At 71.3% G+C, this 55,099-nt stretch carries 55 protein-coding genes and 1 pseudogene (2 of these 56 only partly in view); 43 read left to right on the top strand and 13 right to left on the bottom strand.

Annotated features, from left to right (window positions below; all coding sequences use genetic code 11):
• Positions 1-431 carry the start of a DEAD/DEAH box helicase gene (locus HEQ75_RS02050; RefSeq protein WP_168027254.1) on the bottom strand. 1,312 nt of this gene lie to the left of the window's left edge, so the window shows 431 of its 1,743 coding nt (coding positions 1-431); the start codon lies at positions 429-431; its stop codon lies beyond the left edge, outside the window.
• A gap of 264 nt (positions 432-695) precedes the next feature.
• Complete coding sequence (locus tag HEQ75_RS02045; protein WP_168027253.1) at positions 696-1,949, bottom strand: CaiB/BaiF CoA transferase family protein; 1,254 nt, start codon at positions 1,947-1,949, stop codon at positions 696-698.
• 168 nt (positions 1,950-2,117) lie between these two features.
• Here HEQ75_RS02045 and HEQ75_RS02040 point away from each other — a divergent pair, with 168 nt between their 5' ends.
• The gene (locus HEQ75_RS02040) at positions 2,118-3,056 is read left to right on the top strand and encodes a LysR substrate-binding domain-containing protein (protein WP_168027252.1); all 939 of its coding nucleotides are present in this window, start codon (positions 2,118-2,120) and stop codon (positions 3,054-3,056) included.
• 20 nt (positions 3,057-3,076) lie between these two features.
• Here the strand turns inward: HEQ75_RS02040 and HEQ75_RS02035 are convergent, their stop codons facing one another.
• Positions 3,077-4,057 carry a Bug family tripartite tricarboxylate transporter substrate binding protein gene (locus HEQ75_RS02035; protein ID WP_168027251.1) on the bottom strand — a complete coding sequence of 327 codons (981 nt, stop codon included), beginning with the start codon at positions 4,055-4,057 and terminating at the stop codon, positions 3,077-3,079.
• 267 nt (positions 4,058-4,324) lie between these two features.
• Here HEQ75_RS02035 and HEQ75_RS02030 point away from each other — a divergent pair, with 267 nt between their 5' ends.
• The 4 genes from HEQ75_RS02030 (at position 4,325) to HEQ75_RS02015 (ending at position 9,623) form a co-directional block, all read left to right on the top strand.
• Positions 4,325-5,440 carry a Bug family tripartite tricarboxylate transporter substrate binding protein gene (locus HEQ75_RS02030; protein WP_168027250.1) on the top strand — a complete coding sequence of 372 codons (1,116 nt, stop codon included), beginning with the start codon at positions 4,325-4,327 and terminating at the stop codon, positions 5,438-5,440.
• A 66-nt stretch (positions 5,441-5,506) separates the two neighbouring features.
• On the top strand, positions 5,507-7,477 hold the full coding sequence (locus tag HEQ75_RS02025) for a tripartite tricarboxylate transporter permease (protein WP_168027249.1): 1,971 nt from the start codon (positions 5,507-5,509) through the stop codon (positions 7,475-7,477).
• A 20-nt stretch (positions 7,478-7,497) separates the two neighbouring features.
• Positions 7,498-8,598 (top strand): 4-oxalomesaconate tautomerase, encoded by a 1,101-nt coding sequence (locus HEQ75_RS02020; protein ID WP_168027248.1) that lies wholly within the window; start codon positions 7,498-7,500, stop codon positions 8,596-8,598.
• Entirely contained in the window at positions 8,595-9,623 is a 1,029-nt protein-coding gene (locus HEQ75_RS02015; RefSeq protein WP_168027247.1) for an Ldh family oxidoreductase, read from the top strand. The genes HEQ75_RS02020 and HEQ75_RS02015 overlap by 4 nt, the downstream gene beginning before the upstream one ends.
• A gap of 29 nt (positions 9,624-9,652) precedes the next feature.
• Here HEQ75_RS02015 and atzD read toward each other — a convergent pair whose 3' ends face one another.
• Entirely contained in the window at positions 9,653-10,717 is a 1,065-nt protein-coding gene (gene atzD, locus HEQ75_RS02010; RefSeq protein WP_168027246.1) for a cyanuric acid amidohydrolase, read from the bottom strand.
• A 65-nt stretch (positions 10,718-10,782) separates the two neighbouring features.
• On the opposite strand from atzD, the gene HEQ75_RS02005 reads away from it, so the two are divergent.
• The 16 genes from HEQ75_RS02005 to HEQ75_RS01930 all read left to right on the top strand — a co-directional run bounded on the left by HEQ75_RS02005 (position 10,783) and on the right by HEQ75_RS01930 (position 26,898).
• Complete coding sequence (locus HEQ75_RS02005) at positions 10,783-11,925, top strand: flavin-dependent monooxygenase (protein ID WP_168027245.1); 1,143 nt, start codon at positions 10,783-10,785, stop codon at positions 11,923-11,925.
• Between the two features lie 102 nt (positions 11,926-12,027).
• Entirely contained in the window at positions 12,028-12,633 is a 606-nt protein-coding gene (locus HEQ75_RS02000; protein ID WP_209318300.1) for a VOC family protein, read from the top strand.
• A gap of 10 nt (positions 12,634-12,643) precedes the next feature.
• Positions 12,644-13,612: an ABC transporter substrate-binding protein gene (locus tag HEQ75_RS01995; protein WP_168027244.1), complete on the top strand. Its 969-nt coding sequence runs from the start codon at positions 12,644-12,646 to the stop codon at positions 13,610-13,612.
• Positions 13,613-13,724: 112 nt separating this feature from the next.
• A complete protein-coding gene (locus HEQ75_RS01990) occupies positions 13,725-14,513 on the top strand; it encodes an ABC transporter ATP-binding protein (protein ID WP_168027243.1) in 789 nt (262 codons plus the stop codon).
• Positions 14,510-15,259, top strand: a complete 750-nt coding sequence (locus HEQ75_RS01985; protein WP_168027242.1) for an ABC transporter permease — start codon at positions 14,510-14,512, stop codon at positions 15,257-15,259. Before HEQ75_RS01990 ends, HEQ75_RS01985 begins: the two co-directional genes overlap by 4 nt.
• 184 nt (positions 15,260-15,443) lie before the next feature.
• Positions 15,444-16,256 (top strand): putative hydro-lyase, encoded by an 813-nt coding sequence (locus tag HEQ75_RS01980; RefSeq protein ID WP_168027241.1) that lies wholly within the window; start codon positions 15,444-15,446, stop codon positions 16,254-16,256.
• A 43-nt stretch (positions 16,257-16,299) separates the two neighbouring features.
• Entirely contained in the window at positions 16,300-17,376 is a 1,077-nt protein-coding gene (dctP, locus tag HEQ75_RS01975; protein WP_168027240.1) for a TRAP transporter substrate-binding protein DctP, read from the top strand.
• Between the two features lie 4 nt (positions 17,377-17,380).
• Positions 17,381-17,980, top strand: a complete 600-nt coding sequence (locus HEQ75_RS01970; protein WP_168027239.1) for a TRAP transporter small permease subunit — start codon at positions 17,381-17,383, stop codon at positions 17,978-17,980.
• Positions 17,977-19,350 carry a TRAP transporter large permease gene (locus tag HEQ75_RS01965; protein ID WP_235961188.1) on the top strand — a complete coding sequence of 458 codons (1,374 nt, stop codon included), beginning with the start codon at positions 17,977-17,979 and terminating at the stop codon, positions 19,348-19,350. The genes HEQ75_RS01970 and HEQ75_RS01965 overlap by 4 nt, the downstream gene beginning before the upstream one ends.
• Positions 19,351-19,364: 14 nt before the next feature.
• Positions 19,365-20,045 carry a DUF2848 domain-containing protein gene (locus tag HEQ75_RS01960; RefSeq protein WP_168027238.1) on the top strand — a complete coding sequence of 227 codons (681 nt, stop codon included), beginning with the start codon at positions 19,365-19,367 and terminating at the stop codon, positions 20,043-20,045.
• Positions 20,046-20,164: 119 nt separating this feature from the next.
• Positions 20,165-20,884, top strand: a complete 720-nt coding sequence (locus HEQ75_RS01955) for a GntR family transcriptional regulator (protein ID WP_168027237.1) — start codon at positions 20,165-20,167, stop codon at positions 20,882-20,884.
• Between the two features lie 62 nt (positions 20,885-20,946).
• Positions 20,947-21,831, top strand: a complete 885-nt coding sequence (locus tag HEQ75_RS01950; protein ID WP_168027236.1) for a polysaccharide deacetylase family protein — start codon at positions 20,947-20,949, stop codon at positions 21,829-21,831.
• Positions 21,828-23,225: an MmgE/PrpD family protein gene (locus tag HEQ75_RS01945; RefSeq protein ID WP_168027235.1), complete on the top strand. Its 1,398-nt coding sequence runs from the start codon at positions 21,828-21,830 to the stop codon at positions 23,223-23,225. The genes HEQ75_RS01950 and HEQ75_RS01945 overlap by 4 nt, the downstream gene beginning before the upstream one ends.
• 57 nt (positions 23,226-23,282) lie before the next feature.
• On the top strand, positions 23,283-24,452 hold the full coding sequence (locus tag HEQ75_RS01940; RefSeq protein ID WP_168027234.1) for an acyl-CoA dehydrogenase family protein: 1,170 nt from the start codon (positions 23,283-23,285) through the stop codon (positions 24,450-24,452).
• Positions 24,377-25,768 carry a CaiB/BaiF CoA transferase family protein gene (locus HEQ75_RS01935; protein ID WP_328733276.1) on the top strand — a complete coding sequence of 464 codons (1,392 nt, stop codon included), beginning with the start codon at positions 24,377-24,379 and terminating at the stop codon, positions 25,766-25,768. The genes HEQ75_RS01940 and HEQ75_RS01935 overlap by 76 nt, the downstream gene beginning before the upstream one ends.
• A 2-nt stretch (positions 25,769-25,770) precedes the next feature.
• On the top strand, positions 25,771-26,898 hold the full coding sequence (locus HEQ75_RS01930; protein ID WP_168027233.1) for a CaiB/BaiF CoA transferase family protein: 1,128 nt from the start codon (positions 25,771-25,773) through the stop codon (positions 26,896-26,898).
• A 3-nt stretch (positions 26,899-26,901) separates the two neighbouring features.
• Here the strand turns inward: HEQ75_RS01930 and HEQ75_RS28980 are convergent, their stop codons facing one another.
• Positions 26,902-28,110, bottom strand: coding sequence for an acetyl-CoA hydrolase/transferase family protein (locus HEQ75_RS28980; RefSeq protein ID WP_168027232.1), 1,209 nt, complete (start codon positions 28,108-28,110; stop codon positions 26,902-26,904).
• Positions 28,111-28,170: 60 nt separating this feature from the next.
• On the opposite strand from HEQ75_RS28980, the gene HEQ75_RS01920 reads away from it, so the two are divergent.
• The 3 genes from HEQ75_RS01920 to HEQ75_RS01910 are packed head-to-tail and all read left to right on the top strand — an operon-like array spanning position 28,171 to position 32,173.
• Positions 28,171-29,508 (top strand): MmgE/PrpD family protein, encoded by a 1,338-nt coding sequence (locus HEQ75_RS01920; RefSeq protein WP_209318298.1) that lies wholly within the window; start codon positions 28,171-28,173, stop codon positions 29,506-29,508.
• 17 nt (positions 29,509-29,525) lie between these two features.
• Complete coding sequence (locus HEQ75_RS01915) at positions 29,526-30,917, top strand: phenylacetate--CoA ligase family protein (RefSeq protein WP_168027230.1); 1,392 nt, start codon at positions 29,526-29,528, stop codon at positions 30,915-30,917.
• Positions 30,914-32,173, top strand: a complete 1,260-nt coding sequence (locus HEQ75_RS01910; protein WP_168027229.1) for an amidase — start codon at positions 30,914-30,916, stop codon at positions 32,171-32,173. Before HEQ75_RS01915 ends, HEQ75_RS01910 begins: the two co-directional genes overlap by 4 nt.
• On the opposite strand, the gene HEQ75_RS01905 is transcribed toward HEQ75_RS01910, so the two are convergent.
• Positions 32,160-32,933 (bottom strand): enoyl-CoA hydratase/isomerase family protein, encoded by a 774-nt coding sequence (locus HEQ75_RS01905; protein ID WP_168027228.1) that lies wholly within the window; start codon positions 32,931-32,933, stop codon positions 32,160-32,162. The two genes, HEQ75_RS01910 and HEQ75_RS01905, sit on opposite strands and share 14 nt — an antisense overlap.
• A 110-nt stretch (positions 32,934-33,043) precedes the next feature.
• Between HEQ75_RS01905 and HEQ75_RS01900 the strand changes: the two genes are divergently transcribed.
• Positions 33,044-34,042, top strand: coding sequence for a TRAP transporter substrate-binding protein (locus HEQ75_RS01900; RefSeq protein ID WP_168027227.1), 999 nt, complete (start codon positions 33,044-33,046; stop codon positions 34,040-34,042).
• Here HEQ75_RS01900 and HEQ75_RS01895 read toward each other — a convergent pair.
• Positions 34,021-34,422, bottom strand: coding sequence for a carboxymuconolactone decarboxylase family protein (locus tag HEQ75_RS01895; protein ID WP_168027226.1), 402 nt, complete (start codon positions 34,420-34,422; stop codon positions 34,021-34,023). The two genes, HEQ75_RS01900 and HEQ75_RS01895, sit on opposite strands and share 22 nt — an antisense overlap.
• Positions 34,423-34,499: 77 nt before the next feature.
• On the opposite strand from HEQ75_RS01895, the gene HEQ75_RS01890 reads away from it, so the two are divergent.
• The 4 genes from HEQ75_RS01890 to HEQ75_RS01875 are packed head-to-tail and all read left to right on the top strand — an operon-like array spanning position 34,500 to position 37,799.
• On the top strand, positions 34,500-35,015 hold the full coding sequence (locus HEQ75_RS01890) for a TRAP transporter small permease (RefSeq protein WP_235961186.1): 516 nt from the start codon (positions 34,500-34,502) through the stop codon (positions 35,013-35,015).
• The gene (locus HEQ75_RS01885) at positions 35,012-36,307 is read left to right on the top strand and encodes a TRAP transporter large permease (protein ID WP_168027224.1); all 1,296 of its coding nucleotides are present in this window, start codon (positions 35,012-35,014) and stop codon (positions 36,305-36,307) included. The genes HEQ75_RS01890 and HEQ75_RS01885 overlap by 4 nt, the downstream gene beginning before the upstream one ends.
• Positions 36,304-37,245, top strand: coding sequence for a hypothetical protein (locus tag HEQ75_RS01880; RefSeq protein WP_168027223.1), 942 nt, complete (start codon positions 36,304-36,306; stop codon positions 37,243-37,245). Before HEQ75_RS01885 ends, HEQ75_RS01880 begins: the two co-directional genes overlap by 4 nt.
• A gap of 35 nt (positions 37,246-37,280) precedes the next feature.
• Complete coding sequence (locus tag HEQ75_RS01875; RefSeq protein ID WP_168027222.1) at positions 37,281-37,799, top strand: MaoC family dehydratase; 519 nt, start codon at positions 37,281-37,283, stop codon at positions 37,797-37,799.
• A gap of 18 nt (positions 37,800-37,817) precedes the next feature.
• Here HEQ75_RS01875 and HEQ75_RS01870 read toward each other — a convergent pair whose 3' ends face one another.
• On the bottom strand, positions 37,818-38,606 hold the full coding sequence (locus HEQ75_RS01870) for an IclR family transcriptional regulator (protein WP_168027221.1): 789 nt from the start codon (positions 38,604-38,606) through the stop codon (positions 37,818-37,820).
• Between the two features lie 69 nt (positions 38,607-38,675).
• Between HEQ75_RS01870 and HEQ75_RS01865 the strand changes: the two genes are divergently transcribed.
• Together HEQ75_RS01865 and HEQ75_RS01860 are read left to right on the top strand one after the other, a co-directional pair.
• Positions 38,676-39,647 carry a Bug family tripartite tricarboxylate transporter substrate binding protein gene (locus HEQ75_RS01865; protein ID WP_168027220.1) on the top strand — a complete coding sequence of 324 codons (972 nt, stop codon included), beginning with the start codon at positions 38,676-38,678 and terminating at the stop codon, positions 39,645-39,647.
• Positions 39,648-39,672: 25 nt separating this feature from the next.
• The gene (locus HEQ75_RS01860; RefSeq protein ID WP_168027219.1) at positions 39,673-40,368 is read left to right on the top strand and encodes an RraA family protein; all 696 of its coding nucleotides are present in this window, start codon (positions 39,673-39,675) and stop codon (positions 40,366-40,368) included.
• Here the strand turns inward: HEQ75_RS01860 and HEQ75_RS01855 are convergent.
• Positions 40,361-40,687 carry an NIPSNAP family protein gene (locus HEQ75_RS01855; protein ID WP_168027218.1) on the bottom strand — a complete coding sequence of 109 codons (327 nt, stop codon included), beginning with the start codon at positions 40,685-40,687 and terminating at the stop codon, positions 40,361-40,363. The genes HEQ75_RS01860 and HEQ75_RS01855 overlap by 8 nt on opposite strands.
• A gap of 119 nt (positions 40,688-40,806) precedes the next feature.
• On the opposite strand from HEQ75_RS01855, the gene HEQ75_RS01850 reads away from it, so the two are divergent.
• Complete coding sequence (locus HEQ75_RS01850) at positions 40,807-42,093, top strand: NCS2 family permease (RefSeq protein WP_168027217.1); 1,287 nt, start codon at positions 40,807-40,809, stop codon at positions 42,091-42,093.
• A 220-nt stretch (positions 42,094-42,313) separates the two neighbouring features.
• Complete coding sequence (locus HEQ75_RS01845) at positions 42,314-43,684, top strand: calcium-binding protein (protein ID WP_168027216.1); 1,371 nt, start codon at positions 42,314-42,316, stop codon at positions 43,682-43,684.
• Between the two features lie 158 nt (positions 43,685-43,842).
• Here the strand turns inward: HEQ75_RS01845 and HEQ75_RS01840 are convergent, their stop codons facing one another.
• Positions 43,843-44,427 (bottom strand): calcium-binding protein, encoded by a 585-nt coding sequence (locus HEQ75_RS01840; protein ID WP_209318297.1) that lies wholly within the window; start codon positions 44,425-44,427, stop codon positions 43,843-43,845.
• 169 nt (positions 44,428-44,596) lie between these two features.
• Positions 44,597-44,932 (bottom strand): DUF962 domain-containing protein, encoded by a 336-nt coding sequence (locus HEQ75_RS01835; protein WP_168027215.1) that lies wholly within the window; start codon positions 44,930-44,932, stop codon positions 44,597-44,599.
• An 81-nt stretch (positions 44,933-45,013) separates the two neighbouring features.
• On the opposite strand from HEQ75_RS01835, the gene HEQ75_RS01830 reads away from it, so the two are divergent.
• From HEQ75_RS01830 to parE, 3 genes are all read left to right on the top strand, one after another.
• Positions 45,014-46,627: an MFS transporter gene (locus tag HEQ75_RS01830; RefSeq protein WP_168027214.1), complete on the top strand. Its 1,614-nt coding sequence runs from the start codon at positions 45,014-45,016 to the stop codon at positions 46,625-46,627.
• A 62-nt stretch (positions 46,628-46,689) separates the two neighbouring features.
• Complete coding sequence (gene dps / locus HEQ75_RS01825; RefSeq protein WP_168027213.1) at positions 46,690-47,178, top strand: DNA starvation/stationary phase protection protein Dps; 489 nt, start codon at positions 46,690-46,692, stop codon at positions 47,176-47,178.
• 82 nt (positions 47,179-47,260) lie between these two features.
• Positions 47,261-49,309: a DNA topoisomerase IV subunit B gene (gene parE / locus HEQ75_RS01820; RefSeq protein ID WP_168027212.1), complete on the top strand. Its 2,049-nt coding sequence runs from the start codon at positions 47,261-47,263 to the stop codon at positions 49,307-49,309.
• An 18-nt stretch (positions 49,310-49,327) separates the two neighbouring features.
• Here parE and HEQ75_RS01815 read toward each other — a convergent pair whose 3' ends face one another.
• Positions 49,328-49,933: a hypothetical protein gene (locus tag HEQ75_RS01815; protein WP_168027211.1), complete on the bottom strand. Its 606-nt coding sequence runs from the start codon at positions 49,931-49,933 to the stop codon at positions 49,328-49,330.
• A 167-nt stretch (positions 49,934-50,100) separates the two neighbouring features.
• A pseudogene (locus HEQ75_RS28040) lies at positions 50,101-50,760 on the bottom strand (TerC family protein); the annotation flags it as partial.
• 176 nt (positions 50,761-50,936) lie between these two features.
• Between HEQ75_RS28040 and purB the strand changes: the two are divergent.
• From purB to purQ, 7 genes are all read left to right on the top strand, one after another.
• A complete protein-coding gene (purB, locus tag HEQ75_RS01805; RefSeq protein WP_168027209.1) occupies positions 50,937-52,271 on the top strand; it encodes an adenylosuccinate lyase in 1,335 nt (444 codons plus the stop codon).
• 111 nt (positions 52,272-52,382) lie between these two features.
• Positions 52,383-52,700, top strand: coding sequence for a hypothetical protein (locus HEQ75_RS01800; RefSeq protein ID WP_168027208.1), 318 nt, complete (start codon positions 52,383-52,385; stop codon positions 52,698-52,700).
• A gap of 16 nt (positions 52,701-52,716) precedes the next feature.
• Positions 52,717-53,457, top strand: coding sequence for an NRDE family protein (locus HEQ75_RS01795; protein ID WP_168027207.1), 741 nt, complete (start codon positions 52,717-52,719; stop codon positions 53,455-53,457).
• 149 nt (positions 53,458-53,606) lie between these two features.
• Positions 53,607-54,371 carry a phosphoribosylaminoimidazolesuccinocarboxamide synthase gene (gene purC / locus HEQ75_RS01790; protein ID WP_168027206.1) on the top strand — a complete coding sequence of 255 codons (765 nt, stop codon included), beginning with the start codon at positions 53,607-53,609 and terminating at the stop codon, positions 54,369-54,371.
• Positions 54,368-54,607: a phosphoribosylformylglycinamidine synthase subunit PurS gene (gene purS / locus HEQ75_RS01785; RefSeq protein ID WP_168027205.1), complete on the top strand. Its 240-nt coding sequence runs from the start codon at positions 54,368-54,370 to the stop codon at positions 54,605-54,607. The genes purC and purS overlap by 4 nt, the downstream gene beginning before the upstream one ends.
• Before the next feature lie 6 nt (positions 54,608-54,613).
• Positions 54,614-54,841 (top strand): hypothetical protein, encoded by a 228-nt coding sequence (locus HEQ75_RS01780; RefSeq protein ID WP_168027204.1) that lies wholly within the window; start codon positions 54,614-54,616, stop codon positions 54,839-54,841.
• 19 nt (positions 54,842-54,860) lie between these two features.
• A protein-coding gene (gene purQ / locus HEQ75_RS01775) for a phosphoribosylformylglycinamidine synthase subunit PurQ (protein ID WP_168027203.1) crosses the window boundary here: on the top strand, positions 54,861-55,099 show its 5' portion. 460 nt of this gene lie beyond the right edge of the window; the window shows 239 of its 699 coding nt (coding positions 1-239); the start codon lies at positions 54,861-54,863; its stop codon lies beyond the right edge, outside the window.

The raw sequence follows: 55,099 nt of genomic DNA, 5'->3' as shown, positions 1-55,099 counted from the left end.
TGGGAGAGGTCGAGATTGGCCCGCTCCAGATGGTCCCGCAGCCGCCCCGGCGTGCCGACGACGATCTCCGCCCCCTGCGACAGGGCGCGCCGGTCCGCCCGCACATCGGTGCCGCCGACACAAGCGATCACCCGCGCGCCGGTGCCGCCATAGAGCCAGGCCAGTTCGTCCCGCACCTGCATCGCCAGTTCGCGCGTCGGCGCGATCACCAGCGCCAGCGGCCGGCCACTCCGCCCTGCCTCCAGCACCTGGGCCGCAATGGCCAGGCCGAAGGCCACGGTCTTGCCGGAGCCGGTCTGGGCGGACACCAGCAGGTCCCGCCCCTCCGTCGCCGGATCCAGCACCGCGGCCTGGACAGGGGTGGGCTCGTCATAGCCACGCTCGGCCAGGGCCAGGGCAATGGGCTTGGGAAGGTCTACGGGAAAGGGCATGGTGCCGGTGCTTTACCCCATGCGAGGGGCCTTCCGCCAACAAAGCGATGCCACCCCGCGCATGGCAGCCCCGCGCGCGCGGGGCGTGGCGACGGGAAGGGCGCGCGGGTGGTCCCGCAGGGGGCCGGCGGAACCGTGGGGCCAGCGGCCGTCCTGGCCCCCTCCTCTCCTGCTCAAGCCTCATGGGTTTCCAAAGGGCCGCCGCCCTTTGGCGGGAGGGGTGCGGGGAGGGCAGCGCCCTCCCCGCCGGCCGCCCAGCGCCTCTCACCCCTCGCCCAGCACCACGCCCGCCGCGCGCAGGCGGGCGAGTTCGGTGGCACCCAGCAGGGGGGTCAGCACGGTGTCGTTGTGTTCGCCGAGGCGGGGCGCCGGGTTGCGCAGGATGCCGGGGGTGAGGGACAGGCGCGGGACTTCGCCGTGCATGGGCAGGGTGCCGTCCGGCATGTCCGCGTCCGGCACTTCCACCAGGGCTTCGCGATCGGCGATGTAGGCGTCCTGGTCCAGCTCCGCCACGTCCATGATCGGGCCGATGGTGACCCCGTCGCGGTCGAACTTCGCCAGGGCCTCGGCGCGGTCCATCTGGCCGAGCGCGTCGCGGATGATGCCGTCGATGATGTCGATGTTCGCCAGGCGGTCGGGGTTGCTGCGGAAGCGCGGGTCGTCCACCAGTTCCGGCCGGCCGATGCTGTGCATCAGGCGCACGAAGACCGCCTGGGTGGAGGTGGACAGGCTCAGCCAGCCGCCGTCGCGGGTGCGGTAGGCGTTGCGTGGCGCGGTGTTGGTGCTGCGGCTGCCGGTGCGCGGCTTCACCTTGCCGCTGACCCGCCAATTCGCCATCTGCGGTTCCAGCACCGTGAACATCGGCTCGAACAGCGAGAGGTCGATGACCTGCCCCTGCCCGGTGGCTTCGGCGTGGCGCAGCGCGATCATGACGGCGGAGGCGCCGTAGAGCCCGGCATAGGCATCCGCCATGAACATCGGCGGCAGCACCGGTTCGCGGTCGGCGAAGCCGTTCAGCGCCGCGAATCCGGCATAGCCTTCCACCAGCGTGCCGAAGCCGGGCTTGTGGCGGTAGGGGCCGGTCTGCCCCCAGCCGGAGATGCGGACGATGACCAGCCGCGGGTTCAGCGCCAGCAGGGTTTCGGGCGCCAGGCCCATCTCCTCCAGCACGCCGGGGCGGAAGCTTTCGACGAGGATGGCCGCCCCTTCCGCCAGGCGCTTCACCACCGCCACCGCCGGCGCCTGGCGCAGGTCCAGGCACAGGCTGCGCTTGTTGCGGCACCAGGTCTTCCAGGCGGTCTCGATGCCGCCCACCTTCCAGGCGCGCAGGCTGTCGCCGGCCGGCGGCTCCACCTTCAGCACCTCCGCCCCATGGTCGGCCAGCACCTTGGTGAGCATGTTGCCGGCGACGAGGCGGGAGAGGTCCACCACCCGCACCCCGTCGAGCGCGCCCTGCGCCGCGGCGTTGAATTCCCGGCGCCGCTTCGGCTGGCGCGGCTGCGTCTGGTCCCTGTCCACGCGGCTTCCTCCTGCCCGCTCAGGGGTAGGCGGGGCGGCCGGGGTGGTCAATCCGGCGCCGCCGTCACCCCCTGGACCCGCCCCCCTGGCGGCGCGTATCTGATGCCCTGCCGCATCGTTCAGCCGCGCGGTGCGAAGGCTTCAGCCCCCATCCGGAAGGATTGCGCCATGACCCTCGCCGGCCTGTCGCTGCGCGACCTGGAATACCTGCTGGCGGTGGCCGAGCATCTCAGCTTCGGCCGCGCCGCCCAGGCCTGTGCCGTCAGCCAGCCGACGCTGTCCGCGCAGATCCGCAAGATCGAGGAATTGCTGCAGGTGGAGTGCTTCGAGCGCGCGCCGCGTGGCGTGCTGGTGACGGCGCGCGGGGCGGAGCTGGTGGCGCAGGCGCGGCTGGTGGTGTCCGAGGCGCGGCGGATGTTCGAGATCGCGGCCGCCGGCGCCGCGCCGCTGGAGGGCACCTTCCGGCTCGGCGTCATTTCCACGCTCGGCCCCTACCTGGTGCCCTTCCTGCTGAAGCCGCTGCGCGCGCGCTTCCCGCAGCTGCGCCTGCTGCTGTCCGAGGGGCTGACGCGGCAGATCGCCCGGCAGGTGGAGGAAGGGGAGCTGGATGCGATCCTGGCCGCTTCGCCCCTGCCGGGGCCGGAGCTGACGGAGCTGCGGCTGTTCCGCGAGGAATTCGTGCTGGTGGTGCCGCGCGACCACCCGCTGGCCCGGGTGGAGCAGGTGACGCGGGAGGATATCCCGGTGGCCGAGCTGATCCTGATGAGCGAGGGCCACTGCCTGCGCGACCACGCCCTGGCCTATTGCCCGACCCGGCTGCAGGAGGACCGGCCCGAATTGCAGGCCGCCAGCCTGGAGACGCTGCGCCAGATGGTCGCCGCCGGCGTCGGCTGTTCCTTCATGCCGCAGCTCGCCGTGCAGGTGGGTGCGCTGCTGGACGACATGGTGGCCTATCGCCGCATCGGCGATGGCAGCATGGCGCGCGACGTGGCGCTGTTCCACCGCCCCGGCTTCAGCCGCATCCGCGACGTGCGCCTGCTGCGCCAGGCGATCCGGGAGATCCTGGGCGAGCAGAGCGCGGTGAAGGTGGCGGCGACGCTGGCCTGAGCGACGCCGCCACCAACCCATCAGCCCTGCGGGTTGATGCCGGCGCTGCGGATCACGCCTTCCCAGCGCGGGATCTCCGCCGCCAGCTGCGCCGCCAGCGCCTCCGGCCCATCCATGCGGACGATGGCGGCGGCGGGGCCAAGGCGGCTGACCAGCACCTCGTCATTGTGCATTGCCTTCAGCTCCGCAACCAGGCGCTGCATCAGCGGGGCCGGCATGCCCTTCGGCGCGAACATCGCGAACCAGTTCGGCGCGGTGAAGCCCGGCACCTGCTCGGCGATGGCGGGAATTTCCGGCACCGCGGGCACGCGCTGCGGCATGGTCATGCCCAGCAGGCGGGCGCGCCCCTGGCGGTAATGCGCCAGCACCTCCACCGAACTGCCGAAGATGTAGTCGATCTCCCCGGTGTAGATCGCGTTCACCGCCTGGCTGATGCCGCGATAGGGCACGTGCACCGTCTCGATGCCCGCCAGCGCCGCGAATTGCGCCCCGGCCAGGTGGTTGGCGGAGCCGACGCCGCCCGAGCCGTAGGTGAGCTTGCCCGGATTGGCCTTCGCTTCCGCCAGCAGCGACGCCAGGCTGTCGAAGCGGCTGTCGATGCGCACCATCAGCCCGGCCGGCACGTCGCAGACCACGGTCAGCGGCGCCAGGTCGCGGCGCGGGTCGAAGTTCAACTGCTTCTGCAGCGTCGGCAGGATGGCGACGGAGGAGGAGATGAACAGCAGCGTCCCGCCATCGGGCGCCGAGTTCGCCACCATCTGCGCGCCCAGGCCGCCGCCGACGCCGGGCCGATTCTCCACGATGAAGGTGGCGCCCAGCGTGCGGCTCAGCCGTTCGGCGATGATGCGCGCGGGAATGTCCTGCGGCCCGCCGGCGGCGAAGGGAATCACCACGCGCACCTGGCGGATCGGCCAGGCGTCCTGCGCGCGGGCGGCGCCGGTGGCGAGGAGGGGGGCGGCGAGCGCGGCGCCGGCGAGTCCCAGGGCCTGTCTGCGATGCATCTTGTATCCTCCGGCTGGCGCGTCTCGGCACGCCTGATGCGCCATTGTGCCGGGTGCGTCCGGGGCCGTCACCCCCGCATCCTCGCGCCGGACCAACAAGAAAGATGGACGAGCCATCGCTTTTGCGACAAAGACCGAAACTGGAATGCCGTCGCGGCGCGGCGGCATGCGGCGTGGGAAACGAGGGCTTTGCTTCGGCCGGGTTTCCGACGCTATTGATCTGGCGGTGCGGGAGCCAACCCGCCAAGAAGTTTCGGGAGACACAACATGACACGTCCAGGCACCCCCTACCTGTCCGGCCGCCGCGACCTGCTTCGCCTGGGTGCCGGCCTCGGCGCCGCCGCGGCCACGGCGCCCTTCGCCGGTTCGGCGCAGGCGCAGGACTTCGCCGGCCGGACCATCGAATTCGTCATCCCGTTCGCTGAAGCCGGCGGCAGCGACGTCTGGGCGCGCTTCATGGCGCCCTATCTCGCCAAGCACCTGCCGGGCAGGCCGAACGTCATCGTTCGCAACGTGCCTGGCGGCGGCTCCATCACCGGCACCAACACCTTCTACCAGCGCGCGCGGCCGGACGGGCTGAGCTTCATCGGCACCTCCGGCTCCACCCAGTTCCCCTACCTGCTGGGCGATCCGCGGGTGCGCTACGACTACACCAAGATGATCCCGACCTATGTCTCGCCCACCGGCGGCGTGGTCTACCTGCCGAAGAGCCTGGGCATCGAGAATGCGTCCCAGCTCGGCCGGCTGCGCGACCGGGAACTGGTCTATGGCAGCCAGGGCGCGACCTCGCTCGACCTCGTGCCAATGCTGGCCTTCCGCCTGCTCGGGCTGAATGTGCGCTTCGTCTTCGGCATGCGCGGGCGTGGCGAGGCGCGGCTCGGCCTGATGCGTGGCGAGATCACCATCGACTACCAGACCTCCTCCGCCTTCCTCACCCAGGTGATGCCGCTGGTGCAGGCGGGGACAGCAGTGCCGATGTTCTCCTACGGCGTGCTGGACGGCCAGGGCAATGTGCAGCGCGATCCGTCCTTCCCGGACCTGCCGCATTTCGTCGAGGTGTACGAGATGCTGAACGGCCGCAAGCCGTCGGGCGTGGAGTTCGACGCCTACCTCGCCTTCTTCGCCTCCGGCTTCGCCGGGCAGAAGCCGGCGCTGCTGCCGCAGGGCACGCCGGCCAACATCGTCGCCGCCTACAAGAAGGCCTTCGCCGATGCGGTGGCGGACCCGGAGCTGCAGGCGCGCAAGGGCGATGTGCTGGGCGAGTACAAGCAGGCGGTGGGCGATGACGTGGATGCGGTCTACCGCGTTGCCACCAGCATCAAGCCCGAGGCCCGCGCCTGGGTGCGGAACTTCCTCACCACCAACCACAACGTCCGCTTCTGAGCGGCCGGGCGGGCGCGGCGCCGAGGCGCCGCCCCGCCGTCCCGCGCCGCGAAGGCCACCTGCCCGATGATCGACCTGTTCTTCGCGACGCTCGGCAATCTGCTGACGCTGCAGCACATGAGCTACATGCTGGCCGGCGTCAGCCTTGGCCTGGTGATCGGCGTGCTGCCAGGGGTGGGCGGCATCGCCGGCCTGTCGCTGCTGCTGCCCTTCCTGTACGGCATGGATGCGACCTCGGCGCTCGCCATGCTGATCGGCCTGCTGGCCATCATCCCGACCGCCGATACCTTCACCTCCATCCTGATGGGCATCCCCGGCTCCTCGGCCTCCCAGGCCACGGTGCTGGACGGCTTTCCGCTGGCCAAGCAGGGCCAGGCGGCGCGCGCGCTGTCGGCGGCCTTCGCGGCCTCGATGATCGGCGGGCTGTTCGGCGCGCTGCTGCTGACCTTCGCCGTGCTGATCGCCAGCCCGATCATCCTGTCCTTCGGCACCGCCGAGCTGTTCATGCTGACGCTGTTCGGGCTTTCGATGGTGGGCGTGCTGTCGGGCGCCAACATGGTGAAGGGCATCGCCTCCGCCTGCCTCGGCCTCGGCTTCGGGCTGGTCGGCGCGGCGCCGGCCACCAGCGAATACCGCATGGACTTCAACCTGCTGTACCTGATCGATGGCATTCCGCTGGTCACCGTGGCGCTCGGCATCTTCGCGCTGCCGGAGATCCTGGACCTGCTGCGCGGCGGCGGTTCCATCGCGCAGGGTGCGCAGCTCGGCCGCGGCTGGTTCCGCGGCGTGCGGGACACGCTGGGCAACATCTGGCTGACGCTGCGCTGTTCCGGCATCGGCGCGCTGATCGGCGCGATCCCCGGCATCGGTGGCAGCGTGGTGGACTGGATCGCCTATGGCCATGTGGTGCAGACCACGCGGGACAAGTCGCAATTCGGCAAGGGTGACATCCGCGGCGTGATCGCGCCCGAATCCGCCAACAACGCCACCGCGGCCGGGGCGCTGCTGCCGACGCTGCTGTTCGGCATCCCGGGTTCCGGCTCGATGGCGATCTTCCTCGCCGCGATGATCCTGCTCGGCATCCAGCCCGGCCCGGGCATGGCCAGCACCGACCTCGGCATCACCTACACCATCATCTGGTCGCTCGCGATCGCCAACGTCATCGGCACGGCGATGTGCATCCTGCTGGCGCCGGGGATCGCGAAGCTGACGGCGGTGCGCTACGCGCTGATCGCGCCCTTCATGATCATGGTGATCTGCTTCGCCGCCTTCCAGGCGACGCGCAGCTTCGCCGACCTGATGGCGCTGCTGTTCATGGGCATCCTCGGCATCTTCCTGCGCCGCTTCGGCTGGTCACGGCCCGCCTTCCTCATCGGCTTCGTCCTGGCGCTGGGTGGGGAGCGCTACCTGTACCAGGCGGTGCAGTTCTATGGCTGGGGCTTCGTGACGCGGCCGCTGGTGCTGGTGATCGCGGCCATCACGATCATTTCCATCTGGGCCGGTCTGCGCGGGACGAAGAGCGGCAGCACGATCCACACCGAAGGCTCGGCGGAGACCTCCGTCGCGCGCAACATGACGCCGCAGATCGCCTTCTCCTGCGTCGTGCTGGCCGGCTTCGGCTTCGCCATCCAGCAGGGGCTGGGCGTCTCCTTCCTCGCGCAGATCTTCCCGATCGCGGTCGGCATCGTCGGCGGGCTGGCGACGCTGCTGCTGCTGGTGCAGCAGGCGCGCGGCCCGGTCGCCGCGGGGTCCGCCAATTTCGACAGCGAGGCCGAGGCCCGCGATGGCGGGCCGTGGCGCTTCCTGCTGTGGTTCCTGGGCTTCATGGGCGCGATCGGCCTGGTTGGCTTCTTCGCCGCGCTGGTCGGCTTTTTCATGGTCTTCCTGCGGGTCGTGGCGCGGTCTTCCTGGGTGCAGGCGGTGGCGCTGACCGCCGGTGCGGGCGGCCTGATGCTCGTACTGGCCAATGCGCTGAACCTGGTCTTCCCCGGCGGCCTGCTGCAGGAGTATTTCGACTTGCCCTGGCCGTTCCGCTGAGCGCCTGCAAGGACCCTCCGATGACCCTCCAGACCGCCATCCCCTGCACCTTCATGCGCGGCGGCACCAGCCGCGGTCCCTATTTCCACCGCGGCGACCTGCCGGAAAGCCGCGAGGATGCCGGCCGCGTGCTGCTGGCCGTGATGGGCTCCCCGGATGCGCGGCAGATCAACGGGCTGGGCGGCGCCACCACGCTGACCAGCAAGACCGTCATGGTCAGCAAGGCGGCGCCGGGCGAGAAGCAGCAGGTGGACTACCTGTTCGCCCAGGTCTCGGTGGACAAGGACTTCGTCGACTGGGGCCCCACCTGCGGCAACATGCTGGCCGGCATCGGCCCCTTCGCCATCGAGGAAGGCCTGGTGCCGGCCGAGGATGGGGAAACCAAGGTGCTGATCCGCGCGGTGAACACCGGCGCGCTGATCGAGGCGGTGGTGCAGACCCCGGGCGGCCGCGTGACCTATGACGGCGATGCCGCGATCGCCGGCGTGCCCGGCACCGCCGCGCCCATCGTGCTGAACTTCGCCGACGCCGTGGGCGGCGCCACCGGCAGGCTGATGCCCACGGGCAACCCGATGGACCATATCGAGGGCGTCGACGTCACCTGTCTCGACGTCGCCATGCCGGTGGTGATCGCCCGCGCCCGGGACCTCGGCAAGACGGCGCGCGAATCGGCCAAGGAACTGGACGCGGACCGCGATTTCATGGCGCGGATCGAGCGCATCCGCCGCGCCGCCGGGCTGGCCATGGGCATGGGCGATGTCGCCGGCAAGGTGATGCCGAAATTCGCCATGGTGGCGGAGCCCGCCGGCGGGGCGGGCGTTGCCGCGCGCTACTTCACGCCGCTGGCGACGCATGAAGCCATGGCCGTGACCGGCGGCATCTGCATCGCCAGCGCCTGCAAGCTGCCCGGCACGGTCGCCGCCGGCATCGCCGTGGTGAATGCCGAGGCGCGGGAGATGGTGACGCTGGAACACCCGACCGGCGTCATGGAAGCCGTCATCACCACCGGCACGGCGGAAGACGGCAGCGCCACCATCCTCGGCGGCGGCACGCTGCGCACCGCGCGCCGCATCATGAAGGGCGAGGTGTACATCCCCGCGGCGGTCTGGCCCGGGAAGTGAGCCGGGAGACCATCGCCGAGCCGGCGCTGCGCAGCCTGGTGCTGCGGGCGCTGGAAGCCGGCGGGATGCGGCCCGCGGATGCGGCGCTGGCCGCCGGCGTGCTGGTGGTGGCGGAGGCCGCGGGCCTCACCACCCATGGCATCAGCCGCGTCGCGCAGTATCTCGGCCGCGTCGCCGTCGGCGGCATCGATGCGCGGGCCGAGCTGGCGGTGGAGCGCGTGATGCCGGCGCTGGCCATGGTCGATGGCCGCAACGGCGTCGGGCCGCTGGTCGGCATGCGGGCGCTGCAGGCGGCGCTGGACGGTGCGCGGGATTGCGGCATCGGCGCCGCCTTCGCCCGCGGCAGCAACCATTTCGGGCCGATCCTGCCCTATGCGCTGGCCGCGGCGGAGCAGGGTTTCGCGAGTATCATCGCCTCCAACGCCACCACCACCATCGCGCCCTGGGGCGGGCGGGACACGCGGCTGGGCAACAACCCGCTCGGTCTCGGCATGCCCTTCCCGGGCGGCGAACCGGTGGTGCTGGACATGGCGCTGTCCGTTGCCGCGCGGGCGAAGATCCGCGACCTGGCGGCGCGCGGCGAGCCCCTGCCCGAAGGCTGGGCGACCGATTCGGCGGGGCAGCCGACGCTGGACGCCAGGGCGGCGCTGGCCGGCTTCCTGCTCCCGGTGGGCGGCCACAAGGGCTACGGGCTGGCGGTGATGGTGGACCTGCTCGCCGGCCTGCTTTCCGGCGCCAGCTACCTGACGCGGGTGCGAGCCTGGGACAAGACGCCGGAGGTGGCGCAGGATCTCGGCCATGTCTTCATCGCCATCGATGCGACGAAGCTGGCGGACCGCGCCACGCTGGCCGCGCGCATGGCGGACTTCACCGGCATCCTGCACGCCACCCCCCCGGCCGACCCGGCCCGGCCGGTGCTGCTGCCCGGGCAGCGGGAGATCGCCACCCTGAAGCGCCAGAGGACGGAGGGGGTCAGCGTGGATGCCGCCGACCTGGCCCGGCTGCGGGCGCTGGCCGGGGCCTGAGAACGAAGGCCCGGCGCCTGACGGCAAAATCAGTCCCGGGCGAAGACGCAGACCAGGCCGCCGCCCGGGGGGCCCTGGTGTTCCGCCCCGCCGCTGACGAAGACCTGGCCATCGCCGGCCACGCTGGCGACGATGGCGCCAAGCGCGCCGCGCAGGTGCCGCTGCGCGTCCAGGTCCGTGTCGCCCAGCATGGTGTGGCGGGCGCCGCGGATGGCGCCGGCGGCATCGGGCTCGCCCTTGGCGATCACGCCCAGCACGCGGCCGCGCTGCGCCGCCGGCACCGCGGGCGCGGCCTCCAGCCCCGCCGCGCGGAAGGCGGCGCAGACGCCCGGCAGGTCCAGCAGATCCGCCATCGGCGCCACGCCGGCCGTGAGCCCCGGCGCCCAGCCATCGGCCTGGCCGAACACCACCACCTCATTCGCCACCACCTCGATGCCGGAGGAGATGCTGACGCGGTTGGAGAACAGGTGCCGGTCGCGCAGCAGGGCATCCTCCCCGCCTTCGGGGATGTCGCCCAACGCGCGGCCCACGCCGAAGGCCGCGGCGGCGCGGGACAGCGCCATCAGCAGGCGCGGATCGCCGGCGCGCGCGCCCGGCCCCGGCGCCTGGGCGCAGGGCGCCTTCACCTGCACCAGCGCCACATCCGCGGCCCGCGCGATGCCGGCATCCGCCATGGCATCCCGCACCGCCTGCGCCACTGCCTCGATCTGCGAGTCGCGGCCGATCTGCTCCGCCGGGGTGGGCGGGCTGAAGGCGGTGCCGAGCGCCAGGCCGCGGGCGCCGCCGGCCGCGCGGTCCACGGCGAACAGGAGAAAATGCGGCGACAGCGCGCCCTCCGTGCCGCCGGACAGCACGCAGGGGATGCGCGCGGCCAGCGCCGCCAGGTCCTGCCCGGTCTCCCGCGCCAGCAGCAGCATCAGCGTCTGGGTGAAGAAGCCGCGGGTGAAGTCGTTCAGCCCGCCATTGCCCTCGGTCTTGCCGATCACCGCGCGGATGTCGCCGGCCGCCACCGCGCCGCGGTCGATCAGCGCGGTCAGGGCCGAGACGTCGCCCGGATGGGCCATGGGCAGGCGGTGGATGGCGAGGCTGGGCATGGCCGGAGCATAATCCCGCTGGCGCGGCGATTGCACGGCGGCGCGTGGACCATCGGATCGGATTCATGCGCATCGGCATCATCGGCACCGGCGTCGCCGGCAGCCTGCTGGCGGAGGGGCTGGAGGGGTTCGACGTCACCGCCTTCGAGCGCGTGGCGCCGGGCGACCAGGCGGAAGCCGGCACCGGGCTGAACATCGGCCCCAATGCGCTGAAGGCGCTGCGGCTGCACAGGCCGGCGCGGCACGCGGCGCTGCGCGCGGCCTCCCTGCCCTGGCAGCGCTGGTTCGTGGACCTGACCGACGGCACCCGGCTGTTCGACCTGGACCTGGCCGAGGTGGCGGAGGAGCCGGGCGTGCGCATCCGCTGGTCCGAACTCTACCGACTGCTGCGCGCCCCCGTGGCAGGCTGCACGCGCAACGGGCACGCGCTGGAGGCGCTGGAGCAGGATGCGGCCGGCCGCCTGGTGCCGGTGTTCCGCACCGCAGACGGGCTGGCGCGGCATGGCGGCTTCGACCTGCTGGTCGGTGCCGATGGCCGCTACAGCCGCCTGCGGGCGCTCGCGGCCGGGGAGCCGCCGGCGACGCTGCTCGGCGCCTGCATCTGGCGCCTGCTGGTCAGTGATGCGGCGGATTGCCCCTATGACGATTACGGCCAGTGGTTCCAGGGCAATGCCCGGCTGCTTTCCTTCCGCCTGCCGGGCGGCGCCGTCTACATCGCCGGCACCTTCCCGCTGCCGCCCGAGGGCCAGATCCCGGAGGCGATGAAGACGGAGGCGGCGCAGCGCGCGCTGTTCACCCCGCCGGATGCGCCCCCCTGCCCGGCCGTCGCCTGGATGCTGGACCGAATCGCGGCGCATCTGCCGGAGATCCACTGGGCGCGGTCCGCCACCGTGCCGGTGCTGCGCCACGCGCTGGCCGGCCGCGCGCTGTTCCTGGGCGATGCGGCGCAGGCCATGGTGCCGACGCTGGGCCAGGGCGCGACGCAGGCGGTGGAATGCGCCGTGGTGGCGGCACGGGTGCTGCGCACGGGCGGCGACGCCGCGGCGGTGGCGGCGGCGCGGGATGCGCGCGTCGATTTCGTCCGCGCCTTCTCGCTTGCCGCCTCCGACACCCTGCTGCCGCCCACGGATGTGGTGGCCGGGACGCGGGCGAAGAGGCAGCCGGACTTCATGGCGAAGCTGCGCCGGCTGTACACCGACGCCGGCTAGAGCCGTTTCACCGCCGCCGAGGACGGTGAAACGGCTCCAGCTTGTTGTTTCGACGCATTTTCCGAGTCGCCTTGCGAAGCCGCAAGGCTTGAAAACGCTCTGGTGTCCCCGGGGACGGTCGGCAGCCGGAATCTGGCCGGGCCGATCCTGGCACGCGGGTTGCTGATCAATCCGTGGATGACGGATGCCTCGGCGATGACAGACCCTGCGGATGGCGCGGCGATCACCGCCGGCCTGTTCCATGTGGCGGTGAAGACCAACGACCTGCCGGCCACCCTGGCCTTCTACACGCGCATCATCGGCCTGCGGCCGGTGGCACGGCCTGATTTCGGCTATCCCGGCGCCTGGCTGGCCGTGCCGATGCCGGGCGGGGCGGCAATCCTGCACCTCTACGCCGGCGGCCCGGCGATGGGCGCGGACGGGCGCGCGCCGGTCGGCACCGGCGCCATCGACCATGTCTCGCTCTCCTGCCACGGCTACCACGCCTATGTCGCGCGCTTCCGCGCCGCGCGGCTGGACTGGCGCGAATTCCTCGTGCCCGGCACGCATCTCTGGCAGCTCTTCGTGCACGACCCGTCCGGCGTGCAGCTGGAGCTCACCTTCGACGGCATGGCGGAAGCCGGGCCGCGGCCGGACATGTCGGACCACCGCCGCTACCGCGCCGGCGAAAGCTTCCACGACCCCGCCCGCTATCCGCAACTCGCTTGAGGACCCCCGCATGATCCGCCGCCGCCCGCTGCTGCTCGCCGCCCCTGCCCTGGCCATGCCGATGATCGCCCGCGCCCAGGGCGCGGATGCGGTACGGGTCGCGGTCTTCAACGTCTCCTCCGCCCTGCCCTATTACGTGGCGGTGGAGCACGGCTTCTTCGCGGCGGCAGGCATCGCCCCCAGCGCCATTCCGCTGCAGGCGGCGCCGCTGATCGTGCAGGCGATGGTGGCCGGCGATGTCGAGGCCGCCTCCAACCTGGTGACGCTGGAAGGCGCCAACATCAATGCGCGCCGCGCCAACACCGCGCTCTACATTGCGCTGAACGGGCAGAATGCGCGCTACCAGATGGAGCAGTTCGTGGTGCGCCCGCAGCACCCGGCGCAGACCATCAAGGATCTGCGCGGCGCGCGCATCCTCTCCGCCCCCGGCCCGGCGAACCTCTCCGCCGCCCGCGCCGTGCTGGCCGCGAACGGGCTGCGGGAGGGTGACTACACGCTCCAGGAACAGCAGATGGGCGTGCATGTCGGCGCGCTGGCCGCCGGCACCTTCGATGCCGCCTATACGCTGGAGCCGGTGGCCACCATCGCGGTGCGCGCGGGCGCCGCGCGGCGGCTGGAGGCGGGCGTGATCGCGACGCATCTGCTCGGCCGGCCAGAAGCCCAGGCCTTTGCCGCCGGCGCGGCGCTGACGGGGAAGTTCCTGGCCGAGAAGCCGGACGTCGCCCGCCGATTCGCCGCCGCCTGGACCCGCGCCTGCGCGCTGATCCAGGCGGAGCCCGCCACCGTGCGCCCGCTGCTGGTCCGCCACATGCAGACCTCGGCGGAGCTGGCGCCCACGGTGCCGCTGGTGAACTTCGTCATGGTGAGGGACCTGACGGCGCAGGACCTGGCGGATTTCCAGAAATTCGTCGACCTCGCCGTGGCGCAGGGCGTGGTGCGCAACCCGATCCAGGTCGGCAGCTTCCTGCGCGCCCTGTGACACCAACGGCCGCCTTCAGCGACTCGTCGGTCCCGGTTCGAACCTCAGGCCGGTGGGTTCGCAGCGCATGCCGCGGCGGCCATTCGGCCGCTCGCCCGCCTTCAGCGGGCGCATGCCACGCCACGCGGCCGCCAGCATGACACCACGGGAAACCGCCATCGCCATCCGCGGCCTGCGCAAGGCCTTCGGCGGGCAGCCGGTGTATTCGGGCTTCGACCTGGACGTGAAGCGCGGCGACATCCTCGGCATCTTCGGCCCCAATGGCTGCGGCAAGTCCACGCTGATCAACATGGCCGCCGGCCTGCTGCCGAAGGATGGCGGCGAGATCCTGTATGACGGGCGCGAGGTGTCGGAGATCCGCGTCGGCTACGTCTTCCAGAATTACCGGGAGGCGCTGTTCCCCTGGCGCCGCGCCGCGGACAACATCCGCTACCCGCTGCGCCGCATGGGCCTGCCGAAGGCGCAGGTGGAAGCCCGGCTGACGGCGCTCGCGGAGCGCTTCCGCGTGCGCTTCGACCTGAACCGCTACCCCTACGAGCTGTCCGGCGGCCAGCAGCAGCTGGTCTCCATCATGCGCGCCCTGGCGGTGGAGCCGGAGGTGCTGTTCCTGGACGAGCCCTTCTCCGCCCTGGATTTCGAGACGACGCTGGCGCTGCGCGACCTGCTGCAGCGGGTGCTGAAGGACCTCGGCATCACCACGCTGCTGGTCTCGCACGACCTGGAGGAATCCATCGTGCTGTCCGACCGCCTGCTGATGCTGACGCGCCGCCCCACCACGGTGGCGGACGACGTGCCGATCGTCCTGCCCTGGCCACGGGCGGCGGCGGCACTGGCCTCGCCCGACTTCATGGCGCTGAAGGCGCGCTGCCTGGACGTGTTCCAGCGCGCGGTGGCGGCATGAGGGCGCTGGTGGCGCCCGTGGCCGGCGCGGTGGGCTTCGTGCTGCTGTGGCAGCTGGCGGTCTGGGCCCGCATCGCCGATCCCATCCTGCTGCCGCCCCCGGCGGAAGCCTTCGCCGAGACCTGGCACGCCTTCGCCGCCGGCACGCTGGCGCACGACACTTGGCGGACGGTGGAGCGCACCGGCCTGGCCTTCCTGATCGCGAGCGCCATCGGCGTGCCGCTGGGCGTGGCGCTGGGGGCGGCGGAGCGGCTGTATCGCGGGGTGGAGTTCGTGGTGGATTTCTTCCGCTCCACCCCGGCCTCCGCCCTGTTCCCGCTGTTCCTGATCCTGTTCGGCCCGGGCGAGGGCACCAAGATCGCCGTCGCAGCCTTCGGCGCCGCGCTGGTCATCCTGTTCAACGCCGCCTATGGCGTGATCAATGCGCGGCGCACCCGCGTGCTGGCGGCGCGCATCATGGGCGCCACCGCGCCGCGCATCCTGGTGGACGTGCTGATCTGGGAGGCGCTGCCGCAGATCCTGGTGGGCATGCGCAGCGGCATCTCGCTCGCCCTCGTCATCGTCGTGGTGGCGGAGATGTTCATCGGCTCCACCGACGGCCTGGGGCACCGGGTGATCAACGCGCAGATGCTGTTCGAGAGCGGGCTGATGTACGGCGTGATCTTCGTCGCCGGCGCCCTGGGCTACCTGCTGAACCTGGGCTTCCTGCTGCTGGAGAAGCGCTTCGTCCACTGGTCGGGGCGGTAGGAGGCCGTTCCTGGCCCCAGGCGGTCGCAAAGCGCGAAGTGGCCGATGCCGCCCCGCGATGGCCCGGCGCGGGGCCGGTTCCGATGGGCGGAGCGGGCCGGCTTGTCGCGCCGGCGCACGATTCACGATTGGCGCGGATCGTGCAGGGCTGCATCATCGCAGCCCGTGACAGGGACCTGACCCGATGCCGGACGATGCGCTGCCGCCCGCCCTGCCCGCGCTGCCGGATGGCCTGGCCGTGCGCCATGCCGCGCGGCGCGGGGAATTGACAGGACATACCTCCGGCCTCGCCCCCGGCTTCGTGCAGGGCAACCTGGCGATCCTGCCGGCGGCGCTGGCGGATGAGTTCCTGCGCTTCTGCCAGCGCAACCCGAAGCCCTGCCCGGTGCTCGGCATCAGCGAGACGGGCAGCCCGCGCATCCCGGCGCTCGGCCTCGACCTGGACCTGCGGCACGACCTGCCGCGCTACCGGGTGTGGCGCGACGGCGCGCTGATGGCGGAGCCCGCCGACATCGCCGGCTTCTGGCGCGACGACCTGGTGGCCTTCGTGCTCGGCTGCTCCTTCACCTTCGAGCATGCGCTGATGGAGGACGGCATCCCGCTGCGGCATGTGCAGCAGGGCTGCAATGTCGGCATGTGGCGCACCAGCATCGCCTGCGCGCCGGCCGGCCGCTTTGCCGGGCCGATGGTGGTCTCCATGCGGCCGATGCGCGCGGCGGATGCAATCCGCGCCATCCAGATCACCAGTCGCTTCCCCTGTGTGCACGGCGCGCCCGTGCACATCGGCCACCCGCATCTGATCGGCATCGAGGACCTTTCGCGCCCCGACTACGGTGATACGGTGGCGGTGCGGGAGGATGAGATTCCGGTGTTCTGGGCCTGCGGCGTCACGCCCCAGGCGGTGATCGCCGCCGCATGCCCTGACTTCGCCATCACCCATGCGCCGGGTGCCATGCTGGTGACGGACCTGCGCAACAGCAGCCTTTCCCTGCTGTAGCGCACGGAGTTTGCATCCAACACACAGGGGGACTGACACAACCATGACCGCGATCGCCCATTTGACCCGCGCGGCGGGCGCCGCGCTGCTGGCGGCCGGCCTTCTGGCCGGCACGGCCCAGGCGCAGGGACCGCAGGTGAACATCCAGGCGGTGACGCAGCCCAACCCGCTGCAGCCGCAATACACCCGCGTCGACGTGCCGCTGCTGCGCGATGCGCTGGCCAGCCGCAGCAACGGCCGCATCCGCGTCACGCTCGCCACCTGGCCGGAGCGCAACCTGAACGGGCCGGAGATCATCCGCCTGACGCGGTCCGGCCAGGTGGAGATCGGCGCGGTGCCGCTGAACACGGTGGCCGGCGACGTGCCGCTGCTGGACATGCCGGACCTCGCCGGGCTGAACCCCACCATCGCCCAGGCCCGCCGGGTGGGCGAGGCGCTGCTGCCGGAGATGAACCAGGCGCTGCAGCGCTTCGGCGTGCGCATCATCGGCCTCGCGCCCTATCCGGCGCAGGTGCTGTTCTGCCGCGAGAAGGCCGAGACGCTGGCGGCGCTGCGCGGCCGGCGCATCCGCACCGGCGGCGGCAGCATCAACGACTTCGTCAGCGCCATCGGCGGCCAGGCCGTCGGCATCGGCTTCCCCGAGGTCTATCCCTCGCTGGAGCGTGGCGTGGTGGATTGCGCCATCACCGGCACCGGGTCGGGCAATGCCGCCCGCTGGTACGAGGTGACGACGCACATGTATGCGCTGCCCGTGGCGTGGTCCACCTACGGCTACTTCGTCAACCTGGCCTGGTGGAACCGCCTGGACGCGCCGGCCCGCGACCTGATCACGCAGGTGATGGGCGAGGTGGTTGAGGCCCAGTGGAAGCTGGGTGACGAGGCGTCGGAGGACGGCATCGCCTGCAACACCGGCCAGCGCGCCGGTTGCAGCATCGGCCGGCTGGTGGAGAACCGCCCGATGACGGTGACGCGCCCGACGCCGGAAGACCTGGTGACGCTGCGCAACGCCCTGACCAACACCGTGCTGCCCGCCTTCGTGCGGCGCTGCGGGGCGGCCTGCGGCGAGACCTACAACCGCATCGTCGCGCCGATCTCCAGCGTCCGCTACACGGCGCAGTAAAGGCATGCTGCACGCCGCCACCACGCTCCGACGCGCCATCGCCGCGCTGTCCTCGCTGATGGGTCTCGTCGCCGGCTGGGGCTTCGTGCTCTGTGCCTTCTTCATCGCCTTCGAGGTGCTGGCCCGGTCGCTGCTGCGCTTCAGCACCCAGTCCACGACGGAGGTCAGCGGCTACATGCTGGCCTTCGGCATGGCCTGGGGCCTGGGCCACGCGCTGAACACGCGCAGCCATGTGCGCATCGACATGCTGGTGAACCGGCTGCCGCAGAAGCTGCGCATCTGGCTGCATCTTCTCTCGCTTCTGCTGCTCGGCGTGCTGATGGCCTTCGTGGCCAAGGGCGCCTGGGACCTGGTGGATGAATCGCTGCTGTTCGGCGCCACCGACATCAGCCTGCTGCGCACGCCACTCGCCATCCCGCAGGGCCTCTGGGCCTTCGGGCTGGTGGTCTTCCTGCTGCTGATCGCGGCCATGCTGCTGGAGAACCTGCTGCTGGCCATCGCCGGCCAGGCCGACCAGCTGGAGCGCAACCTTTCCTCCCGCGGCTATGTCGAGGAGGCGGAGGAGGCGCTGGAAGCGCTGGGTGCGGCGGAACCGCGCCGATGATCGCCGTCTTCTTCATCCTCGTCATGCTGGTGATCTTCATCGGCCTGTCCATGGCCGGCGTCAGCGACGGCACGCAGATCCCGATCGGCAGCGTGCTGGTGCTGCTCGGCGTCTTCATCACCTTCTTCGCCGCCGGCATCTATGTCGGCGCCGCGCTCGGCGTGCTGGGCCTGCTGGCGGGCTTCGCCTTCTCGGACCGGCCGTTCTGGACCTTCCTCGGCCAGACCGTCTGGGGGCCCTCCTCCTCCTTCGTGCTGGTGGCGGTGCCGCTGTTCCTGCTGATGGGCGAGATCCTGCTGCGCGCCGGACTGTCGGAGCGCCTGTACCGGTCGCTGAACCTGTGGCTGAACCGGATGCCGGGCGGGCTGCTGCACACCAACATCGTCGCCTCCGGCGTGTTCTCCGCCATCTCCGGCTCCTCCGTCGCCACGGCCGCCACCATGGGTTCCGTCGCCATGCCCTTCTTCAAGGGGCGCGGCTACGACCCGAAGATGGTGCTGGGCTCGCTGGCCGCCGGCGGCGCGCTGGGCAATTTGATCCCGCCCGGCATCACCTTCATCATCTACGCGCTGATCACCGAAACCTCGGTCGGCGCGCTGTACCTGGCGGCCGTCGGCCCCTCCCTGCTGGTGATGGCGGCCTTCATCCTGGTGATCCTGGCCAAGCGCGGCAGCGCCCCGCCGCCGGGCGAGCCCATCCCCATGGCGGTGAAGCTCCGCGGGCTGTGGGACCTGGTGCCGACCATCCTGCTGATCCTGGTGGTGCTCGGCACCATCTATGCCGGGCTGGCGACGCCCACCGAATCGGCGGCGCTCGGCGTGGTGGCGGCGATCTTCATCGCGGTGGTGGAACGCCGCTTCTCCTTCCGCATGCTGCATGCCTGTGCGGAAGCCACGGCGCGCAACACGGCGATGATCGGGCTGATCCTGCTCGGCGCCTATGTGCTGAACTACATCATCACCCTGCTCGGCGTGCCGCAGATGATGGCCCGCATCGTCGGCGACCTGCCGCTGCCGCCCTGGGTCATCATGGGGCTGATCATCGGCTTCTACCTGGCGCTCGGCACCTTCATGGAGGGTTTCTCCATGATCATCACCACCATCCCGGTGATCTTCCCGGTGGTGGTTGCGCTGGGCTACGACCCGATCTGGTTCGGCGTGGTGGTGACCATGCTGGTGGAGATCGCCCTGATCAGTCCGCCGGACGGCACGGTGCTCTACGTGCTGCAGGGGTTGCGCAAGGATGGCGGCGGCATCGGCGATGTCTTCGTCGGCGTGCTGCCCTTCGTCACCGTCTACATCCTGGCCATCGTGCTGCTCATGATCATGCCCGATATCGCGCTGTGGCTGCCCCGCGTGACCGGCCCCTGAGGACATCCAGACCCTTGCTGACCTTCGACCGCGTCTCCGCCCAGGGCACCGACCGCATCGCCCTGGCCCCCGCCGCCCTGACCATCGCCGGCTGGGCCGGGCGGGACGAGGCGGCGCTGCGCCACCACATCGAGGAGTTGGCGGCGCTGGGCGTGCCGCCGCCCTCCTCCGTCCCGGTCTACTACCGCGGCGCCGCCGCCCTGCTGACCCAGGCCCCGGTGCTGGAGGTGCTGGGTCCGGACAGCTCCGGGGAGGTGGAGCCGGTGCTGGTGTCGCTGGCCGATGGGCTGTGGCTCGGCGTCGGCTCCGACCACACGGACCGCAAGGCGGAAGCGGCCGGCATCGCCCTGTCCAAGCAGCTCTGCGGCAAGCCGCTGGGCCAGGGGCTCTGGCGGTTCGAGGAAGTGGAGGCGCATTGGGACCAGCTGCTGCTGCGCGCCTGGGCGACGCAGGACGGGGTGGAGGTGCTGTACCAGGAAGGCGCGCTGGCCGCGCTGCGCCACCCGCGGGACCTGCTGGCGCGCCGCCCCGGCGGGCCTGGGCTGCCGCCGGGCCATGTGATGTTCTGCGGCACGCTGGGGGCCATCGGCGGCATCCGCCCGGCGGAACGGTTCCGCATGGAGCTGCACGACCTGGTGCTGGACCGCCGCCTGCACCACGCCTACGCCATCGCCCCCCTGCCGGTGGTGGCCTGAAGGCCGCAGTTGTCCGGACAAGGCTGAGCCGCTAGCCTCGCCGAAAGGCGGGGGAAAGCGGCAATGCTCACGGGCCAGGGGAGGCGGCGCTGACCGGCGCGACGCAGGGCACCGACGCCGTGCGGGCGCCGCTCTATGCGCAGATCGAGGCGCAGCTGCGGGCTGCCATCGCGGAAGGCCGCTACCCGATCGGCAGCCTGCTGCCAACGGAGGCGGAGCTGTGCGAGACGCTGCGCGTTTCCCGCCACACGATCCGCGAGGCGCTGCGCCGCCTGGTGGAATCCGGCCTGGTGGAACGCCGCCAGGGCGCCGGCACCATGGTGGTGGCGCGGGAAGCCCAGGGCGGCACGGTGCAGTCCCTGCGCAGCATCGAATCGCTGTTCCAATACGCGGCCGACACAAGGCTCGACATCCGCAGCCGCCGCCAGGCGCCGCTGGCGCTGGAGGATGCGGCGGCAATCCCGGCCGCGCCGGGGGAGATCTGGCTGCAGCTGGAGGGCCTGCGCATCGGCCAGGATGGCGCGCCGATCGCCACGGCGGAGGTGTTCATCCACCCACGCTTCGCCGGCATCGCCAATGCGCTGCCGGAACGCGGCGCGATCTACGCCATGATCGAAAGCCGCTTCGGCGTGCAGGTGGCGGAGGTGGTGCAGGAAATCACCGCCGCGCCCATGCCGGCCCGGGTTGCCGCCGCGCTGGGCCGCAAAAGGCGGGAAGTGGGCATGCGCTTCGTCCGCCGCTACCTGGGCACGGATGGCGCCACGCTGCTGCTGTCGCGCAGCTGGCACCCGGCGGAACGCTTCACCTACGCCATGCGGCTGCGCCACGGCAGCAGCTGAACAGGGCTTGCGGGGCTGGCCGGGTTGCGCGAATTTGTCCGGACAACAACAGGTGCCCGCCGATGTCCCAGCCGCTCTGGCCAAAGGATGCCCGCCTCGCGCTCTCCGTCGTGGTGAATGTCGAGGAGGGCGGCGAGATGTCGATCCGCGACGGCGACAAGGGGCCGGAGCCGGTCGATGAACTGGGTGTCGCGCTCAAGATCCCGATCCGCAATTTCGCCAACGAGTCCAACTACCTTTACGGCATCCGCGCGGGCTGGCCGCGGGTTGCCGCGCAATTGGCGCAGCACGGGGTCACGGCCACCTTCACCGCCGCGGCGGTGGCGCTGGAACGCGCGCCGGAGATCGGCCGCGCCATCGCCGCCGGCGGGCACGAGGCGTGCAGCCATGGCTGGCGCTGGGTGCACCAATTCTCCTACGACGAGGCGCGGGAACGCGACTTCGTGCGCAAGGCGGTGGACAGCCTGCGCGCCACCACGGGCGAACGCCCGGTCGGCTGGCTGTCCCGCTACCTGCACTCCCCGCGCCTGCGCACGACGCTGGCGGAGGAAGGCTTCCTCTACCACATGGATGATTTCTCGGACGATGTGCCGCGCTGGGATGTGGTGGAAACGAAGGACGGGCCGCGCGCCATCGTCATCGTCCCCTACGCGCTGGACAGCAACGACATGAAATTCTGGCTGGCGCCCGGCTACACGCCGCAGCAATGGCTGGACTATGCGATCGAGACCTTCGAGGTACTGCTGGAGGAAGGGGCCACGGCCCCGCGGATGATGTCGCTCGGCGTGCATCTGCGCATCATCGGCCGCCCCGGCCGCATCGGCGCCTTCGGCAGGTTCCTGCAGCATGCGCGCAGCCGGCCCGGCGTTTGGTTCGCCACCCGCGCGAAGATCGCCCGTGCCTTCGCCGCCAGCACCCCTGCCCCCGCGGAGCCCGCCGCCCGATGACCCAGGACACCACTGGCCACGATCTGGCCGAGCTGTTCGCCGCCCATGCCGTGCGCACCCGCCTGGCGGATCTCTCGCCCGGCGCCGTGGCGGCGGCGCAAACCTTCCTGCTGGACACGCTGGGGGTCGCCATCGCGGGCAGCAGCGGGGCCAATGTGCACACGGTGTTGGACCTGGCCCGGCAATGGGGGCCGGGAGAGGAAGCGACCGCCTGGCTCGGCGGGCAGCGCATGTCCGCCGGCTCCGCCGCCATCGTCAACGCCTACCTGATCCACTGCCTGGAATTCGACTGCGTGCATGAACGCGCGGTGGTCCACCCCATGGCCACCCTGCTGTCCGCCCTGTTCGCCTGGTGCGAACGGGAAGCGGCGCGCGGCCGGCCGGTGCGCGGCGACCGCTTCCTGGCAGCCATGGCGGTGGGCGTGGACACCGCCGGGCTGCTGGGCGTCGCCACCGATTCCGCCCTGCGCTTCTTCCGCCCGGCGACGGCGGGCGGCTTCGGCGCCACGGCGGCCATCGCCAACCTGGCCGGGTTCGACATCGTCACCACCCGCAGCGCCTTCGGCCACATGTATGGCCAGACCAGCGGCAACCTCCAGGCGCATCTGGAAGGCTCGCCCCTGCTCGGCCTGCAGATCGGCTTCAACGCCCGCGGTGCCATCGCCGCGACCGACCTGGCGGCGGCCGGCATGCAGGGGCCGCTGGATGTCTTCACCGGCCGCTACGGCTATTTCAAGCTGATCGAGCAGGATGTGCATCCCGAACGGGTCGCGGCGGTGCTGGGGCAGGAGTGGCAGATCGAGAAACTGTCGCACAAGCCCTTCCCCTCCGGCCGGCTGACGCATGGCGTGGTGCATGGGCTGCGCGACCTGATGGCCACGCATGGCTTTGCGGCGGAGGCGGTGGCGGAGGTGGTGGTCCGCGCGCCGCCGCTGGTGCTGCGCCTGGTCGGCCGGCCCGACATGCCGGACCCTGCCTCCAACTACGCCAAGCTCTGCCTGCCCTTCGTCGCCGGCGTCTTCCTGGCGCGCGGGCGTTGCGACGTGCCGGATTTCCGCGGGGAGGCGCTGCGCGATGCGGATGTGCACCGTTACGCCGCCCTGGTGCGGCTGGAGCCGGACGGCAACACGGATGAGAACACGCTGGACCCGCAGGCGGTGACGGTGCGGCTGAAGGACGGCCAGGCGCTGTCCATCACCCTGCCCCGCATCTACGGCCACCCGGCGGTGCCGCTGACCCAGGCGGAGAACGAGGAGAAGTTCCTCCGCTGCTGCCGCAATGCCGTCCCCCCGGTGCCGCCAGCGCGGGCCGCCCGGGTGCAGGCGCTGGTGGCGGGCATCGCCGGGCTGCCGGATGTGGCCGAGCTGGTCGCCGCCGTCGCCGGTCCCGATTGACGGCGACCGCCTCGACCCCTTATTTGTCCGGACAAGTCTACACGGGGAACCGCCGCCATGGACACGCATGTCGCCCGCTCGGCCGCCGCCGAGGAGGAGGCCGCCCTCCTCGACAGCATCGCGAAATGGCTGGACCGCGATGTGCGGCCGCATGTGCTGCGACTGGAACACGCCGATGAATGGCCGGCCGAGATGGTCGCGCAGATGACCGAGCTCGGCCTGTTCGGCGCCACCATCCCGGTGGCGTATGGCGGGCTGGGCCTGTCCGCCACCGTCTATGCCAAGATCGTGGAGAAGATCGCGGAGGTGTGGATGTCGCTGTCCGGCATCTTCAACAGCCACCTCATCATGGCTGCCTGCGTCTCCCGCCTCGGCACGCCCGAGCAGAAGGCGGCATGGCTGCCGAAATTCGCCAGCGGCGAGATCCGCGGCGGCCTGGCGCTGACCGAGCCGGATTGCGGCACGGACCTGCAGGCCATCCGCACCCGCGCGGTGCGCGACGGGGACGACTACATCGTCAACGGCACCAAGACCTGGATCAGCAACGGCATCCATGGATCCTGCTTCGCGCTGCTGGTGAAGACGGACACGGAGGCGAAGCCGCGCCACAAGGGCATGTCCATGCTGCTGGTGCCGAAGGGCCCGGGCTTCACCGTCTCGAAGAAGCTGGAGAAGCTGGGCTACAAGGGCATCGACAGCGCCGAGCTGGTGTTCGAGGACTACCGCGTGCCGGCCGCCAACCTGATCGGCGGGGTGGAGGGTCAGGGGTTGCAGACGGCGCTGGGCGGGCTGGAACTCGGCCGCATCAACGTCGCCGCCCGCGGCTGCGGCCTCGCTTCCGCTGCCTTGCTCGACAGCGTTCGCTACAGCCAGATCCGGAAGACGATGGGCAAGCCGATCTGCGAGCACCAGGCCATCCAGCTCAAGCTCGGGGAGATGGCGACACGGGTGCAGGCGGCGCGGCTGCTGACCTACGACGCCGCGCGCATCTACGATTCCGGCGAGCGCTGCGACATGGAAGCCGGCATGGCGAAGTACTACGCCAGCGAGGCAGCGGTGGAGAACAGCCTGGAGGCGCTGCGCATCCATGGCGGCTATGGCTATTCCAAGGAATACCATGTGGAGCGCTACTATCGCGACGCGCCGCTGATGTGCATCGGCGAGGGCACGAACGAGATCCAGCGCATCATCATCGCCAAGCAGATGATCGAGCGGAATCCGGCGTGAGCGGGTCCGATGACCGTAGCGGCGAAGGCCGCGAAGGTCTGAATCGGCCCCGCCCGACAGGCCCCGATGACCGCAGCGGCGAAGGCCGCGAAGGTCTGAATCGGGCTGGCCTGCCACGGCTCCCACTCGCGGGCCTGCGGATCCTCAGCTTCGAGCAGTTCGGCGCCGGCCCCTTCGCCACCATGCACCTGGCCGATCTGGGGGCGGAGGTGGTGAAGGTGGAACAGCCGGCGACGGAAGGCGAGCCGCCGGGCGACATTGCCCGCCATACCGGCGGCCATGCGCTGGGGCATGACGACAGCCAATACTTCCAGTCCTTCAACCGCAACAAGCGCAGCCTGACACTCGATCTGCGCAAGCCCGGCGCGCGGGAAGCGCTGCACCGGCTGGTGCGGGATGCGGATGCGGTGCTGAACAATCTGCGCGGCGACCTGCCGGTAAAGCTCGGCCTGGACCATGCCGCGCTGGCCGCGGTGAAGCCCGGCATCGTCTGCGTGCACCTGTCCGGCTACGGCCGCAGCGGGCCGCGCGCCGCCTGGCCGGCCTATGACTACCTGGCCCAGGCCGAGGCCGGCTTCTGCGCCCTGACCGGGGAGCCCGAGCAGCTTCCCGCCCGCGCGGGCCTGTCCGTGGTGGATTTCCTCTCCGGCCTCACCGCCGCCACGGCGCTGCTGGCCGGCGTGATGGGCGCGCGCGCCAGCGGCCGCGGCTGCGACCTGGATGTGTCGCTGTACGACGTGGCGATGCACAGCCTGACCTATGTCGCCACCTGGTATCTGAACGACGGCACGGACCTGCCGCGGCGGCCGCGCGGCGGGCACCCCTTCGTGGTGCCGTGCGAAATGTTCCCGACCGCCGATGGCCATGTCTTCGTCATGTGCATCAAGCCCGGCTTCTGGCGCAGCTTTTGCGACATCGCCGGCGTGCCGGGGCTGCCCGGCGATCCGCGCTTCAAGGGCTTCGACGATCGCCTCGCCAACCGCACGGCGCTGATGGACCTGCTGGACCCGGTGATGCGCGGCCGGACCTCCGCCGAATGGATGGCGCTGCTGGCCGGCCGCGTGCCCGTGGCGCCGGTGCTCGGCCTGGGCGCGGCGCTGGACAGCCCGTATTTTCGCGACCAGGGCGGCGTGCTGGCGCTGCCGCATCCGGCGCGGCCGGACCTCAAGGTTGTGGCCAGCCCGATCCGGCTGGATGGCGCGCGCCTGGCCGGCCGCGCCGGCCCGGCGCATGGCGCCGACAGCGCGGCAGTGCTGGCGGAAGCCGGCTACACGCCGGCCGAAATCGACCATTTGCGCGCGCTGGGGGCGGTCTGACCATGAAGCTGCAGGGCATCCGCGTGCTGGATCTCTCGCTGTTCCTGCCGGGGCCGTACCTCACCACCCTCATGGCCGACCATGGGGCGGAGGTGATCAAGCTGGAGCCGCCCACGGGCGAGCCCGCGCGGCGCATCGGCCAGCGTGCCGGCGATCACAGCGTCTGGTTCCGCAACATCGGCCGCGGCAAGAAATCCATCGTGCTGGACCTGAAGCAGCCGGCGGAGTTGGCCGCGCTGAACGACCTGGCGAAGACCTGCGACGTGATGCTGGAAGCCTTCCGCCCCGGGGTTGCGGACCGGCTGGGCATCGGTGCCGCGGCGATGACGGCGCTGAACCCGCGCCTGGTCTATTGCTCCATCTCCGCCTTCGGCCAGGACGGGCCGGATGCACGACGCCCGGCGCATGATCTGGCGGTGGAGGCGCTGGCCGGCACGATCTCGGTCAATCTGGGGCAGGACGGCAGGCCGACGCATCCCAACGTTCCGGTGGCGGATGTCACCGCCTCCCTCCTCGCACTGTCCGGCATCCTGATGGCGCTGCTGCGGCGGGAGAGCACGGGGCGCGGCGATGTCATCGACATGGCAATGTTCGACGCCACGCTGTCCTGGCTGCCCAATGCCACCGGCGCCGTCTTCGGCGAAGGCCGCGCGCCGGTGGTGAAGCATGAACGGCAATGGGGCGGCGGCGCCTTCTACAACATCTATCCGACCAGCGACGACCGCTGGGTGGTGCTGGGCGGCGCCGAGCACAAATTCGTCGAGACGCTGCTCCACGCGCTCGGCCGGCCGGACCTGATCGCGGGCGCCTCCGGCCCGCCCGGCCCGGGCCATGATGCGGCGCGCGACTTCCTGCGCGCCACCTTCGCCACGCGGACGCGCGACGAATGGGAAGCCTGGTTCGAAGGCCGCGATGTCTGCTTCGCGCCCGTGCTGGACCTGCACGAGGCCTTCCAGCGCCCGCATGTGGCGGCAAGGCAGATGCTGGTGCGAGACGCGGAGGGCCACCTGCATATCGGCCTGCCCATCAAGTTCCGCGATGAGCCCGGCACGCTGAACCCCGCGGTGCCGGAACTCGGCGAGCACACGGCATCAGTGCTGGCGGAGGCGCGGCGGCTGCTGGCCCGGTAGCGGCTACATCGCCCGGCGCAGCGCCTCCCACGCCGCCGCCAGCGCGTCGCGGAACTGCGGCGCGGCGAGGCCGATCAGGCGCTGCGCGCGCGTCTCGAGATCCGCATGGCGCAGGCACGCCACGCCGTGTTCCGTCACCACCCAATCCGCATCGGCGCGGGTGACGGAGACCGGCGTGCCGGGCTTCAGGCAGGCGACGATGCGGCTGACCGTGCCCCCACGGCCGCTCGCCAGCAGCGCCGTCACCGCCCGCCCGCCGGGGCTGCGCCGCGCGCCGCGCACGAAATCCGCCACGCCGCCCTGGCCGGAGATCTGCCGGCCGTCGATCATCTCGGAATTCACCTGGCCGAACAAATCCACCTCCACCGCCGCGTTGATCGCGACCAGGCTGGGCGTCGCGGCCAGCCGCGCGGCATCATGCGTTTCGGAGACGGGGCGGAAGGCGATCCGCGTCTCCCGCGCCACGCGGTCGTAGAGCGCGGCGCTGCCCAGCGCGACGCCCGTGGTCACCTGCGTCACCGCGCCCGCATCCAGCAGGCGTGGCACCGCATCGCCGATCATCCCGCCATGGCAGCGCAGGCCGCGATGGTCGCTGAGCGCGTCGAGCACTGCGGCGGCGGCGCTGCCGATGCCGGCCTGCACCGTGTCGCCATCCCGCACCAGCCCGGCGGCGTGGCGCGCCAGGACCGCCATCGCCTCCCCCGGCGCCTCCGCCGGCAGCAGCGGCGTGGGCGAGGGTCCGTCCACCAGCGCCTGCAGCCGCGACAGGGGCAGGCGCACCCCATCCGGCACATCCGGCAGGCTGGGATCCACCACCCCCACCAGCGACGCGCCGGCCGCCGCCAGGCCGGGGATGAAGTCATGCGCCAAAGCGAGGGAGACGCTGCCCCCGCGCGGCGCGGCGCAACGGAAGATGGCCATGTCCACGGCCGCCGGGCCGCGCAGCCAGGCATCGGCCTCCGAATAATGCAGCGGCAGGAAGCGCACCCGGCCGGCGGCCAGGCCCGGGCGCAGTTCCGGCGTCATGAAGGCCGCCTCCAGCGGCGCGATGGCGGACAGGTCACGCCGGTTCACACCCGCCACCGGCACGGCCAGCAGCGTGCCGGCATAGGCAGGCAGTGCCTCCAGCACCGCCAGCGGTTCCCCGCCGCAGCCGGCGATGAAGATGCGCAGGCCGGGCTTCAGGCCGGCGGCGAAGAGGGCGGGAGACACGGCTTGCGGGACGGGCATGGTTCCGTTGATATGTCCGGACAAGTTTCGTGGCAAACCCCGATGGCCGAGCCCTCGCTCACCCAGTCCCTGGTTTCCCTGCTGCAGCGCCCGATCGGAACGGCGGATCGCGCCCGCGCGGCGCTGCACCTGCTGGACTGGATCGGCTGCGCCGTGGCCGGCGCAGCCAGTGAGACCGGTGCCGTGTTCCGCGCCCATGCCGCGCGCCAGCAGCCCGGCGGCGCCCGCGTGGTGCTGGGCGGCACGGCACGCGCCCGCGACGCGGCCTTCGCCAATGGCGCCTTCGGCAATGTGCTGGAGATGGACGACGTGCACCGGGAAGCGATCCTGCATCCGGGCCCGGTCATCATCCCCGCCGCCCTGGCGCTGGCCGCGGAACGCGGCGCCGATGGCACAGCGCTGCTGGATGCCATCCTGCGCGGCTACGAGGCGGAGATCCGCATCGGCCGCGCCATGGGCCCGGCGCATTACCGGCAGTTCCACCCCACCGCCAGCTGCGGCCCCTTCGGCGCCGCCGCGGCCGCCGGATCGCTGCTGGACCTGGTGCCGGAGGCCATGGCCTGGGCGCTGGGCAATGCCGGCACCCAGGCCGGTGGCGTCTGGCAATGCCGGGCGGAGCCGGTGATGACGAAGCAGCTGCACACCGCCCGCGCCGCGGTGATGGGGCTGGAGGCGGCGGAGCTGGCGGCGCTCGGCCTGACCGGCCCGCTGCGCATCCTGGAAGGCGAGGTCGGCGTCTTCGCCGGCCTGGCGCCGGATGCGCGGCCGCACCGCGTGCTGGCGGAGCCCGATGCGCCCTGGCTGGTGCATGCTACCAGCTTCAAGCCCTGGCCGGCCTGCCGCCACTGCCACGCCGCCATCGATGCGGCGCTGGACATTGCGCCGCGCCTGGCGGGGCGGGCGATCGCCCAGGTGGAGGTGCTGGCCTATGCCGATGCCGTCGCCTTCTGCGACCGGGCGCAGCCGGAAAGCGTGATCCAGTCCAAATTCTCCCTCCAGCACGCCGTCGCCGTGGCGCTGCGGCACGGCCCGCCGCCGCTGGAGGCCTTCACGCCGGAATGGTTCACCCGGCCCGACCTCGCGGCGCTGCGCCGGCGTGTCGCGGTGCGGCGGGACGAAGGTTTCTCCGCCGCCTATCCGCTGCGCTACGGCAGCGCCGTGGTCGTGCAGCTGGCCGATGGCGCGCGGCTGGAAGCGCGCGTGCCGGATGCGCTGGGCGACCCGGAAAACCCGCTGCCGCCCGAGGCCATCGCCGACAAGGCGCGCCGCCTGATGGCCAGCGCCGGGCTGCCGGCGGACCGCATCGCCGCGCTGGTCGCCGCCGTGCTCGCGCTGCCCGAAGGCGGGCCGGCCGCGGCGCTCGATGCCCTGCTTCCGTGACGAAGGAACCCTCCGGCATGCCGGTCCTCGACTATGTGACGGCCATGGACCACCCCGCTTTGCTGCGGGACTACCCGATCGGCCCGGATTTTCCGCAGGCCCTGCAGGGGATGTCGCGCGACGCACTGCGCGCCCGGCAGGAACGCGACTTCGCCCGGCTGCTGGCCTTCGGCTGGAAGGTGCCCTTCTACCAGCGGCTGTGGGGCGCCAGGGGCATCGAGCCCGGCGACATCCGCGGCCTGGACGACCTGGCGAAGCTGCCCGCCTATGACAAGGCGGACCTCATGGCCTCGGTCGCCGCGCATCCGCCGCTGGGCGATTTCCACGGGCAGGATGCGCATCCGCCGGAACGCCGGCCGCAGATCATCTTCCACACCACCAGCGGCACCACCGGCACGCCGCAGCCGCTGCTGTTCGGCGCGAAATCGCGCGAGGTGCAGAACCGGTTGCTGGCGCGGATGTACCTGATGGCCGGCATGACGCGCGACGACGTGGTGCATTCGGTCTACGGCCACGGCCTGATCAATGGCGGGCATTATGTGCGGGAAGCGGTGCACCATTGGGTGGGCGCGCGGTTCCTCTCCGCCGGTACGGGCGTTGAGACACGCTCCGCCCAGCAGGTCTTCATCATGAAGCAGTTCGGCGCCACCGCCATCGTCGGCTTCGCCGACTACATCAAGCGCCTGTCCGATGTGGCGCGGGAGGAAGGGCTGCGGCCGGGCGAGGATCTGCGCATCCGCCTGATCTGCGCGCATCTGGGCAGCGAAAGCCAGGCGAGCCTGTCCGCCGCCTGGGGCGGGGCCGCGGTGTATGACTGGTACGGCGTGGGCGATACCGGGATCATCGCCGGCGAGGGGCCGGACCGCAGCGGCATGCACATCATGGAGGATGCGCATCTGCTGGAGATCGCCGACCCCGATACCGGCCTGCCGGTGGCGGAAGGCCGGCTGGGCGACATGGTCTGCACCTGCCTGTTCAAGGACGACATCTTCCCCATCATCCGCTTCAACACCCATGACGTGACGGAGGAAGTGGCGGGCCCCAATCCGCTGGGCATCCCCTTCCGCCGGATGAAGGGCTTCCTCGGCCGGTCGGACAACATGGTGAAGCTGCGCGGCATCAACCTGTTTCCCACCGGCATCGGCGCGCTGCTGGTGGAACACGCCGCCAATGCCACCGGCGAATTCATCTGCCGCGTCAGCCGCCAGGAGGGCCGTGATTCGATGCTGGTGCATCTGGAGATGAAGGGCGAGCCCGAGCCCGCGGCGCGGGAAAGGCTGGAGGCGATGCTGCGCATGCGGCTGGGCGTGGAGATCGGCGTGGCGCCCTGCGCGCCCGGTTCGCTGGCGGCGCTGACGCAGGTGGAAAGCCGGCAGAAGCCCATCCGCCTGCTCGATGAACGCCGATGAGCGGCCAGGACATCGCCGGGCGGCTGGATCGCATCGCGCAGCAGGATGGCGCGATCGGCGCCTTCTGGCAGGTGGATGCGGCCGGCGCCCTGGCCACCCCGCCCGGCGCCGGGCCGCTGGCGGGCATGGCCATCGGCATCAAGGACAATGTCGATGTCGCCGGGCTGCAGGCCACCGCCGGCCTGGCGGCGTTGCGCAGCCGCGTGGCGGCGCAGGATGCGCCCTGCGTCGCGGCGCTGCGTCAGGCCGGCCTCGTCATCCTCGGCAAGCTGGCGATGCATGAGGGCGCGCTGGGCGCGACGACGGACACGCCCGGCTTCGGCCGCTGCATGAACCCGCTGCGGCCCGGCTTCACCCCGGGCGGCTCCTCCGGCGGGTCCGGCGCCGCGGTGGCCGCCGGCTTCGTGGCGCTGGCGCTGGGCACGGACACCATGGGCTCCGTCCGCATCCCGGCCGCCTATTGCGGCGTGGCCGGGCTGAAGCCCACGGCCGGGCTGGTGGGGCGCAGCGGCGTGGTGCCGCTCTCCCCCGCCTTCGACACCGTCGGCATGCTCGCCACCACGCCGCGGCTGGCGGCGCTGGGGGTGGAGGCGATGGTGGCGGAGGATCGCGCCGACCCCGCCTGGCGCCCGGCCCCCGCCGGCTGGCAGGCGGCGCCGCGGGAGGCGGTGAACATGGCTGGCCTGCGCATCGGCCTGCCGGAGCCGGCGCTGGCGGCGCCGATGGAGGCCCCGGTGCGGGAAGCCTGGGCCGCCGCCGCCGCCGCGCTGCGCGTGCTGGGGGCAACGGTGGTGCCGGTGCCGATGCCGGGCTGGGACCCCGGCGGGGCGCGGCGCGCCGGGCTGCTGCTGATCGAGGCGGAGGCCGCGGCGCTGCACGAGGCGATGATCGAGGACCCGGCCGCCGCCTCCCCCGGCTTCCGCGCCGCGCTGGCCTATGGGCGGGATGCCGGCACCCTCCGCCTCGCCCGGGCGCTGTTCCGCCTGGCGGAGGCCAGGGCCGCGGCGCTGCGGGCGCTGGAGGCGCACGACCTGCTGCTGATGCCCACCGCGCCGCAGCGCGCCTTCGCGCATGGCACGCCGGCGCCGGTGGACCAGGCGGATTTCACCGGCCTGGCGAATTTCGCCGGCCTGCCCGCCCTGGCTTTCCCCTGGCCGGCGGCGGATGGCGGGCTGCCCTGTTCCGTGCAGCTTGTCGGCCGGCCCTATGCGGAGGCGCTGCTGGTGGGCGTGGCGGAATCCGTCAGCCAGCCGTGAAGCGCGGCGGGCGGCGCGCCAGGAAGGCGGCGCTGCCCTCCGCGAAATCCTCGCCCTGGAAGGGCGCCTCGAACAGCGCGGCCAGGTCCGGCGCATCCGGCGGTGCCCCGGCGGCGATGCCGGCCACCATCGCCTTCACGCCGCGCAGCGCGGGGCGGGAGGTGGCGGCGAGGCCTTCGGCATAGGCGGCGATGGCGGCATCGAAATCCGTCTCCGGCCACAGCCGGTCCACCAGGCCGATGGCCAGCGCCTCCGCCGCCGGCACTTGGCGGGCGGAGAACAGCATCTCCTTCGCCCGTCCGGCGCCGACCGCCTGCATCAGGCGCTGCGTGTCCGCCTGGCTGTAGATCAGGCCGAGCTTCACCGGCGTGACCGCGAAGCGCGCCGTATCCGAGGCCAGCCGCAGGTCGCAGGCCAAAGCCAGCGCCACGCCGCCGCCGACGCAGGCGCCGCGGATCAGCGCCAGGGTCGGCTTCGTGCAGCCGGCCAGGGCTTCCACCGCCGCGCGGATCTGCGCGTTGCTCTCCGCCGCGGCCTGCGGCGTGGCGTAGCCGCTGGCGAATTCCGAGATATCCGCGCCGCCGCAGAAATGCGCGCCCTCCCCCACCAGGCACAGCAGCGCGATGGCCGGGTCGGCCTCGGCCTCTGCCACCAGATCGGGCAGCGCCTGCCACATGTCGCGCCGCATGGCGTTGCGGCGGGCGGGACTGTCGATCAGCAGGGTGGCGATGGCCCCCTGGCGCAGCAGGCGAAGCGTCATGCCGCGAGGCTAGCGCAGGCGCGGAGACTTGTCCGTACAAATTCCTTGTCGAACGGCACGGCCCATGCTTGGCTTCGCGCAAGGGCGACATCGGGACGAGGAGTGGGACCATGCAGCGACGCGACATGATGCTTCTGGCCGGGGGCGCCGCGCTGGCCGGCGTGGCCGGCCGTGCGCAGGCACAGGCGCCGGTGCGCTGGGATGTCTCCCTTCCCTGGGGGCCGAGCGAGTTCCACACCGTCAACGCCCAGAACTTCGCCGCCGAGGTGAAGAAGGCCACCAGCGACTCCGTGCAGATGACGGTGCACCCCGGCGGCGCGCTGGGCGTGCGGGCGAACGAGACGGTGCGCGCGGTGGGCGACGGCGTGGTGCCGATGGCGGAATCCGCCGGCTTCCAGAATGTCGGCGACGTGCCGATCCTGGGCATCGAGAGCGTGCCCTTCCTGGTGGCGAACTACGATGAGCTGGCGCTGATGCACAGCCTGGTGCGCCCGACCTGGGAGCGGGAGCTGGAGCGTCGCGGCGTGAAGGCGATGTACATCGTGCCGTGGCCGACGCAGAACTTCTACTTCAAGAAGCCGATCAACACGGCAGAGGATCTGCGCGGCGTGCGCATGCGCACCTATGACCGCGTGACGGCGGAGATGTGCACGCGGCTCGGCATGGTGCCGCAGCAGCTGAACAACCCGGATGTGGTGCCGGCGCTGGCCTCCGGCCGCGTCGACGCGGTGATGACCTCCGGCACCACGGCGGTGGCGCAGCGCTACTGGGAATTCCTCAAGCACACCTACACGACGAACCATTTGTGGGCGTCGAACCTGATGCTGGTGAACCTGGAAAGCTGGCGCCGCCTGCCGGCCGCCACGCGCAGCACGATCGAGGGCATCGCCAAGCGGATGGAGCCGGAATTCTGGGCCGTCTCCAAGGCGGAGCACGCGACGCGGATGGCCGAGCTGCAGCGCAACGGCATGACGGTGGACGCGCCGACGCCGGCGCTGGTGCAGGCGATGCGCACCGCCACCGCGACCATGGCGGACGACTTCATCAAGGCGAACCCGGCGGCCGGCCCGGTGATCCGGGACTTCCGTCAGCGCGTCGGGCGGGCGTGAGGGCTTTCGCCCTCCGTCGCGGTGGTGAGTTGTTCGACACGGCGCATCACCGCAGCGCCCGCCCGTGCCCAGCATTGGTGGCCGTGGATCAGGATGGCGATGCTCAGCGCCTCCATGATCTGGCCCGGCGTCAGCCCGGCGCGCAGCCCCGCTTCGGCATGCGCGACAGCGCCTTCGACATGCCCCGCGGCAACGTCCAGCACGATGAACACCAGCTCCTTGCTCGCCAGCGGCAGGTGGCCTTCGGGCGGCAGGCGATAGGCGGCCTCCCGCGCCGCCAGGTAGGCGGCGAAGGCTTCCGGCGCGTGGCGCCGCAGCAGCGCCACGCTGTCCGGCAGCGCGCCGATCGTGGCCTCGAAATGCGCGGCGGGGTCTTCCATGGCGAGGCTCCTGCGATCTCCACCGGCAGGCTAGCGCGCGGCGGCGCGGCAGGGCGAGGGGCGGCCTGATGGGCCTGATGTTGCGCACGGTGGACGCGCTGTGCACGGCCGGCGCCTGGGTCGCGGCGGTCTCCGCCGGCCTGCTGGCGCTGATGCTGATCCTGGAGGTCGTGGCCACCAGCTTCCTGGACTGGTCGCAGCCCTGGGCGGTGGAATACGCGATCTACCTGCAGTGCTTCGTGCTGTTCTGCGGCAGCGGCTGGACGCTGCGCCAGGGCGGGCATATCCGCGTCGCCGTGCTGCTGCAGGGCCTGCCGCCGGCGGCGGCGCGGCTGCTCGACATGGCCGGCTGCGTCTTCGCCATCGGCATGATCGGCTTCGCCAGCACCACGCTGTGGCAGCAATTGCTGCGCAGCCATGATTTCGGCTCCACCTCCTATTACCCGATGGCGACGCCGGTCTGGATGCCGCAGGCATTGCTGACGCTGGGCGTCACGCTGCTGCTGCTGGCCTTCTGCGCCAGGCTGGTGCGCCTGCTGCGGCATGAGGCCCCGGATGCCGGGCCGGGCCTGCCCCACGGAGGCGTCGAATGACCGCACCGCTGCTGCTCGTGCTCGGCATGCTGGTGGCGACGCTTGCCGGCGGCGTCTGGGTCGGTGTCGCGCTGATGTCGATTGGCGTCGTCGCGCTGGATGTGTTCCGCGACATGCGGGTGGACCGCTTCCTGGCCGGCGACATCTGGTCCAGCGCCACGGCGGTGGAGCTGGTGACGCTGCCGCTGTTCATCCTGATGGGCGAGATCCTGTTCCATACGCGGCTTTCGGAGAACCTGTTCAAGGGCCTCTCGCCCTGGACGCGGCGGCTGCCGGGGCGGCTGCTGCATGTGAACGTGCTGGGCTGCACGCTGTTCGCCGCCGTCTCCGGCAGCAGCGCCGCCACCACGGCGACCGTCGGGCGCATCACGCTGCAGGAATTGCTGTCGCGCGGCTACGACCGCCGCCTGGCGGTGGGCTCCCTGGCCGGGGCCGGCACGCTGGGCTTCCTGATCCCGCCCTCCATCCCGATGATCGTCTATGGCGTCGTCGCCGATGTCTCGATTCTCGAACTGTTCATGGCGGGCCTGGTGCCAGGGCTGGGCCTGGCGCTGCTGTTCATGGGCTACATCGCGGTCCGCGCGCTGCGCGACCCGGCGCTGGTGCCGCCGCAGGAGGCGCCCATCGCCTGGCCGGATGCGCTGCGGGCGCTGCTGCAATTGCTGCCGATCGGCTTCCTCATCAGCTTCATCATGGGCAGCCTGTATTTCGGCTTCGCCAGCATCACGGAAGCCGCGGCCATCGGCGTGCTGGGCGCGCTGCTGGTGGCTGTCGCGCAGCGCACGCTGACGCTGGCCGGGCTGTGGGGCGCGCTGATGGGCACGGTGAAGACCTGCTCCATGATCGGGCTCATCATCGTCGGCGCGCTGTTCCTGTCCAAGGCCATGGCGCGGCTGGGCCTGCCGGCGGATGTGGCCAACGCCATCCAGTCCTGGGGGCTGCACCCTTTTGCGCTGATCTTCGTGCTGCTGCTTTTCTACCTGGCGCTGGGCTGCATCCTGGACGGGCTTTCGGCCATCGTCATGACCCTGCCGGTGACCCTGCCGCTGGCGGTCGCCGCGGGATTCGACCCGATCTGGTTCGGCGTCTTCCTTATCATCACCATCGAGATGGCGCAGATCACCCCCCCAGTCGGCTTCAACCTGTTCGTCATCCAGGGGCTGACGAAGGAGAGCATCCTGCGGGTGGCCGGCTATGCGATGCCCTTCTGCATCCTGATGATGGTCTTCACGGCGCTGATCACCGTGTTCCCGCAGATCGTCACCGCGCTGCCGGCCTCGCTGCGCGGGTGATCGCGGCGCTGGGGGCGCTGGTCCGTCGCAACGGGCTGGTGCTGATCGCGGTGGGTGCGGTGGTGGGCGTCGCGCTGCCGGGGCTGGCGGCGGCGACGCGGCCCTGGCTGGTGCCGGTTTCCATCCTCCTGATGCTGTGCGGGCTGCTGCGGATCGAGCCCGCGGCCTTCGGCCAGGTGCTGCGCCGCCCGGCGCTGGCGCTGCTGATCCTCGCCTGGGTGACGCTGGCGGTGCCGCTGCTGGTCTGGCTGGCGCTGGGCGCGGTGCTGCCGGCGGGGTCGGATCTGCTGGCGGCGGCGGTGCTGATGTCCGCCGCGCCCTCCGTCATGTCCGCGGCGGCCTTCGCGCTGCTGCTGGGGGCGGATGCGGCGCTGCTGACGGTGGTGGCCATCCCGTCCAACGCCCTGGCACCGCTGGTGCTGCCGCTGGTGGCCGGGCTGCTCGGCATCGGGGCGGAGGTGGAGCCAGTGGCGATGGCGCAGCGCCTGGCGGTGATGGTGGGCGGCAGCTTCGCCGGCGCCTTCCTGGTGGCCTGGCTGGCCGGGCGGCCGGCGCTGCGCCGCGCGGCGCCGTCCATCGATGCCTGGCTGGTGGCGCTGGTCTCCGTCTCCGCCATCCCCTGCATGGCGGGCGTCGGCCCGGCGCTGGCACAGCGGCCGGCGGCCTTCCTCGGCATGTTCGGCTTTGCGCTGGGGCTGAACCTGGTGCTGCAGGTGCTGGGCTGGCTGGTGTTCCGCCGCGCGCACCTGGCCGGCGCGTTGTCCGCCGCGCTGGTCAGCGGCTCGCGCAACATGGTGCTGCTGCTGGCCGCCCTGGGCGCGCCGGGCGACAGCGACCTGGTGCTGATCGTCGCCGCCGCGCAGCTCAGCCTGTTCATCGTGCCGATGCTGGTCGCTCCCGCCTATCGGGGCCTCGCGCGGCGGCGCGCGGTGCGCTAGGATTTGTCCGGACAAGTTAGGGAGAACACGGCTTCATGGTCCAGACCCACAGTGAGGTGGCGCCGCGCCGCTTCCGCGAAAGCTTCGGCCGCTACTTCGAGGATTTCGTGCCCGGCGACATCTATGAGCACCGCCCCAACCGGACCCTGACGGAGACGGAGAACACCTGGTTCACCCTGCTGACGATGAACCAGCACCCGATGCATTTCGATGCGGAATACGCGAAGCACAGCGAATTCGGCCGCTGCATCATCTGCTCCCCCTTCACCGTCGCGCTGCTGGTGGGGATGAGCGTCAGCGATGTCTCGCAGAAGGCCATCGCCAATCTGGGCTGGAAGGAGATCCGCCTGACCCACCCGCTGTTCGCCGGGGATACGCTGTCCGGCGAAAGCGAGGTGCTGGACAAGCGCGAATCAAGGTCGCGCCCGAATGCCGGCATCGTCAACGTGCGCACCCGCGGCTTCAACCAGGCCGGCGTGCTGGTCTGCGCATTCGACCGCACGATGCTGATCGCCAAGCGCGGCTTCGACGTGGAGGCGAAGGCGAACTACTGAACCGTCGCCCCGGGCGGGTCAGCCGCCCTTGGGCGGCGGGGCGCCGCCCAGCAGCCGCGCCAGGCGGCCCGCCGCCTGGCGCAGCGCGGCCTCCACCGCCGCCAGGCGCGCCGGCGGCTCGTTCGGCAGGTAGGTGACGCTGATCGCCGCGGCGCAGGCGCCATCGGGGCCGGGCACCGGCGCTGCCATCGCGTGCACGCCGGCGGTGTATTCCGCGTGGTCATGCGCCAGACCGTCCTGGCGTGCAGCGTCCAGAATCGCGGCCAGCCGCGCCGGGTCGGTCACCGTGGCCGGGGTGGCGCGCGGCAACGGGCCTTCCAGAAGCGCCGCGCGCGCCGCCGCCGGCATATGCGCCGCCAGGATCTTGCTCGCTGCCCCGGCATGCAGCGGGAAGCGGCGGCCGACATGGGTGGTGATGGAATAGGCGCCCGGCCCCGGCGCCACCGCCACCACCAGCGCCGCCCCGGCATCCAGCACCGAGAGCTTCGCCGTCAGCCGCGCCACCCGCGCCAGATCCGCCAGCACCGGCGCGGCCAGCGTCGGCAGGTCCAGCGCCGGCGGCACGGCGCGGGCATAGGCCAGCAGCCGCGGCCCCGGCACGAAGCCGCCTTCCGCCTGGCGCAGCACCACGCCATGCGCCTCGAAGGAATTGAGGATGCGGTAGACGGTGCTGCGCGGAATGCCGAGCCGCGCCGACATCTCCCGGATCCCGAGCGGCGGCCCCTCCGCGCACAGCAGGTCCAGCAGGTGCAGCGCCCGGTCCACCGCCGGGATCCGGTTGTCCGTGAGATCGGTTGACGTGTCCATGCTGCCTTGGCTAGCCTATTCAGATAAGAACGTCCAGTTCATATTTGAACAAGCCGGGAGGAGATAACCATGCTGTCACGCCGCCTGATCCTGGCCGCGCCCGCTCTGCTGGCCGCGCCACGCGCCTTCGCCCAGGGAACGCCCCCGGCCTTCCCCAGCCGCCCGATCCGCATGGTGGTGCCCTTCCCGCCCGGGGGCGTCAGCGACCTGATGGCCCGCCTGGTCGCTGGCCACATGGAAAAGGCGCTGGGCCAGCCGGTGGTGATCGACCCGAAGCCCGGCGCCGGCGGCAACCTGGCGCTGGACCTGGTGGCGAAGGCGGCGCCGGATGGGCACACGGTCGGCGTCGCCACCGTCTCCGGCCTCGCCATCAACCGGCATCTGTATCGCAGCCTGCCCTTCGACCCGGACCGCGACCTGGCGCCGCTGTCGCTGTTCGCCATAAACCCGAACATGATCCTGGTGCACCCTTCGGTGCCGGCGGAGAATCTGGCGGAGCTGGTGGCCTGGCTGCGCGCCAACCCGGGCACCGCCTTCGCCTCCGGCGGCGTCGGCACCAGCCAGCACCTGGCGGCGGAACTGCTGGGCCAGGCCGCGGGCGTGCCGCTGACGCATGTGCCCTATCGCGGCACGGCCGGGGCCATCGCCGATGTGCAGGCGGGGCGGGTGAAGCTGATGGTGGATGTCGTCGTCACCGGCCTGCAATTCGCCCGCCAGGGCACGCTGCGCGCCATCGCCGTCACCACGCCGCGCCGCCTGCCCCAGGCGCCGGAGCTGCCGACGGTGGCGGAAACCTATCCGGGTTTCGAGGCCACCTCCTGGCTCGGCTTCGTTACCACGGCCGGGGTGCCGGCGCCGATCCTCGACCGTCTGTCCGGCCTGATGGCGGAGGCCGCGAAGCAGCCGGAGATCGCCGGCCGCGTTTCCCAGGGCGGCGCCATCCCGCAGGGCTCGACGCGGGCGGACTTCGCCGCCTTCATCCAGGCCGATGCCGCCCGCTGGGCGCCGGCGGTCCGCGCCTCCGGCGCCCGGGCCGAGTAGGAATGGGCCGCATGAGGATCCGCCGATGACCGCGCTGCTGCCCGCCACCGCCGCCACCGTCACCACGCTGCTGCTGAAGAACCACGGCCTGCGCAACACGGCGGTGCGCGGGCTGCGGCCGAACGATGCGGCGGCCTGCAGCTTCGCCGGCCGCGCCGTGACGCTGCGCTACCTGCCGGTGCGCGACGACCTGCTGGCGGCGCAGAGCCTGTCGAACCCCACGGCACTGATGCATCGCGTGCTGGACCGCGTCGGCCCCGGCGACGTGCTGGTGATCGACGCCCTGGGGCGGGAGGATGCGGGCATCCTGGGCGACGTGATCTGCGCCCGGCTGAAGGTGCAGGGGGTGGCCGGCGTGGTCTGCGACGGCGCGATGCGCGACGTGGCGGAAATCCGCGCCCTCGGCCTGCCGCTGTTCCTGAAGGCGGCCTCGCCGCCGCCTTCCTTCGTGCAGCTCATGCTGCAGGATGTGGACCTGCCGGTGGCCTGCGGCGGCGTCACCGTCTTCCCTGGCGACAGCGTCGTGGCGGACGAGGATGGCGTGGCAATCTGCCCGGCGCATCTGGCGGAGGCCGTGCTGCCCGCGGCCGCGGAGCAGGACCGGGTGGAGCGCTACATCCGCGAACGCGTCCTGCGCGGGGAGAAGCTGAAGGGCCTCTACCCGCCCAATGCGGAAACCAACGCCGCCTATGCGGCCTGGCTCGCCGCCGGCGCTACCTGACGGCGGAAAAGGCGGTGGGCGAGAGGATCAAATTGCTCACCGTCTCGATGATCGGGCCATCCGCCTCGCTTGCCGCCCGCTTGGCCTGCCATTCCGGGTCAGCCTGGAAGGCGGCCCATTTCGCCTCCCGCTCCGCCAGGCTCTCCCACTCCACCAGGTAGTAGAGATCCTGGTTGGAGGGGCCGATCGCCACCGTCCAGAACCCGGCCTGGCGGATGCCGTGCCGGGCCCAGAGGTCCAGCGTCACCGTCTCGAATCGCTTCAGCAGCGCCGGCAGCCGGCCGGTGACGCAGTGGTAGATGCGCAGTTCATGGATCATCGCGGTTCCTCCGATCCACCCAGCCTGCCCGGCGGCGCCGGGGTGATCAATCCGGCTGGACAGCGGGCGCCTGCTGCCTAGGCTGAAAGCCCCCGAAGGCCGCCGGAGTCGCCTGCCGCATGGACCGCCTGTTCCACCTGACCGCACGCGGCACCACGCCGCGGACGGAAATCCTCGCCGGTCTCGCGACCTACCTGACCATGGTCTACATCGTCGTGGTCAATCCCTCGATCATGGCGGCCGCCGGCATCGACCCGGGCGCGGCCTTCGTCGCCACCTGCCTGGCGGCGGCAATCGGCAGCGTGCTGATGGGCGTGCTGGCGAATTTCCCCATCGCGCTGGCGCCCGGGATGGGGCTGAACGCCTATTTCGCCTTCGCCGTGGTCGGCGCCATGGGCATTCCCTGGCAGGTCGCGCTGGGTGCCGTCTTCGTCTCGGGCCTGCTGTTCTTCCTGGTCTCCGTGCTGCGCATCCGGGAATGGCTGGTCAATGGCATCCCGCTGTCGCTGAAGCTCGGCATCGCCGCCGGCATCGGCTTCTTCCTCGGGCTGATCGGGCTGCGCGGCATGGGCGTCGTGGTGGACAATCCGGCGACGCTGGTGGGCCTCGGCCCCTTGTCCACGCCGAGCACGCTGATCGCCTGCGCCGGCTTCGTGCTGATCGCCGGCCTGGTGGCCCGCGCCGTGCCCGGGGCGATCGTGCTGGGCATCCTGGCCACGGCACTGGTCGGCCTGCCCTTCGGGCTGACGGAGTTCCGCGGCATCGCCTCGCTCCCGCCCTCCCTGGCACCGACCTTCCTGCAGATGGACATCGCCGGCGCGCTGGGCATCGGCCTGGTCGGGATCGTCTTCACCTTCTTCCTGGTGGACCTGCTGGACAACACCGGCACGCTGATCGCCACCACGCACCGCGCCGGGCTGATGAACCCGGATGGCTCCGTGCCGCGGCTGGGCCGGGCGCTGATGGCGGATTCGGGCGGCGCGATGCTGGGTGCCGCGCTCGGCACCTCCACCACCGTCTCCTACATCGAGAGCGCGGCGGGCATCCAGGCGGGCGGGCGCACGGGGCTGACGGCGGTGACGGTCGGCGTGCTGTTCCTGCTGACGCTGTTCCTGGCGCCACTGGCCACCAGCATCCCGGCCTTCGCCACGGCGCCGGCACTGGTCTTCGTCGCCTGCCTGATGGCCAAGGGGCTGCAGGACCTGGCCTGGGACGACACCACGGAATACCTGCCGGCGATCCTGACGGCGCTGGCCATGCCCTTCACCTTCTCCATCGCCACCGGCATCGGCCTCGGCTTCATCAGCTACGCGCTGGTGAAGACGGTGGCCGGCCGGGCCGGGCAGGTGCATGGCGCGGTGTGGCTGCTGGCCGCGCTGTCCGTGGTGAAGTTCGCCCTGGCCTGATCCGCGCCCGGCGCGGGTCGGGCGGCAATGGCTCTTGGTTGTTGCGGGGATCGGTCCTGTTCCCGTCGCTTCCGGCGGGTCGGCAATGGCGGCAACGCCTGATGCGGACCCGCAGGAGCGCCCAGGGTGGACTTGCCGGCTCGACAACAGTTTGCAATGTTGTTTCGGCATCCGACTGGCGCTGCTTCCTTGCGCATCGCGGAAGGCGAGGAGGCGCAAGATGGGCAGTGGAGCGACAGAAGGGGCCAAAGCCCTGGAAGATCAAGAACTCCGGGAGGTTACGGGCGGCCTAATTGGTTACCCTGTGGTTATCACTCCTCCGGGGTATGAGCCACCGGTCAACCTGAATGACACGATCGTCGCCCTTGACGGCTATCAGCTTGTCAATTCGGGCGATGGAAACGATGCCATCATGACCGGATCGGGTGACGACATCATCGATGCAGGGAGCGGCGCCGATACGGTCATGGCAGGTGCCGGGAACGACACCATGATCGGCGGGACCGATGCCGATCTGATGTCCGGCGAAAGGGGCAGTGACGTCTTCCTCTGGAGCGTCGGTGACGGGGCGGACACCATCGTCGGCGGCCAGGGCGGGGACACGCTCGTTCTGAAACTGCCCTCCCACATCTCGCTGGAGGATCTGCAGGCTGGCCTCAGCCTGGAGTCCGGCGGCACCGCGGTCATTGAAGACGACCGGATCCGGGTCAGCGGTGCTGGAACCCTGACCGTGGAGGGGACAACCCTGACCATCGTGGACCTCGAATACATCGAGATCTCGCGCTTCTCGGTTGAAGGCCTGGCGGGCAACGACGTCCGCTACGGGCATGACCGTGCGCAGATGATCACCGGCGAGGGCGGTGACGACACCATCGAGGCGGGTGGCGGCAACGATACCGTGTCGGGCGGCGTCGGGGCCGACACCGCCATCTGGTCGCCGGGCGATGGGAACGATGTGTTCTATGGTGGCGAGGGGCAGGACACGCTGTTGCTCAAGCTGCCGGTCTCCTACCCGCTGGAACAGGTTCTTGCGGGGATCGTGATGGCCGAAGGGGCGCCGCCGCCCACCATCGAGGGCGACAGGATCGTGCTGCAGGGCTACGGGACCCTCACCATCGGCAACGAGACGATCCAGTTCGTCGGCGTCGAGTCGATCCGCCTTTCGCCGGTCACGGCCGGCACGGCTGACGACGACCTCATCCTCGGCCGGAGCATCGCCGAGGCGATCTCGGGCGACGCAGGCGACGATACCCTCATCGGCGGCGGCGGCGCGGACCGCATCGACGCCGGCGCGGGGGCCGATCTGATCATCTGGTCGGCGGGCGATGGTTCGGACACGATCGACGGCGGCGCGGGCCTCGGCATCGATACGCTTCGCCTGGAGGATACGGGCCTTCTGACCCCGGCCGACCTGATCGCGGCCATGACACTGCCGCCGGGCCAGGTCGCCCCCGTCATCATGGCGGATGGGCGCCTGCAGGTGGCCGGCATCACCGGAAGCATCACGGTGCAGGGGCAGACCATCCACTTCACCAACCTCGAATACATCGAGCTTGGTGGGTACATGTACTTCGAAGGCCGGGGCGGCTGAGCGGGTTGATCCAGTCCTCCGACGCATCCTTCAGGGGATGCGCCGCACGGTGACCCGAAGTGGCATGGCCGCAAGGCCAGCCCGCCGCAGGCGCAGCGAGGCAAGTGCCGCGCGGACGATCAACCGCAGGGAGGTCACAGACCTCCAGGCGATGGGCCTCAGGTGATGTCGATGGCGTCGTTAAGGCCGGCCAGCAGGTCGGCCTTGGTGATGCCCTGCAGCGTGATGCTGTCGCCATTGCCGAAGCTGATGACGGCGGAGCCGCCGACCTCGGTGATGTAGGGCGCCAGATCGGCCGGCTGGGCGATGCCGCTGCCGTTGATACCGGCCTTGATCTCCAGCACATCCTGCGACAGGTCGAAATCGGTGATGATGTCATCGCCGAAATTGTTGGCGTCGTAGACGAAGACATCCTCGCTCGAGGACCCGTCGCCATCGCCAGTCAGCAGATCGTCGCCGCGGCCGCCCTTCAGCACGTCCTTGCCGTCGCCGCCGACCAGCGTGTCATGGCCGGACCCGCCATCCAGCGTGTCGCGGGAAGCTTCGCCGAAGATCCGGTCGTTGCCGGACCCGGCATAGACCAGGTCCTTCCCGGAGCCCGCATGGACCGTGTCGTTGCCGCCGCCGGAGGAGACGGTGTCATCCCCATCCTTGGCGTTGATGTTGTCGTTCCGGCCACCGGACATGGTCGTGTCGATGGTGTCGTCATGGTCCGTGCCGTGGATGGAGGCATAGCCGGTCATGACGTTGGTCCTCAATAGGGGTCAGGGGGACCGCGATCGATCCCTTTCAGCGAGGTTAATCCTATAAATGAGATTTAGCGGACGTCAACCATTTTTCGGCCCTGAGCCGTGCATTTTCGATAATTTGCGGTGATTACATTAATTGAGACGTTTGATCACGGGGACCCGGTCAGTCCGCCACGCCCGCACGCCGCAGCTCCGCCGTCAGCCCGCCGGTCAGCATCAGCCAGGCCATGCGCAGGTCGCTGGCCAGCGACCACAGCGGATGCCCGAAGGTGGCCGGGCGGTTGCCCTCGATGAACAGATGCGAGGCCCAGGCGGCGCCATAGCCCACCAGCACCGCCGCCGCCGCCAGCCAGGGCTGCCCGGCCAGCACCGCCCAGCCCAGCAGGGCCAGACCCGCCAGCGTGCCCGCCCCATGCACCAGCCTGGTGCGAGGCCGGGCGTGCTGGCGCAGATAGTACAACCAGAAATCCGCGTAGCCGGGGAAGCGGGGCTCTGCCATGGCCTGCCTTCTAGCATTGCCGCGGCACCGGGGTCAGCTTTGCGCTTCCAACCGTGGCCGGCGCCAGCCACCCTGTAGCCGATGCAGCTTCCATCCGCCCTGACCCCGCTCCGCCACCCCGCCTTCCGGCTGCTCTGGCTGGCGAACCTGTGCAGCAACACCGGCATGTGGATGCAGAACACCGGTGCGGGCTGGCTGATGACCTCCCTCGCCCCCTCCCCGCTCATGGTCAGCATGGTGCAGGTGGCCAGCCTGCTGCCGGTGTTCCTGCTGGCCCTGCCGGCCGGCGCGCTGGCCGATATCGTGGACCGCCGCCGCTACCTGATCTTCGCCCAGGCCTGGATCGCCGCCGCCGGGTCGCTGCTGGCGATCCTGGCCTGGACCGGCAGCCTCGGGCCCTGGGGGCTGGTGGCGCTGACCTTCGCCATCGGCGTCGGCACCGCCATGAACTCCCCCGCCTGGGCGGCGACGACGCCGGAGACGGTGCCGCGGCAGGACCTGACGGGCGCCATCGTGTTGAACGGCATCGGCTTCAACCTGGCCCGCACCGTCGGCCCGGCGATCGGCGGCTTCACCGTCGCGGCGGCGGGGGCGGAGGCGACCTTCGCGCTCAATGCCCTGTCCTTCCTGGCGGTCATCGTCGCCCTGCTGCTGTGGAAGCGGGATGAACCGCGCGCCAGCCTGCCGAAGGAGCATTTCCTGTCGGCGATCCGCGCCGGGCTGGGCTACACCCGCGCCAGCCCGGTGCTGCGCGGCATCATGCTGCGCGGCTTCATCTTCTTCCTCTTCGCCGCGGCGCTGTGGGGCCTGCTGCCGCTGCTGGTGCGCCAGCAGCTGGGCCTCGGCCCCGAGTGGTTCGGCATCATGCTGGCGGCGATGGGCATCGGCGCGGTGGGGGCGGGCTTCCTGCTGCCCACGCTGCGCGCCCGGCTTGACCGCGGCCGCACCGTGACCGCCGCCGGGCTGCTCACCGGCGCCGCGCTGGTGCTGCTGGGCCAGGCGCAGCATTGGACGGTGGCGATGGGGGCCATGCTGCTCTACGGCGTCGGCTGGCTGGCCGGTGCTTCAACCCTGCAGGCCGCGGCGCAGCTTTCGGTACCCTCCTGGGTCCGGGCGCGCGCCATCGGCATCTACCAGCTGGTCACCTTCGGCGGGCTGACCATCGGCGCGGCGCTGGGCGGCTGGGGCGGCGAGACCTTCGGCATCGGCTATGCGATGGGCCTGTCCGGGGCGCTGTGCGCCATCGGTGCCCTGCTGGTGCGCCGCTTCGCCATCGAGCCGCCGGCGGCCGAGGCCGCGCCGCCCGCCGCCGACGCCCCCGCCATGCCGCGGCCGGAGCCGGCGGCGCAGAGCCTGGCCGCGCTGCTGAACGAGGAAAGCGGCCGGGTGCTGGAGGTGGTGCGCTACCACATCGACCCCGCCGACCGCGCCGCCTTCCTCGCCGCCATGGGCGCCTGCCGGGCGGCCAGGCTGCGCAGCGGCGCGCTCGGCTGGCGACTCTACGAGGACGTGGCCCACCCCGAACGCTGGGTGGAGCTGTGGCTGGTGGAAAGCTGGACGGAACACCTGCGGGAGGAAGGGCGGATGACGGAATGGGACCGCCTGGTGCTGGCCCGCGCCGCCGCCCTGCACCGCGGCGCCCTGCCGCCGGAGGCCTCGCGCTACCTCAATGTCATGCCGGGCATGCCGGACTGACGGGATGCAACGAAGCGCCGCCTCGCTACGTTAGCGGCGACGCAACAGCATTGGAGACACCCATGGCCAAGTCCGCCCCGACGACGCAGAACGACCTGCAGGGCAATGTGCGTTCCACCTCCATCGAGGTGCTGCAGGCCTGCCTGACCGATGGCATCGACCTCTACAACACCACCCGCCAGGCGCATTGGAACGTGAAGGGCCCGAACTTCCACGGCCTGCACACCATGTTCGAGGAATTCTACACCCAGCTCGCCACCGATATCGATGAGCTGGCGGAGCGCATCGTGCAGCTTGGCGGCACCGCCACCGGCACCAGCCAGTCCGTCGCCGCCGACACCCGCCTGCCGGCCTACCCGACCGAGCTGCGCGTCGGCGCGGACCACCTGGCGGCGCTGATCGAACGCTACGCCCTGGTCGCCAAGGCGGTGCGCGAGGGAATCGACACCACCGACGATGCCGGCGACGCCGACACCGCGGACATCCTGACCGGCATCTCCAAGAACCTCGACAAGGCGCTGTGGATGCTGGAAGCCTCGGCGGAGAGCTGAGCCGCGGGCCGGGCTCGCCCGGCCCCTTTGTTGTGCTGGCTCCGGCCCGCGTCTATGTTGGGCCGGAATCAGAGAACACAGCATGAACGACCTATTCAAGGCCGGCCGCGCTGCCGCGAAGCCCCTCGAAAAGGCCAGCGACAAGCCGGCCGGCAAGCCCGCCGGGCGCCCGCCCCTGCAGCCCGGCGCCCCGCCGGAGTCGGACTATTCCGCCAAGGACATCGAGGTCCTGGAGGGGCTGGAGCCGGTGCGGCGCCGCCCCGGCATGTATATCGGCGGCACGGATGAGGGCGCGCTGCACCATCTGGCCGCCGAAATCCTGGACAACGCCATGGACGAGGCGGTGGCAGGCCATGCCGACCGCATCGAGGTGACGCTGGAAGCGGGCAACTGGCTGACGGTGCGCGACAATGGCCGGGGCATCCCGGTGGACCCGCATCCGCGCTTCCCGAAGCTGTCGGCGCTGGAGGTGATCCTCACCACGCTGCATTCCGGCGGCAAATTCTCCGGCAAGGCCTATGAGACCTCCGGCGGCCTGCACGGCGTCGGCTCCTCCGTCGTCAATGCGCTGGCGGCGCGGATGGAGGTGGAGGTGGCGCGCGACCGCACGCTGTATGCGCATGCCTTCGAACGCGGCAAGCCGGTGCAGACGCTGAAGACCGTGGGGCCGGTGCACAACCGCCGCGGCACGCAGGTGCGCTTCCAGCCGGACCCGGAGATCTTCGCCGCCCTGGCCTTCAGCGCCACGCGGCTGCACCGGCTGTGCCGCTCCAAGGCCTATCTGTTCCGCGGCGTCGAGATCCGCTGGTCCTGCGACCCCGCCCTGGTCGCCGGCAGCGACACGCCGGCGCAGGCGGTGCTGCATTTCCCCGGCGGGCTCTCGGACTTTCTGGCCGCCTCGATCGAGGGGCGCGCCCCGGTGGTGCCCAGCCCCTGGGCCGGCGAGGCCACCTTCCCGGACGGCGCCGGCCGCGTCGAATGGGCGGTGACCTGGCTCGACCACGGCGACGGCTTCCTCTCCACCTACGCCAACACCATCCCCACGCCGCAGGGCGGCACGCATGAGGCCGGGCTGCGCGCCGCGCTGGTGAAGGGGCTGCGCGCCTATGGCGAGCTGAAGAAGGAGCGCCGCGCCGCCAATGTGACGGCAGAGGACCTGCTCGGCGGCCTGGCCGGCATGCTCTCCGTCTTCGTGCGGGACCCGCAATTCCAGGGCCAGACCAAGGACCGGCTGACCAGCCCGGAGGCGGCGCGGCTGGTGGAAGCGGCGCTGCGCGACAATTTCGACCATTGGCTGGCCGGCGACCCGGGCCGTGCCGACAACCTCCTCGCCTGGTGCATCGAACGCGCCGAGGACCGCATACGCCGGCGCGAGCAGAAGGAAACGCCGCGCAAATCCGCCACCCGCAAGCTGCGCCTGCCCGGCAAGCTGGCCGATTGCGCGCGCGAAGGCGTCGATGGGACCGAGCTGTTCCTGGTGGAGGGAGACAGCGCCGGCGGCTCCGCCAAGCAGGCGCGGGACCGGGAGACGCAGGCGGTGCTGCCGCTGCGCGGCAAGATCCTGAACGTCGCCAGCGCCAGCGCCGACAAGCTGCGCCAGAACCAGGAGCTGCGCGACCTGATCGAGGCGCTGGGCTGCGGCGCCGGGGACCGCTTCGACCTCGGCAAGCTGCGCTACGGCCGCATCGTCATCATGACGGACGCCGATGTGGACGGCGCGCATATCGCCGCCCTGCTGATGACCTTCTTCTACAAGGAATTGCCCGAGCTGGTGCGCCAGGGCCGCCTGTTCCTGGCCCAGCCGCCGCTGTTCCGCCTGCAGGCGCAGGGCAAGACCGTCTATGCCCGCGACGATGCGGACCGGGAGCGGCTGCTGAAGAAGGAATTCAAGCCGAACCAGAAGGTGGATGTCAGCCGCTTCAAGGGCCTGGGCGAGATGCCGCCGGCCTCCCTGAAGGAAACCACCATGGACCCGAAGCGCCGCACCCTGCTGCGCGTCGTGCTGCCGGCGGAGGACCGGAAGTTCACCGCCGACCGGATCGAGGAGCTGATGGGCCGACGCCCGGAACTGCGCTTCCGCTTCATCCAGGACAATGCGGCGAAGCTGGACGAGGAGGCGGTGGACGCCTGAGCGCCCCGCCGCCCCCCTTCATCCCCGCGCCGCCTGGGCGATCCCCACCACGAAGGGCATCGGGTCCACCGGCCGCACCTGGCGGCCCGGGGAGGTCACCTGCACCTTGAGGAAATGCCCCGCGGCCGCGCCGACGCAAAGCAGCGTCTGCACCGGCTGCCGGCCATAGGTGCCTTGCAGCCGGGCGCATTGCAGCGGTGCCTGGCCCGGCACCGCCAATTCGCTGCGCTCGGTCGCCGCCATCGTCTGGCTGGTTCGGCGATCCGCCATCGCCAGGGCTTCCTCCACCGCGCGGGTGAATTCCGCCTGCACTGCCGGGGCGCCGATATCCTGCGGCACCGCGGCCTGGCCGCGGTCATAGAGGCTGACGGTGGCGACGGCGCTGCGGGCCGGCCCGGCATAATCCACCGCCACGCCCAGACCCGGCCGCTCGCGCTCATGCCAGACGGTATCGCCACGGACGAAGCTGGCGGATTCAGCCGGCAGCCGCCCGGCCAGCTCCTCCAGCGTCGGCCTCGTGCCGATCCGGCCGGTCTGGGCCCCCGGTCCCTGATCCGCCTCGGTGCAGGCGCCGAGGAGGCCGGCGAGGCCCAGCAGGGCCAACCCCAGGCGCCTGCCGCGCATCAACGATGGTCCCGACGCGTCACCTGGCGGGTCAGGTCGACCATCAGCGTGGCGACGATGGCCAGCACCGCCACCTGGAACACCGTGGCCATCACCCAGAGGCCGATGGGGAAGACGCCGGGCACCGCCATCCAGCCCAGCGGCAGGAACAGGTAGCCATAGGCCTCCGGCACCGTCGCCGCGACCTGGTGCGTGCCCTCCACGATCATGGAGATGGCGACGTAGAGAATGACGAGCAGGCCGATCCAGGCGATCCAGCGATGCTTTCCGAGCAGCCGCGCGATCAGCGTCGCGGCGACGCCCATCAGCACCACGCTGAAGGCCAGGCCGATGATCAGGATGTAGGGATGGTCCTTCGCGGCGCCCGCCACCGCGAGCACGTTGTCGAGGCTCATGGACACGTCGGCGACCAGGATCTGGATGATCGCCTGGCGCAGCGTCTTCCGCGGCGCGCCCGTGGCAGCACCGTTTTCCAGGGCCTCCACGCCGTCCTGCTGCTCGACCCCGTTCTCGTGGCCGCCTTCCCGCAACTCGCGGTACATCTTCCAGCAGACCCACAGCAGCAGGACGCCGCCCGCGAGCACGATGCCGACGATGGAAAGAAGCTGGACGGTGATCGAGGCGAAGGCGATGCGCATGACCGTCGCCGCGATGATGCCCCAGAAGATCGCCTTCCTGCGCTGGTCGGCCGGCAGGCCCGCCGCCGCCATGCCGACGACGATCGCGTTGTCGCCTGCCAGGACGATGTCGATGAACAGAACTGTGACGAGTGGCACCACCCATTCCGGGAAGTTCGTCTCGACGAAGACCAGGAGCCAATCGGGCATGCGACGTATTACTCCAGGCAGGTGGTTTTGACCTGCTTTACGCCAACGGGCGACGGACCGGAAGACCCGGGCGGGACCGCCGCGGGCAGGGTGCGCGCTTGCCAAATGCCGCCCGCCCACGCCAAACCGGGGCGTCTGGGCCGCCCAGGCCGCAGCCACGAAGGACGCCACCCCGCATGGTCCCCCGCTACAGCCGACCGGAAATGGTCGCCATCTGGTCGCCGGAAGCCCGCTTCCGGATCTGGTTCGAGATCGAGGCGCTGGCGGCGGAAGCCATGGCCGAACTCGGCACCATCCCGGCCCCGGCCGCGGCCGCGATCCGCCGCGGCGGGGCGGCCAGGGTCGCGGACATCACCGCCGCCGACCTGGAGCGGATCGACGCCATCGAGCGCGAGACGCGGCACGACGTCATCGCCTTCCTCACCTGGCTGGGCGAGGGCATCGGGCCGGAGGCGCGCTTCCTGCACCAGGGCATGACCAGCAGCGACGTGCTGGACACCTGCCTGGCCGTGCAGATGACCCGCGCGGCGGATCTGCTGATCGCCGACATCGATGCGCTGCTGGCGGCGCTGCGCGACCGGGCGGAGGAATTCCGCCACACGCCGACCATCGGCCGCAGCCACGGCATCCATGCGGAACCGACCACCTTCGGCCTGAAGCTGCTGGGCCACCTGGCCGAGTTCCAGCGCCACCGCGCCCGCCTCGTGGCCGCCCGCGCCGAGGTCGCCACCTGCGCCATCAGCGGCCCGGTCGGCACCTTCGCCAGCGTCGATCCGCGGGTGGAGGCGCATGTGGCGGCCAGGCTCGGCCTGGCGGTGGAGCCGGTCTCCACCCAGGTGATCCCGCGCGACCGCCACGCCGCCTTCTTCTGCGCCCTGGCCGTGGTGGCCAGCGGGGTGGAGCGGCTGGCGACGGAGGTCCGCCACCTGCAGCGCTCCGAGGTGCGGGAGGCGGAGGAGTTCTTCCACGCCGGCCAGAAGGGCAGCAGCGCCATGCCGCACAAGCGCAACCCGGTGCTGAGCGAGAACCTGACCGGCCTCGCCCGCCTCGTGCGCGGCTATGCCATGCCGGCGCTGGAGAATGTGGCGCTATGGCATGAACGCGACATCAGCCATTCCAGCGTGGAGCGGGTGATCGGCCCGGATGCCACCATCACGCTGGATTTCGCGCTGATGCGCCTGACCGGGATGATGGCGAAGCTCACCGTCTATCCGGAGCGCATGGCGGAGAATCTGGCCAGCCTGGGCGGCGTGGTGCATTCGCAGAAGGTGCTGCTGGCGCTGACCCAGGCGGGGCTGAGCCGCGAAGCCTCCTATGCCGCCGTGCAGCGCGCCGCCATGGCCACCTGGCAGGCGCTGGGCAAGCCGGGGGCGAGGGATTTCCGTGCCAACCTGCTGGCGGACCCGGAAGTCGCCGGCTGCATGAGCGCGGAGGCGCTGGACAAGGCGATGGATCCGGCGCGGGACTTCGTGCATGTGGATGCGACCTTCCGCCGGGTGCTCGGAAGCTGAAGCGCGGTGGCAGGACAGTCTCGCGCGTCCGTCATCGGCACAAGGCGCGAATGCCCCTGTCCTGCCACAACTCCTTCCTAGGTAAAGCGAAAGGGAAGGAGCCTTGCCGTCATGCATTTCGTGAAGAAGATCATGCCGCTTCTGGCCGCTGGCCTGTTCCTGGCCGGCGCCAGCCCCGCCACTGCCGCCACACCCGATGCCGTGGTGCTGGTCGATTGGAAGCCGCGTGGTTACCACCAGGGCCATCGCGGGCCGCCGCCGCGGCATTTCCGCGGGCCGCCGCCGCGCCACTACCGGCCGCTGCCGCCCCGCGGCTGGTACGGGCCGCCGCCGGTCTACTACGCGCCGCCGCCGCGCTATTGGCGCCCGGCACCGCGCTACTATCGGCCGGCCCCGGCGCCGGGGGTCGGTCTGTACTTCCGCTTTTGAAGGATTTCCCGCCCGCTTGTGCACGCTGATCCTGTTGTTCCGGCCCGGGCACCCCTGGCCCGTGCTGGTCGCCGCCAACCGGGATGAGCGGCTGGACCGCCCCTGGGACGCGCCCGCCGCGCATTGGCCGGAGGAGCCGGGCACGGTGGGCGGGCGCGACCGCAGCGCCGGCGGCACCTGGATGGCGCTCGGCGCCACCGGCGTGCTGGGGGCGGTGCTGAACCGGCCGGGCAGCCTGGGGCCGGCGCCCGGCAAGCTTTCGCGCGGCGCCCTGCCGCTGCTGGCGGCACGGCAGGCCGCGGCGGCGGCGGCGGCCGAGGCGATCGGGCGGCTGGATGCCGGGCTCTACCGGCCGTTCAACCTGGTGGTGGCGGACCACCGCGCCGCCTTCTTCCTGCGCGGGCTGGGCGAGGGTTCGCCGCAGATCGTGCCGCTGCCGCCCGGCATCAGCATGGTGACGGCGCATGACCCGAACGACACCACCAGCCCGCGCACCCGCCGCCACCTGCCCCGCTTCCGCGCCGCCCCGCCGCCTGACCCGGATGCCGGCGACTGGCAGGGGTGGGAGGCGCTGCTGGCCGATGACCGGCAGGGCGAGGCCGGCGTCGCGGAGACGCTGCGCGTGCCGCCCACCGGGGGCTTCGGCACGGTCTGCGCCAGCCTGCTGGCGCTGGGCGCGGCGGGGCAGCGCCTCTGGCGCTTCTGCCCGGCCCCGCCCGGCCGCGCGGCCTTCGCCCCGGTGGACCTGCCTGGCTGAGATGGCGCTGGCCAGGCAGGCCAGGCCGCCGCGCCCGGCGTGGCGGACCGGCCACCGCCCTGCTATAGCACCGCCACATACCGGGCCGCCGCGGCCTGTCGTCCCGCGCGCCCGTCCTGGGGCAGCGGCAGTCGAGGAGTTCCAGCACCATGGCGCGCCGCCGTCAGCTCTACGAGGGCAAGGCCAAGATCCTGTTCGAGGGCCCCGAGCCGGGCACCCTGGTGCAGTATTTCAAGGACGATGCCACCGCCTTCAATGCCCAGAAGAAGGGCACGATCACCGGCAAGGGCGTGCTGAACAACCGCATCAGCGAATACCTGATGATGAAGCTGGCCGAGATCGGCATCCCGACCCACTTCATCCGCCGCCTGAACATGCGCGAACAGCTGATCCGGGAGGTGGAGATCATCCCCCTCGAGATCGTCATCCGCAATGTGGCGGCCGGCAGCCTGGCCACCCGCCTGGGCATCCAGGAAGGCACGCGCCTGCCGCGCTCCATCCTGGAATACTACTACAAGAACGATGCGCTCGGCGACCCGATGGTGTCGGAGGAGCACATCACCTGCTTCGGCTGGGCCGCGACGCAGGACCTGGACGACATGGTTGCCCTGGCGCTGCGGGTGAACGACTTCCTCACCGGCCTGTTCCTCGGCGTCGGCATCACCCTGGTCGACTTCAAGCTGGAATTCGGCCGGCTGTACGAGAATGACGAGATGCGGATCGTCCTGGCGGATGAGATCAGCCCGGATAATTGCCGGCTGTGGGACGTGAAGACCGGCGAGAAGATGGACAAGGACCGCTTCCGCCGCGACCTCGGCAAGGTCGAGGAAGGCTACCAGGAAGTGGCCAAGCGCCTGGGCATCCTGCCGGAAGCCGGGGTGCGGGACATGAAGGGGCCGGAGACGGTTCAATGAAGGCACGCGTCACCATCATGCCCAAGGCGGGCGTGCTCGACCCGCAGGGCAAGGCCATAGGCCACGCCCTGGGATCCCTGGGCTTCGACGGCGTGGGCGAGGTTCGCGCCGGCAAGGTGATCGAGCTGGAACTGGCCGAGACCGACCCCGCCAAGGCCCAGGCGGCGGCCGAGGCGATGGCGCGGCGCCTGCTGGCCAATACGGTGATCGAGAGCTTCCGGGTGGAGCTGGCTTAGCCCGCGATGGTCAAGGCCTCGCTGCTTTTCATGGTGGTGCTGACAGTGCTGATCGCCACCGGGCTGCGCTGGCGCGAACAGCGCCTGCCGCTGGTGGCGAAGCAGAAGCGCCTGGGCCTGGTGGCGCGCGGCAAGAAGGGCCTGGACCGCTGGGTGACCGCGGCCGCCCTGGCGGCGCTGGCCACGCTGCTGGTGCTGGGCGGGTTGCAATGGCTCAACGTCTGGCAGGGCTGAGACGAAAGAGGGTGCTGGCATGAAGGCTGCGATCGTCGTCTTCCCGGGAACCAACCGCGAGCGGGACATGGCCATCGCGCTGGAACGCGCGACCGGCCGCAAGCCCGCCCTGCTGTTCCACCGGGAGACCGAGCTGCCCGCCGGGACCGACCTGGTGGTGCTGCCCGGCGGCTTCTCCTATGGCGACTACCTGCGCTGCGGCGCCATGGCGGCGCAGTCGCCGGTGATGCAGGCGGTGAAGCGCTTCGCCGCGGGCGG

Source organism: Falsiroseomonas selenitidurans (genome assembly GCF_012103215.1).
GTDB lineage: Bacteria > Pseudomonadota > Alphaproteobacteria > Acetobacterales > Acetobacteraceae > Falsiroseomonas > Falsiroseomonas selenitidurans.
This window is presented reverse-complemented; position numbering and strand designations above follow the sequence as displayed.

Coding starts and splice junctions, on each gene's coding strand:
- purC (WP_168027206.1), top strand. CDS start 53,607: ATGGCGCGCCGCCGTCAGCTCTACGAGGGCAAGGCCAAGATCCTGTTC.
- HEQ75_RS01945 (WP_168027235.1), top strand. CDS start 21,828: ATGACCCAGGACACCACTGGCCACGATCTGGCCGAGCTGTTCGCCGCC.
- HEQ75_RS01890 (WP_235961186.1), top strand. CDS start 34,500: ATGTTGCGCACGGTGGACGCGCTGTGCACGGCCGGCGCCTGGGTCGCG.
- HEQ75_RS01830 (WP_168027214.1), top strand. CDS start 45,014: ATGCAGCTTCCATCCGCCCTGACCCCGCTCCGCCACCCCGCCTTCCGG.
- HEQ75_RS01980 (WP_168027241.1), top strand. CDS start 15,444: ATGCCGGACGATGCGCTGCCGCCCGCCCTGCCCGCGCTGCCGGATGGC.
- HEQ75_RS01850 (WP_168027217.1), top strand. CDS start 40,807: ATGGACCGCCTGTTCCACCTGACCGCACGCGGCACCACGCCGCGGACG.
- HEQ75_RS01965 (WP_235961188.1), top strand. CDS start 17,977: ATGATCGCCGTCTTCTTCATCCTCGTCATGCTGGTGATCTTCATCGGC.
- HEQ75_RS01915 (WP_168027230.1), top strand. CDS start 29,526: ATGCCGGTCCTCGACTATGTGACGGCCATGGACCACCCCGCTTTGCTG.
- HEQ75_RS01870 (WP_168027221.1), bottom strand. CDS start 38,606: ATGGACACGTCAACCGATCTCACGGACAACCGGATCCCGGCGGTGGAC.
- HEQ75_RS01900 (WP_168027227.1), top strand. CDS start 33,044: ATGCAGCGACGCGACATGATGCTTCTGGCCGGGGGCGCCGCGCTGGCC.
- HEQ75_RS01990 (WP_168027243.1), top strand. CDS start 13,725: ATGCCACGCCACGCGGCCGCCAGCATGACACCACGGGAAACCGCCATC.
- HEQ75_RS01920 (WP_209318298.1), top strand. CDS start 28,171: ATGGCCGAGCCCTCGCTCACCCAGTCCCTGGTTTCCCTGCTGCAGCGC.
- HEQ75_RS02030 (WP_168027250.1), top strand. CDS start 4,325: ATGACACGTCCAGGCACCCCCTACCTGTCCGGCCGCCGCGACCTGCTT.
- purB (WP_168027209.1), top strand. CDS start 50,937: ATGGTCCCCCGCTACAGCCGACCGGAAATGGTCGCCATCTGGTCGCCG.
- HEQ75_RS01800 (WP_168027208.1), top strand. CDS start 52,383: ATGCATTTCGTGAAGAAGATCATGCCGCTTCTGGCCGCTGGCCTGTTC.
- HEQ75_RS01815 (WP_168027211.1), bottom strand. CDS start 49,933: ATGCGCGGCAGGCGCCTGGGGTTGGCCCTGCTGGGCCTCGCCGGCCTC.
- HEQ75_RS01860 (WP_168027219.1), top strand. CDS start 39,673: ATGACCGCGCTGCTGCCCGCCACCGCCGCCACCGTCACCACGCTGCTG.
- HEQ75_RS01855 (WP_168027218.1), bottom strand. CDS start 40,687: ATGATCCATGAACTGCGCATCTACCACTGCGTCACCGGCCGGCTGCCG.
- dctP (WP_168027240.1), top strand. CDS start 16,300: ATGACCGCGATCGCCCATTTGACCCGCGCGGCGGGCGCCGCGCTGCTG.
- HEQ75_RS01885 (WP_168027224.1), top strand. CDS start 35,012: ATGACCGCACCGCTGCTGCTCGTGCTCGGCATGCTGGTGGCGACGCTT.
- dps (WP_168027213.1), top strand. CDS start 46,690: ATGGCCAAGTCCGCCCCGACGACGCAGAACGACCTGCAGGGCAATGTG.
- atzD (WP_168027246.1), bottom strand. CDS start 10,717: ATGCCCAGCCTCGCCATCCACCGCCTGCCCATGGCCCATCCGGGCGAC.
- HEQ75_RS01895 (WP_168027226.1), bottom strand. CDS start 34,422: ATGGAAGACCCCGCCGCGCATTTCGAGGCCACGATCGGCGCGCTGCCG.
- HEQ75_RS01845 (WP_168027216.1), top strand. CDS start 42,314: ATGGGCAGTGGAGCGACAGAAGGGGCCAAAGCCCTGGAAGATCAAGAA.
- HEQ75_RS01910 (WP_168027229.1), top strand. CDS start 30,914: ATGAGCGGCCAGGACATCGCCGGGCGGCTGGATCGCATCGCGCAGCAG.
- HEQ75_RS01875 (WP_168027222.1), top strand. CDS start 37,281: ATGGTCCAGACCCACAGTGAGGTGGCGCCGCGCCGCTTCCGCGAAAGC.
- HEQ75_RS01950 (WP_168027236.1), top strand. CDS start 20,947: ATGTCCCAGCCGCTCTGGCCAAAGGATGCCCGCCTCGCGCTCTCCGTC.
- HEQ75_RS01970 (WP_168027239.1), top strand. CDS start 17,381: ATGCTGCACGCCGCCACCACGCTCCGACGCGCCATCGCCGCGCTGTCC.
- HEQ75_RS01780 (WP_168027204.1), top strand. CDS start 54,614: ATGGTCAAGGCCTCGCTGCTTTTCATGGTGGTGCTGACAGTGCTGATC.
- HEQ75_RS01995 (WP_168027244.1), top strand. CDS start 12,644: ATGATCCGCCGCCGCCCGCTGCTGCTCGCCGCCCCTGCCCTGGCCATG.
- HEQ75_RS02005 (WP_168027245.1), top strand. CDS start 10,783: ATGCGCATCGGCATCATCGGCACCGGCGTCGCCGGCAGCCTGCTGGCG.
- HEQ75_RS01930 (WP_168027233.1), top strand. CDS start 25,771: ATGAAGCTGCAGGGCATCCGCGTGCTGGATCTCTCGCTGTTCCTGCCG.
- HEQ75_RS01940 (WP_168027234.1), top strand. CDS start 23,283: ATGGACACGCATGTCGCCCGCTCGGCCGCCGCCGAGGAGGAGGCCGCC.
- HEQ75_RS02025 (WP_168027249.1), top strand. CDS start 5,507: ATGATCGACCTGTTCTTCGCGACGCTCGGCAATCTGCTGACGCTGCAG.
- purS (WP_168027205.1), top strand. CDS start 54,368: ATGAAGGCACGCGTCACCATCATGCCCAAGGCGGGCGTGCTCGACCCG.
- HEQ75_RS01835 (WP_168027215.1), bottom strand. CDS start 44,932: ATGGCAGAGCCCCGCTTCCCCGGCTACGCGGATTTCTGGTTGTACTAT.
- parE (WP_168027212.1), top strand. CDS start 47,261: ATGAACGACCTATTCAAGGCCGGCCGCGCTGCCGCGAAGCCCCTCGAA.
- HEQ75_RS01985 (WP_168027242.1), top strand. CDS start 14,510: ATGAGGGCGCTGGTGGCGCCCGTGGCCGGCGCGGTGGGCTTCGTGCTG.
- HEQ75_RS01840 (WP_209318297.1), bottom strand. CDS start 44,427: ATGACCGGCTATGCCTCCATCCACGGCACGGACCATGACGACACCATC.
- HEQ75_RS01905 (WP_168027228.1), bottom strand. CDS start 32,933: ATGACGCTTCGCCTGCTGCGCCAGGGGGCCATCGCCACCCTGCTGATC.
- HEQ75_RS02020 (WP_168027248.1), top strand. CDS start 7,498: ATGACCCTCCAGACCGCCATCCCCTGCACCTTCATGCGCGGCGGCACC.
- HEQ75_RS02040 (WP_168027252.1), top strand. CDS start 2,118: ATGACCCTCGCCGGCCTGTCGCTGCGCGACCTGGAATACCTGCTGGCG.
- HEQ75_RS01865 (WP_168027220.1), top strand. CDS start 38,676: ATGCTGTCACGCCGCCTGATCCTGGCCGCGCCCGCTCTGCTGGCCGCG.
- HEQ75_RS02035 (WP_168027251.1), bottom strand. CDS start 4,057: ATGCATCGCAGACAGGCCCTGGGACTCGCCGGCGCCGCGCTCGCCGCC.